Here is a 57671-nt window from a genome sequence, read left to right as displayed (position 1 = left end):
TGTCAATATTATTATAAATTAAAACTCCAATTCCTGAAGTAAATAATAAAACGGACAAATAAAGAAACAACTTCAATTCTGCATTTAGCGAGAAAATATTCAAATTGCGATAGGACGTTATTTCCTCATATTGATTTTCTGTTATAAGATTTCTCTCCAAGAGCGCTTTAGTAGCCTGATCATCAAATTTATTCATATTTATATTTGTAAACGTACAAATCAAAAATAGTCTTTTTTTTGTTTGAACAGGGCCTTAAGAGTAAAAATATACTTACTAAAACATTGTTTCATTTTACTTTAATCAAATGTCAATGTAATATTTTTGCAAAACAATTGTTTATAAACTTTATTAAACTAAATTCGTGTAATCGATTACATTTAACTATCTAAATAAAAAAAACCACAAAAACTAACTTATAAAATGAAAAAAAATCTCTTTTTACTCTTTCTGCTATTGAGCATAACTAATCTTTTTGCTCAAAACTATTGTATGCAATCGCCGGAAGGTTTTGGTGCCGCAACTACCGGAGGAGGAACTGCAACTCCTGTTACAGTGACGTCTTACGATGATTTGCTGGCAAAAATTAAATCAAATTCACCAGAAGTAATTTTAATTTCAGGAACAATTACAATTCCCGGCGGAAAACCTATCCAACAAATAGTGACTAATAAATCAATAATAGGATTACCGGGCGCAAGGCTTGTAAATGAAAACCAATCGAACCCGGGAGCAGGAATTTTATACTTGAAGTCGGGTTCTGATAATGTCATTATAAGAAATTTAATTTTTATTGGCCCTGGTGCTTATGATATTGACGGACAGGATAATTTGACAGCAGATTGCAGGAATCTTTGGGTAGATCATTGTGAATTTCAGGATGGTCAGGACGGGAATTATGACAATAAGGGAAAAACAGATAATGTGACAATTTCGTGGTGTAAATTTACGTATTTAAAAGGACCAAAATCCGGTGGTTCAGGCGGAGCTGATGATCATAGATTTAGTGATCTCATTGGCTCAGGTAAAAATGATTTTCCGGCTGATGGTCATTATAGCATCACTTTTAAAAATTGTTACTGGGCAGACGGCTGCAAACAAAGAATGCCTCGTGCCCGAAATGCAGAAATTCATATTCTGAATTGCTACTATAACACGTCAGAATCTGGCTCTTTGGCTATTGGTTTAGGCGGAGGTGTTAAAAATGCAACTTGTTATGTTGAAGGTACTGATTTTGCACAAGTAGATAAAGTGTTTAGAGACTACATCAGTACAGATGGTGGAACTGTTGGAATCGCATTCTCTAATTGTCGTAAAGCTCCAATGGATTTTGGTACACCAGTAAATAAACCGGATTATAGCTACACCACTATTCCTCTTGGAAAAGTAGAAGAATATGTAGCCAATACATCTTGTGGCGCGGGGGCAACACTTCAGGTAAGTGCTGCAGGTATAATATCCAGTTCCTGCAATAATAAAAGCTAATTAAAACTTATTTATACAAAAAAGCCGATTTGTATCAAGTACAAATCGGCTTTTTTGTTGTTGAAAATACTTTTAAAAAGCTGCTTTCATTTTATCTTTGATAGCATCTAAACATAAATTATTGATACTTCCTTCGTGCGTGTGTTTGGTTTCTTTAGGAGATTGATATGTTCCGGCTTCCAATTGTTCTGCAACGGCTTTATATGCGTCTCTAAACGGCATCCCGGCAACTACCATTTCGTTTAGTGTATCTACTGTAAACAGATAATTGTATTTTTTATCTTTTAGAATATTATCTTTTACTGTAATGTCTTTTACGGAGAAAATTGCAATATCTAAACAAGCCTTTAGGTTTTGAAGCGCTGGAAACAAACCTTCTTTTAAAAGCTGTAAATCTCTGTGGTAACCACTTGGTAAATTATTCGTGATTAAGGTGATTTCGTAAGGAAGCGCCTGAATCTTGTTGCATTTTCCTCTGATTAATTCAAATACATCAGGATTTTTCTTGTGCGGCATAATGCTGGATCCTGTTGTAAGATGTGCCGGCAAACTGATAAAATCAAAGTTTTGACTCATATACAAACAAACATCCATAGCAAATTTTGACAAAGTTGCTGCAACACTGCTCATTGCAAATGCGACTGTTTTTTCTGCTTTTCCGCGACTCATTTGAGCTGCAACTGCATTAAATTTTAAGGTTTCAAATCCTAATTCCTGGGTTGTAAAAGTTCTGTTGATTGGGAACGAGCTTCCGTATCCTGCAGCTGAACCTAATGGGTTTTGATCTACAATTTTTAAAGCTGCATTTAACATCGTTACATCATCGATAAAACTTTCGGCATAAGCAGAAAACCACATTCCGAATGACGATGGCATGGCAATTTGCAAATGCGTATATCCCGGCAATAAAACATTTTGATGTTTCTCTGCAGATTCCATCAATAAATCAAACAATGTTTTTACTTGTTCTTTTAAAGCTTTTAATTCATCTTTAAGATATAAGTGAACATCTACCAGGACCTGATCGTTACGAGAACGCGCCGTATGGATTTTCTTTCCTGCATCGCCCAATTTTACAGTTAATAAATATTCTATCTTGGAATGTACGTCTTCGAAACTGTCTTCGATTTCGAAATTTCCAATCACAATATCAGCTATGATTTCGTTTAAAGCATCTACTAAAGAAGTAGTTTCCTCCTGAGTCAATAAACCAATTTGCCCAAGCATTTTAGCGTGTGCAATAGAACCTAAAGCATCATATTTTGCGAGAACCAAATCAAGTTCACGATCGTTTCCTACTGTAAAATGCTCGATTTGTTTGTCTGTTGGTATTCCTTTTTCCCAAAGTTTCATAACTTAGATTTTTAGACTTCTTAGATTATTTAGATTTTTAGACTTCCTAGATTATTAAATCTTATAAAGTGCATATTTTCTAATTTATTCTAATGTCATTGTTTATACTGATGGTGTTTCTAGCCCCGATAGCAGTGGAAATCCTTTTATTTTTTTCTTTAAAAAAATAAAAGATTGGAACGGATAGCGGGAAATAGCTCCTAATTAATATTATAGTTTAAAGAAATCTGTTAGTATTTTGATATACAAGTCGACCCCTTCTTCGATTTCGTTGATAAAAATAAATTCGTCTGCTGAATGTGACCGCAAGGTTTCGCCTGGTCCTAGCTTTAATGACTGACAGCTCAAAACAGATTGATCTGAAAGTGTTGGCGATCCATATGTTGTTCTTCCTAAAGCGATTCCCGCTTGTACTAAACCGTGGGCAACCGGAATAGACGATGCGTTTAAATGCATTGACCTTGGCGTTACTTCGGCATTTACATTGGCTTTTACAACTTCAAGGATTTCAGTGTTTGAATAACAATCATTGACACGAATATCAACTACCAAATCACATTCTGATGGTACAACATTGTGCTGTTTTCCTGCGCTGATTTGTGTTACGGTCATTTTTACAGGACCTAAAACATCTGATATTTTATCGTATTTATAGTTTTTAAACCATTCCATTACCGGAATTGATTTATAAAGCGAATTGTCCTCATTTTGGTGTGCAGCGTGGCTTGCTGTTCCTTTTACTTTTACGTCAAGAACCAATAAACCCTTTTCCGCCACAGCCAATTGCATTAAAGTCGGTTCGCCAACAATTGCGCAATCTAGTTCAGGCAAATGTTTTAAAACGCTGTTTAAACCGTTTTTACCGCTGCTTTCTTCTTCTGCCGATGCTACAATTACAAGATTATGTGATAAATTCTGATTCTCATAAAAGTGAACAAAGGTTGCCAATAAAGAAACCAGACATCCTCCGGCGTCATTGCTTCCTAATCCGAATAATTTGCCATCTTTTTCGATAGCTTTAAAAGGATCGTTGGTATAGGCCTGATTTGGTTTTACAGTATCGTGATGTGAATTTAGTAAAAGTGTTGGTTTATTCTCGTCGAAATATTTATTGAAAGCCCACACATTATTATTTTCCCTCTTAAAAGGAATTTCATTCTGATTGAACCAATTTTCGATTAAAAGTGCTGTTTGGTCTTCTTCACTTGAAAATGAAGGGGTTTCAATCAGGCTTTTTAATAATGCTATGGCTTCTTTTGTAAGCGTTTGTATATTTTTCATAGTGTGTAGGTTCTCTGCCACGAAGGCTCAAAGTCACAAAGTTTTTTATTGATTCTTTTGATCAATTTTGCGACCATCTAAATTTGCGCAAATTTCTTAAATTAATATTTAAAATGCCTTGCGTAAGGCTATTTTTTTGCCACAGATTAAAAGAATTTTTACAGATTTTTCTAAATCATTTTAATCTTTTAATCTCTGGCATTCTCTTTTTATAACGTAATCGTTGTGTGCGGAATATCTGGATTTTGAAGCATTTTGTGATGCCCAATTTTGATTTTCTGAACGCCTCTTGATAAACTATTGAAGCAATTATCCAGTTTGGGAATCATTCCGGAATGGATTACTTTTTCGGTTTTAAGTTTATTATAAAGTTCTTCATTGATTTCTGTTATTACAGAGTTATCATCTTCTGAATCTTGCAAAACTCCTTGTTTTTCAAAACAGTATGTTAGCGTAACATCAAAAACTTCAGACAATGCAATGGATAGTTCGCTTGCAATGGTATCGGCATTTGTATTTAATAACTGTCCGTTTTTATCGTGTGTAATGGCGCAGAAAACAGGAATTATCCCTGCTTCAAGCAATGTTTTTAGTAAACTTGTATTGACTTGTTTTACATCGCCTACAAATCCGTAATCGATCGTTGGGTGATTTCGTTTTGTCGATTGAATCAAATTTCCGTCAGCTCCTGAAAAACCAATTGCGTTATTGTTTTTTGCCTGCAATTGCGCCACAATATGTTTATTAATTTGTCCGGCATAAATCATTACCACAACATCCAGCATTGGAGCATCAGTAATTCGGCGTCCGTCAATCATTTGAGGAACCAAACCAATACTTTGAGCCATTTTTGTAGCTGACTTTCCTCCTCCGTGAACTAAAACTTTATAGCCTTCGATTTTAGAAAAATCAGTTAAGAATTGTTCTAACTCGGTTGGATTATCGATTATGTTTCCACCAATTTTTATTACGGTAACTTCCATTTTTCTTAAGGTTCTAAGGTTCTAAGGTACTGAGGTTCTAAGAAACTTAGCATCTTAGCAACTCAGAACCTTAGCGACTTTATTACAATTTCTTTAAAATCTTTTGTAAAACTAATTGTGCTGAATACGTTCTGTTATTCGCTTGCTGAATTACGATTGAATTCTCACTATCAATAACTTCATCAGTTACAATTACGTTACGACGTACAGGAAGACAATGCATGAATTTTCCGTTATTGGTCAATGCCATTTTTTCGGCTGTTACTGTCCAGTTTGGATCTATGTTGGTTACTTTTCCGTAATCGTTGAAGTTACTCCAGTTTTTTACGTAAACGAAATCGGCATTTTCGAACGCTTTATTTTGATCGTATTCGATTTTGCAATCTTTTGTGATTTCCGGGCTTAGTTCGTAACCTTCCGGATGTGTGATTACAAAATCCATGTCTTTTTGCATTTGCATCATTTCTACAAAGGAATTTGCCACTGCCTGAGGCAACGCTTTTGGATGTGGTGCCCAAGAAAGCACTACTTTTGGCTTGTGTTTCGTTTTGTACTCTTCCATTGTAATCGCATCTGCCAATGATTGCATTGGGTGACGAACGGCACTTTCCATGTTTACAATTGGCACTGTCGCATGTTTCAGAAATCCTGAAATTACCGTTTCGGCATAGTCTTTTTCTTTGTCTACTAAACCTGCAAAAGCACGAATGGCAATAATATCACAATATTGAGATACTACTTCTGCAGCTTCTTTGATGTGTTCTGAAGCGCCGGAGTCCATAATGGCTCCGTCTTCGAATTCTAATGTCCATCCCTCATTGGTGAAGTTCATCACCATAACATTCATCCCTAAGTTTATAGCCGCTTTTTGAGTACTCAAACGCGTTCTTAAACTAGGATTGAAAAATAACATTCCTAAGGTTTTGTTTTTACCTAAGGCTTGATTTTTAAGTGGGTTCTTTTTGATTTTTAACGCACTTTTTACCCATTTTGATAATGAGTCGATATCTTGTATTGAAATATAATTCATGTCTTTTTGTATTGTGTTATTTAGACGCGGATTAAACTGATTCGCTAAAGCGAAGACGCGGATAAAAACTGATTTTTTCTTTTTTTACTTTCTAATTTTTCTGTTATTTTCAAAAACTTTCCGTTTGAATTCCGGTTTCTTTCCAAAATTCAGGAGTAAACCGACCTCGCAATTTGTTCCTCTTAAATAATTTAAAATTTGGTTTTCGAATGCCGGAGCAATGCTATCAGCCACTTTTAATTCAAGAATAACTGAATTTTCAACAATTAAATCTGCATAATATTCTCCCACTTCAATTCCTTTATAATAAACTTCTATTTTTCTTTGAGCTTCAACATTTAAACCTTTACTTTTTAATTCCAAGTACAGGGAATTTAAATAAACCTTTTCTAAAAATCCATATCCTAATTCATTATAAACTTCATAAAAAGTTTTAATAATGACATCCGTTAACTCTTGATGCAATAATTTCATAATTTCAAAAATTTGAATGAAATACACTACATATTAATCAAGCACAAATATAAAAATCCGTTTTTATCCGCGTTTTCGCAAAGCGAATCCGCCTCATCCGCGTCATAATCAGACTATTTTTGTAAACGCAATTTCATTTTGCAATGCTTTTAAAATAAAATTATCATTTAATCCGTTGACAATCCAGGTTTCGATGTTGGCTGCTTTTGCAATTCCGGCAGCTTCTATTTTCGACTGCATTCCGCCTGTTCCGTGTGATGATTTTGAATCTCCAATTTCTTTTTCTAATACTTTTAGATCATTTACTACTCTAATCGTTTCAGGGTATTCATCATTGAAAGAATCTTTGGTATAAATTCCGTTTGTATTGGTCGCAATAATCAGAATATCAACTTTTAGCAGCACTGCTGTTAAAGCCGCTAATTTATCATTATCCCCAAACCGAATCTCATCTGTGGCAACGGTATCATTTTCATTTATAATCGGAATGTAATTGTTCTCAACCAACACATTAATCGTATTGACAATATTTACTTTCGACTGATCTTTTTCAAAATCTGAATATGAAAGCAGACATTGAGAAGTCAACAGGCCTAAGTCGCTGAAGTTTTCATGGAAGATCCTCATTAAATGTGGTTGTCCAATCGAAGCCAAAGCTTGTTTTAACGCAATTTCTTTGCCTTTACTTTCAAGTTTCACAAATTGCTTGGCGGCTGCGATTGCTCCTGAACTCACGATTACAAACTCGTAATCTTTGTTGAGAGCGGCGATCTGCATACCAATATCCTCGATCTTTCCCCGCGAAATATGATTGGTTTCTTTGGTTAAGGTATTACTTCCTATTTTTAATAAAATCCGCTTTTTTCCCATGTTGTTATTTTAACCCCGATGTTTTTTTAACCGCAAAGTGCGCAAGGTTTTTTTATATTGTTTGTGTTTACAAACTCTAAAGTTCGCAAAGCTTTGTCTTTAATAAATTCCAAAATTTAAATTCCAATAATCAGAAATCAGAAATCGTAAATCTATAATCTGAACTCTAAAATCACCTAATTTGCCCATCTCCGTAAACATACCATTTGTTTGTTACAAGATGCTGTAAACCAATTGGTCCGCGTTGATGTAATTTATCGGTGCTTATTGCTAATTCTCCGCCCAGACCAAATTGTCCTCCATCGGTAAAACGTGTCGATGCATTTTGATAAACGGCAGCAGTATCAACAGCATCCATAAATTTCTGTGCTGCTTTGTCGTCTCTGGTAATTATTACCGCTGAATGTCCTCCGCAATATTTGTTGATTTTATCAATTGCATATTCGTCAGAATCAATTGTTCCAATTACAATTTTATAATCCAAAAATTCTTCGTACCAGATATCTTCGCTTTGAAGTGTTTCTGTATCTTCAAAGTTTTTCAGAGATTCATCAACAATTACTTCTACATTATACTCTTTTAATTCTTCGATTAAAATTGCTGTAAAACCTTCAAAATTTGGTAATTTAGAATCTATTAAAACTTTATCAACTGCATTACAAGCTGAGATTTTAGATGTTTTCGCGTTCAAAATTACTTTTAAAGCCAAGTCTGTATCAGCATCTTTATGAACGTAAACAAAATTATTTCCGCGTCCGCTTACAATTACCGGGCAAGTCGCGTGTTGTTTGACAAACTCAATTAATTTTTCTCCTCCTCTTGGAACAATTAAATCTACTTTTTGAGTTGGTTTTTCTAAAAAAGCCTGCGTTTCTGCACGGGTATAATTCAAATACTCTACCCAGTCTTTCGAAACTGCATTTTCCTGTAAAGCCTCGTGCCATAAATCAACAATCTTTAAATTGGATCTCAAAGACTCTTTTCCTCCCTTTAATAAAATCTTATTTCCGGATTTAAAGGCAATTCCTCCCGCTTCGATTGTAACGTCTGGACGAGATTCATAGATAATTAAAATTGTACCAAAAGCTGCCGTTTTATTAATGACTTTTATTCCGTTATCATGAACAAAATGAAAACGCTCAACTCCAACAGGATCTTCCTGAGAAGCCAATTGTTTTAACGATAAAATCATCTCGTCGACTTTTTTATCATCTACTTTCAGGCGTTCTTCCATCGCTAAATCTGAGCCATCATAGGCTAGCAAATCCTCTTGATTGGTAAGAATAATTTGGCTCCGCTCCTGCTCTACCAGTTTTGCCATGGAGTGCAAAACCAGATTGCGTTTTTCTATTGATAATGGATTCATAATTTATAGTTGGTTGTTTTTTGGTTGCTTCTTTTTGATTGAAACTTATATATACCTAACAGGTTTTGAAAACCTGTTAGGATATTGAAATCTAATTCTGAAGCTCTTCTAAACTTTCTTTTAAAGCTACAATAAATGTATCGATATCAGCTTTTTTTACTGTAAGTGGTGGCAAAATTCTAATTAGATTTTTGTTATTGGCACTTCCTGTAAAAATATGTTTTTCGATGATTAGTTTTTTTCTTAAAGCTGCAACATCAAAATCAAATTCAATACCAAGCATTAAACCTTTTCCTTTTACTTGTTTGATTCCCGGAACTTGCTTTATTTGCTCTGAGAAATAGGCCGAAACTTCGTTTACATTATCTTGTAAGTTCAATTTCTCCATTACATCCAGAACTGCAATTCCTGCAGCACATGATAAATGGCTTCCGCCGAAAGTAGTTCCTAATAATCCGAAACTTGCTTCAAATTTTGGCGAAATTAAAATGGCTCCAACCGGAAAACCGTTCCCCATTCCTTTTGCAACTGAAATAATATCAGCGTTGATCCCGTGATGTTGAAACGCGAAAAACTTTCCGCTTCTTCCATATCCTGATTGTACTTCATCTAAAATCAAAACAACATTGTGTTTTTTACATGCTTTTTCCAATGCCTGAAAAAATTCTGTTGTTCCTTCATCTAAACCTCCAACTCCCTGAATTCCTTCGATAATTACTGCAGAAACATCTCCTTTAGCCAATTCAGCTTCAACTAATTCGATTTGGTTCAGCGGTAAAAAAGTAACTACTTGCTGTGCATTAATTGGCGCTACGATTTTCTTATTGTCTGTAACGGCAACAGCTGCAGAAGTTCTTCCGTGAAAAGAATTATGAAAAGCTATAACTCTTGATTTCCCGTTATGGAAAGAGGCTAATTTCAAAGCATTTTCGTTTGCTTCAGCTCCTGAACTGCATAAAAATAATTCGTAATCTTCTAATCCTGAAAGTTTCCCTAATTTCTGAGCTAATTCTACCTGCAAAGGGTTCTGAATTGCATTAGAATAAAATCCTAAATGATCCAATTGATTTTTCAATTTCGCCACATAATCAGGTTGTGTATGGCCAATCGAGATTACACCATGTCCGCTATATAAGTCTAAATATTCTACTCCGTTAATATCTGTAATTGTGCAGTCTAGTGCTTTTACAGGTGTGATATCATAAAGTGGGTATACGTTGAATAAATTCATTTTGTCTTTTGTTTATTTTGTTTCATGTTTAAAGTTTCAAGTTGTTTGTAGAACGTGAAACTGGAACTTGAAACTAGATTAAGCTTCAGTATTTATATGTCAAGTCCTTACAGAACTTGAAACTTTAAACCTGAAACAAATTTTTTCTAAAATCCGCTTGGTTTCAAATGTAAACCGGTGGTTTCTTCTAACCCGAACATTAAATTCATGTTTTGAATCGCTTGTCCTGAAGCACCTTTGGTTAAGTTGTCAATGATTGACGTGATTAAAATCCGGTTTCCTTTTTTCAATAAACTAATGATACATTTGTTGGTTTGAACGACTTGTTTCATATTGATATTTGTCGTTGTAACAGTTACAAAAGGTTCATTTTTATAGAAATCTTTGTATTTGGTCACTAAATCTTCCAGGCTTTCGTCAGAATCTGTATATAAAGTCGCAAAAATTCCTCTTGTAAAATCGCCTCTATTCGGAACAAAAATTAATTCATCTGAATAATCAGCTTGCAATTGATTCACGCTTTGGTTGATTTCTCCCAAATGCTGGTGTTCAAAAGCTTTATAATGAGACATATTATTGTTTCTCCAACTAAAGTGAGAAGTTTCAGCAAGACTTACGCCCGCACCGGTGCTTCCGGTTGTTGCATTAATATGAACATCATTTTTAAGCAGATTGTTTTTTGCTAATGGCAATAAAGCCAATTGAATCGCAGTTGCAAAACAACCTGGATTTGCAATAAAATTTGCTTTTTTAATTTCAGCTTTATTCAATTCCGGTAATCCGTAAACAAATTCTTTTCCTTCGAAAACAGCGTCTTTTGTCAATCTGAAATCGTTTCCTAAATCGATGATTTTAGTATGGCTTGCGAATTTATTTTCTTCAAGAAACGAAATAGATTTTCCGTGACCAAGACATAAAAACACAACATTTACATTCGGATTCACCACATCAGTAAAGTTCATTTCGATATCTCCCATCAAATCGTGGTGCGCCACAGAAAGTGGTTTACCTGCATTGGTTGTACTGTAAACAAAATCGATGTTTACATTGGGATGATACATTAAAATTCTGATAAGTTCTCCGGCTGTATAGCCTGAACCACCAATTATTCCGATATTAATCATGATCTAAGTGGTTTACAGATGAAAATATGTTTTGGGCATTTCCTAGAATCTTAATAAATCCTTTTGCATCGTCTGATGTCCAGGCATTGTTCATTTCTCCGTATTGACCAAAACCTGTATTCATCAAATCATTATCAGATTCAATTCCGTCAAGCGAAAAATGATATGGTTTTAGCGAAACGGTTACAACACCATTCACAGTTTTTTGTGTGTCTTGCAAAAATGTTTCAATATTTCTCATTACAGGATCTAAAAACTGGCCTTCATGAAACAACATTCCGTACCAGTTTCCTAATTGTTCTTTCCAGTATTGTTGCCATTTACCAAGGGTATGTTTCTCTAATAAATGGTGTGCTTTTATAATAATTAATGGCGCAGCAGCTTCAAAACCAACTCTTCCTTTAATTCCAATAATAGTATCACCTACGTGAATATCTCTACCAATTGCGTATGCATTCGCCAGTTTTTCAAGAGCTACAATATTATTTGATGGTTTATCTGTTTTACCATTTACTCCAACCAATTCTCCTTGTTCAAAATGTAAAGTAACTTTCTCTTCTTCTTCTTTTTGCAATTGCGAAGGATATGCTTCACTTGGCAATGGTTTACTTGAGGTTAAAGTTTCTTTTCCTCCTACGCTTGTTCCCCAAAGTCCTTTATTGATCGAATATTGTGCTTTTTCCCAAGAATAATGAACTCCGTTTTGAGCCAAATAATCAACTTCTTCTTGTCTTGATAATTTAAGATCTCTAATTGGTGTAATAATTTCAATTTCCGGAGCGATGGTTTGAAAAATTAAATCAAAACGAATTTGATCATTTCCTGCACCTGTGCTTCCGTGTGCGATCGCGCTTGCTCCCACTTTTTTAGCATATTTAATGGCTTCAATAGCCTGAAAAACACGCTCTGCACTTACTGATAATGGATATGTATTGTTTTTTAATACGTTTCCAAATATCAAATATTTAATCGCTTTATCATAATATTTATCTACGATTGTCAGGTTAGCGTGTTGTGCACTCCCTAATTCGTAAGCTCTTTTTTCGATAGCAGATAATTCTTCTGCATCAAATCCTCCTGTATCTACAAGTACGGTGTGGACTTCGTATCCTTTTTCATTTTTTAAATATTTCAAACAATACGAGGTATCTAATCCTCCACTATAAGCTAATACAACTTTTTTCATTTTTTATAATTTAGGCTAATACTTTCGTATATAGCAAGTTTGAGATTTCTTTTTTGATTTAAATTCTTAAGATAAAAAGCCGAAAGACAATATTTTACTTAAGAATAAAGCTTGTTTTATTTTTTTTAATCTGCTTAAAACAGCTTCGTTAAAAGGATGTCTTGGCGGATCTTTTTGTTTTTCTTTTGGGTCATACAACATTCCGGTACAAAGACACATTTTGTTTTCTTTGCTTTTTAGAATTTCGTAATTCGTACAGGTTTTACAGCCTGACCAAAAACTTGGATCTGTTGTAAGTTCAGAAAATGGTACTGGTTTATATCCTAAATCAGAGTTGATTTTCATTACAGCCAAACCGGTTGTAATACCAAATATCTTAGCATCAGGGTATCTTTTTAGGGAATAATCAAAAACTTTTGATTTGATCTTTTTTGCCAAACCCAAACTTCTGTAATCCGGATGTACAATTAAACCGGAATGTGCCACGAATTTTCCGTGCTGCCAACTTTCGATATAACAAAAACCTGCAAATTTTCCATCTGCCAAAGCAATCATCGCATCACCGTTCGACATTTTTTTCTGAATGTATTCAGGAGTTCTTTTAGCAATCCCTGTACCTCTTAGCAAGGCAGATGATTCTATCGTATCGCAAATTTCCTGTGCGAATTTGAAGTGTTCTTCCTGAGTAACAACAATAGAGATTTTCATTTCAATAGTTGAAGTTAGAGTTAAAAATTAAAACGTATTGTTTAGTTTGAAATCCTGAAATCAATCCAACAAAAATAGACATAATAGAAATAACCTTCTCAAAATCAAAAACTTGATTTAAAAAATTCAAAATACTATATATACTTTTAGGATATGTTTGTCCAATGGACAAATTGTGTGATTTCAAAATGAAAAATGAATATAAATAAATACGCGGCGAAAAACTCTGTGAATACTATAGAGATAGTATCCGTACTTCGGGAGAAGTTACAGGTGAGTTTGTCCGTGACAAAGAAGTTATATGTAAACTTATTTTATTCATCGATGCAAAAGTACACTATTTTTTTATTTCCAAAACAAAAAATTAAAATTCTAACATTTTTTTAATGAAAAGTTAGATTTTCAAGGCGCTAAGATTCTAAAGGGCTAAGGTTCTGAGTTTTTCTAAATTTGATAAACCTGAAACTTGAAACCTGAAACTCAAAAGCCAAACCAAAAGAAAACCCGATAGTGATTAACAACTATCGGGTTTTAAAAACTTTATTATTATACTTTTATTTTTTAGTAAAAGGAATTGTTTCGCCGTTACCTAAAATAATCATGTCAAAACCTGTTTTAGCTTCATTAAATTTAAATTTCAATCCTGCGCTTTTAGACTGAAAAGTATCTTTTTCGTTTTCTACAGGGCTTACAGTAAACTTAGGGAAGTTTGTAATTTCAACATTCAACGTACTGTTCTTTTCTGTAAAATCGATCTTTAAAGGCGCTCTTGAAGTAGAGTAATTTCCTAAATAACCGTCTAAAATTATATCTTTTTCTATTTTACCGTTTCCCGCTGTCCAAACATTGTTTGCTTCGTTATTATCCGGAAAAACATGATCAGGATCAAGAGTAACACTCTCTATCTCTTCAGTAGAATTATGTTTAAAAGACCATACGGTATTACGCTGCCAAACTTCTACAGGAAGGTTTACTCTTGTAACTTTTCCACTTTTTGTTTTAATATCCACAACAATTGGCATTGGCATTTTATCGAAATTTTCAACTGTAATTACAACTCCTTTTGACGGGTCATTTTTTACATACTTAATTGAATTAATCCCTTGATCAAAACGCCAGTTGTTTACGAACCAGCTTCTCCAGAACCAGCTTAAATCTTCACCCGCAACATTTTCCATTGATCTGAAAAAATCATCCGGCTGCGGATGTTTATAAGCCCAACGCTCAATATAGGTACGGAAAGCAGTATCAAAACGCTCTTTTCCTAATACTTGTTCCCTTAAAATAATCAAAGCTGAACTTGGCTTAAAATAACACAACATACCAATATTTGCTTCTTTCATGTTATCAGGAGAACTCATTACGGTTTCTAAATCAGTTCTTGTAAATGACTCAGCTCCTTTATGTAAATCTGTTGGCGCTTCTACATATTCTCCTTTATTAAATGCGGCTGTACTTAGTGAATTAATAAAAGTATTAAAACCTTCATCCATCCATCCAAACAATCTTTCGTTTGATCCTACAATCATAGGAAACCAGATATGTCCAAATTCATGATCCGTAACTCCCCATAAATCCTGTCCTTTAGATTCCCATCCACAAAAAACAATTCCCGGATATTCCATTCCGCCTTCATTTCCTGCAACGTTTGTAGCGGCCGGATAAGGATATTCGAACCATGTTTTAGAATAATGTTCTATAGCTGCTTTTACATATTCAGTAGAACGCCCGTAAGCACCTTGTCCGGCACTTTCTACCGGATAAGCAGATAAAGCCAATGCTTTTTTACCACTTGGCAAATTAATTTTTGCTCCGTCTAAGATAAAAGCCGGTGACGACGCCCACGAAAAATCACGTGCATTTTTTATCTGATAATGCCACGTTTTCTCGCCGGAAGCATTTGTATTTGCAGTTGCAGCAACTTCTTCAGCAGAACGAATCATAACTGTTTTATCGCTTAATGAAGCTTCTTTATAACGCTTAAATACATCTGCAGGCAATACTTCTGCACCATTTAGTAATTCACCTGACCCTACTACATAATGATTAGCAGGTACAGTAAGTTTTACATCAAAATTACCGTACTCCAGATAAAACTCAGAAGCACCTAAATACGGATGTGTATTCCAGCCTCTTACATCATCATACACACACATACGAGGATACCATTGCGCAATCGTGAAAATTTTACCATTTTTAGTTTCTAAAACTCCCATTCTGTCTGATCCTTCAAAAGGCGCCGTGAATGCAAATTCTATTTTAATTTTAACAGCAGCTCCTTTTGATGCCAATTCTTCCGGAAGAAATATTTGCATTCTGGTGTCTGTAATTACATATTTTGCCTCAACTTCAGTTTTTTTCTTACCAACAGAAATTACTTTAACTGATTTTATTTTATTTCCACCATCAAAAAGCTGTCCTTGAGCACCGTTACGGCTACCCGTTAAAGGCACAACTGCGTTTCCTCTTGAATCTTCCTTGAATAAATTTTGATCTAAATTCAACCAAACAAACGACATTTTATCAGGACTATTATTAGTATAGGTAATTTCATCCGTACCAATAATTTCATTTGTGATCGCGTTCAATCTTGCCGTTATCTGATAATCAGCCCTGTTTTGCCAGTATTCAACTCCGGGCTGTCCACTTGCAGAACGGGTTGGAGTTCCATTTTTTGTATAAAAATGTGGTCCAAAGGCATCATGATAATTGTAATTATTAACAGGATTTACTGCTGTTGTCGGAGGCGTTTGTTGTGCCCAAACAGAAGAAATCCCAACAAACAAAGCCATGGTTAATAAGGCTTTTAAGGATTGTATTTTCATATTTTTCAGCTGTTTATCTAGCAAATTAATGAAAAAAAAAGCTATTTACAGAGAAAAGAAGAATCATAAATTGAATTTTAGCAAAATTTTATCAAAAAAATAATTTGGAGGTTTTTCTTAAAAAACTAAAATTTATAAAATATATTTACATCAGTATAAATTTTATTCATTTCAACCTTACTCATTTTGAATACAACTATTTCAAATTCAACACTAAGCGCCTCTATAAAACATTCAGGAGCTGAATTATTTTCATTAAAAAACAAGCAAAACAAAGAATATATATGGGAAGGGAATCCTGATTTTTGGGGAAAGCACTCTCCTGTCCTTTTTCCGATTGTAGGTACTTTAAAAAACAATACTTATACAATTGACGGAGAAGAATATCAATTACCAAGACATGGATTTGCTCGCGATATGGATTTTCAATTAGTAAAAAAGACTGATAACAGTGCTGTTTTTTCTTTACAATCTGATGTTGAAACTTTGAAAAAATATCCTTTTGAATTTGAATTACAACTTATTTACACTCTTGAAGAAGCGTCATTAAACATCGAATATAAAGTAATTAACAAAAGTAAAACTAAAATGCCTTTTTCAATTGGAGCTCATCCGGCAATAGCTTTACCAGAGAATTTCGAAAATTATGCTCTAGAATTTGAAAAAGAAGAAGTTTTAAAATATTATATTTTAGAGAATGATTTAATTTCAAATAAAACAGAAGTTTTAGAAACTACTGATAATCTGGTTCCTTTGAATTATAAATTATTCGAAAACGATGCATTGATTTTTAAATCTTTAGAATCAAATTCATTAACTATTCTTGAAAACTCCAAACCATATCTCAAATTTGATTTTAAAGATTTTCCAAGTTTGGGGATCTGGACAAAAGATCAAGCGCCATTTCTTTGTATTGAACCTTGGTTGGGCTATTCAGACACAGCCGAAAATTCTGGGGATTTATTTAAGAAGGAAGGGATTTTGGCTTTAGATGCTAATCAAACTTTTACTTCAAAGTTTAGTATAACACTATTATAATTTAAGAAAAATGTTAGAATTTAATTTCACCCCATTTCCCGAAATAGAAACAGAACGTTTGCTTTTAAGGAGAATAACAAACGATGATGTAAATGAAGTTTTCGAATTACGTTCGAATCCCGAAACCATGAAATATATTCCGCGACCATTGGCGAAAAATTCTGAGGATGCTCTTGAACACATTGCTATGATCGAAGATAAAATAGTAACAAACATAGGAATCAATTGGGGAATAACATTAAAAGGCAACCCTAAACTATTGGGTATTATAGGATATTACAGGATGCAGCCACAAAATTACCGTGCTGAAATTGGATATATCTTATTGCCGGAATTTCACGGTAAAGGAATTGTTCCAGAAGCCGTAAATCGATTAATTAGTTATGGCTTTAAAGATCTAAAACTACACTCTATCGAAGCCGTGATTGACCCCGGAAATTATGCTTCTGAAAAAGTGCTTCAAAAATGTGGTTTTGTTAAAGAAGCACATTTAAAAGAAAACGAATTTTATGAAGGCCGCTTTTTAGATTCCGTAATCTACTCATTACTAGAAGCTAATTAATCAATATTAATTATCATAAAAAAACATTCTTGTTAAATTAAAACATTTACATAATAGTAATTAATGGTTTGCGTTATATTTGCACGCGAAATAAGGTATAAAGCCTTATCTAAACCCCTACGAAAACTATTTTTATGAAAAAGTACTTAATTCTCATTGTCCTTTTCTTTTCGATTCAATCCCAAAGTCAAACTTTTATTAAATTTAATGCCGCAACAGCTTTAGTTGGTGTTCCAAATATTGGTATCGAAACCAGTATTGGAGAAAAATTAACTTTTAGTGTTGATGTAATGGCTTCTTTTTGGGAATCTTTTGATGGCCACAGTCCAATGAAATTTTATACATTAACACCGGAAGTTCGTTATCATTTTAAAGAAAAATATAACGGATTTTATGTTGGTGGTCATGCTGGTCCGGATGTTTATGAATTACAAAAATGGAATTACTGGGACAGTAACAAATATGAACATGGTTTTGGTTATCGTTTAGGTATTACAGCTGGATATAACATCAAATTAAACGACAAATTTTTACTAGATATATTTGCAGGAGCTGGTTGGCATCAAGGTTTTTATAAAGGATACTATAACGACGGAACTCCAGGCAGATACGAAAAAGCTCCAAACTGGAACAAAAGTGGTGAATGGCTTCCTTACCGTGGAGGTGTTATGATTTCTTATAAATTGTAATTATTCTGTAAATTTAGATAAAGATTTCAAATACAACTCTTCAACTTTTTTACGAGCCCAATCGGTTTTTCTTAAAAAAGTTAAACTTGATTTGACACTCGGATTTGTGGTAAAACATTTGACAGGTATTAATTCTGCCAATGTATCAAAACCATAATGATTCACTAGTGCTTCTACTATTTTTTGAAGTGTGATGCCGTGCAACGGATCTTTTGATTGATTTTGCATTTTATAAATTTAAAGATTATACAAAAAGACCGTACTCTAAAAAAGTTCGGTCTTTTTTTTGCAAAATTAGCAAATTGAAATCTAAATCAGCCTAGAACTATTTAGAATATAAATTTAAATCCAACCGCAAGTGGAGTTGTTAAATTTGAACCTCCTACTAAATAAGCAGAATCAACATTTGCCATATGTGCTAATCCAAAATTAGTAACAGTAGTTTTTTCACCACTTTTAGGGTCAATTGTAGTTGATGTAAAATTCGCTAAATCATAAGAAAACTCTACTGAGAAGTTTTTAGTGACGAAATAATCAAAACCTCCTGAGACAGACAAACCGAACTGGTTTATTTTTGTACCACTTTCTTTTTCTTTACCTGCAATAATTGGAAGAGCTGCTTGTCCAAAGAAATAAAGAGAACCTGCAACATTCCAATACTTTCTTGCCAAGGGCTGAATTACAAATAAATCTGTTTTTGTTGCTGCGACTCCTACACTTGCATCTGATTTCATATTAATATAACCCAGTCCCGCTCCAACAGCTACAGATGGCGTGATGAATGTTCCTACAATTGGTATTACTGATAAATTTGTATTTTTATTATCCCCGGTTTTAGTTTGCTGGTAACCAAATTGTGACGTTACAAACCAAGCTCCTTTTAAACCCTGACTAGCATCTTGTGCTTTTACAGTTAGACTAATTAATGCAATAGTAGCGAATGTTAAAATTTTTTTCATTTTTGAATTTATTTATAAATTATTTAACAAACTTACTAGCAAGTTTATCTTTCAAAAATGATTAAAATCATAGATTAAAAAAAATCTTTAATTATCTTTGATTGCTTCAAAGTTTTTCAATTTTGTTTACATTTGCATCTATGTTAAAAACAGTCAATATACTTAATAAAAGAGCTCGATTTGATTATGAGATAATCGATACTTATACTGCCGGAATTGTTTTATCCGGTACAGAAATCAAATCTATCCGATTAGGAAAAGCCAATATTACCGAAAGTTTTTGTGAATTTAGCAATCTCGAACTTTTTGCTATTAATACTTATATAGAAGAATACACATTTGGAAATCAATTCAATCACAAATCAAGAAGTGAAAGAAAATTGCTTTTGAATAAAAAGGAATTGAAAAGTCTTCACAAAAGTGTTCAGGCAAAAGGACTTACAATTGTACCTTTAAAATTGTTTACCAATGAAAAAGGGCTTGCAAAACTACAAATCGGACTTTGTAAAGGAAAGAAAAACTACGACAAGCGTGAATCTCTTAAAGAACAGGACACAAAACGTGATCTAGACCGAATAAAAAAAGCCTACAATTAAAGTTATTTTTTATCGCAAGAAGCATTTGTTAATATTTTATACGTATTTTTATTACAATATTTAAAAATTTGTAATATGAAGAAATGCTTAACTTTATTTATCGTCGCTTTGGTACTTGCAAGCTGTGGCAGCAATACTGCAATAGTTAATAGTTGGAGAGATCCAAAAATAACAGTCGCCCAGGAAAATTTCAAAAAAGTTTTAGTTGTTGCGCTATTAAAAGACGAAGCATCCAGAAGAGTCACCGAAAACAGAATTGCAGCCAGCAATCCAATCTTCAAAACCTCTTATGAATACTTAAACGAAACAACTAAAAATCTTACACAGGAACAAAAATTAAAAATATTACAAGATGAAGATTTTGATGGCGTAATTACATTACGCCTGGTAAGTGCAGAAAAAGAAACTACCTATGTTCCTGGAAGTTATACAGGTATGTATTACGGTGGTTTCGATGGTCTATACAGCGGTGTTTACGGATATGGTTTTGGAAACTGGTACGGAATGTACTCTCCTTACTTCTACGATCCGGGATATTATCAGGAAACAACTTCTTATATGGTAGAAACAAACGTTTTTTCATTAAAAGAAAATAAACTAATCTGGACAGGAACTACAAAATCCGATTATGTGACGGATTTAGGATCAACTGTAGACGCAATCATGCAAGCAGTTGTCGATGAAATGAGAAAAGACGGATCGCTTCCTCCAAAAAGTAAAATATAATTTTGTAAAGGCAATATTGTGGAATATTGCTTTTTTATTCCGGTAAAAATGACTAAATTAGTCAAGACAATTTAAATCATTAGAATAAATGAAAACACTTCTTAAAAATGCAAGAGAGCAAAAAGGATTAAAAACTCGTGAAGTGGCACAAATTCTTGGTATAGATCAAGCTTTAATAAGCAAATTCGAATCAGGAACAAGAAGACCAACTAAAGACCAGATTTCGAAACTTTCTCAACTTTTAGAGATAGATTACGAAACCTTAATGATTGCATGGCTTAAAGAAAAAATACTATACGAAATTGGAGATGATGAATTTGCCTTAAAAGCCTTAATGGTAGCAGAGCAGGAAATCAAATACAACAAAACGGTATCAAAATTAAAAATTTCTAAAACTCTAGAAAATCTTCTTAAAGAGATTGATCTTCTAAAAGCAAAATTAGACAGTTATCGTCAATATGACAGCTATAGAATTACTCAGGCCTTAGAATTAGAATATACTTTTGAAAGTAATCGAATTGAAGGAAACACTATGACACTTCGTGAAACAGATATGGTGATCAACGAAGGTTTGACTATTTCCGGAAAAAGTATGCGTGAGCATTTAGAAGCGATTAATCATCAGGAAGCTATTGGTTTTATTAAAAATTTAATGCAAAGAAACGTTTCTTTAAACGAACGCGATCTTTTGTCTATTCATAATTTAATTCTACGAGGTATAATTCCTGAAGATGCAGGTCGTTACCGAAAAGTACAAGTAATGATAAAAGGAAGTACTCACATGCCACCACAACCTTTTATGGTTGCCAAAGAAATGGAAGATTATTTTATTTGGTACGAAATCAATAAAAACAAGTTACATCCCGTTGTTTTGGCTGCTGAAATGCACGAAAGACTAGTAACAATTCACCCTTTTATTGATGGAAATGGCCGTACTTCCCGTTTGATAATGAATTTAATTTTATTGCAAAAGGGCTATATAATTGCCAACATAAAAGGAGATTATGACAGTCGTATGCAATACTATCAAACTCTAGAAACCGCCCAGACAAAAAATAATAAAGAAGATTTTTTACTCTTTGTTGCTCGAATTGAAAAAGAAGACCTGGAACGACATATTGGTATTATCGCTCAATAAAATAAAACACGAATTCCACAAATTAGCACAAATTAACAATCAATTACGTTTGTGAAATTAATTTCTAAAAATAATTAGTTCTAATTTGCGAAATCCGTGTTTGAAATTTATAGCTACTTTTTAATTTTTATCTTCTAGTAAAGGAACAAATCGAAATTCTCCAAATTCATGTTTCTCAAATTGCGTTTCATTTTTACGAATCAATAATGTCATAATCTGAACATCTTCTCCTAAAGGTATAACGAGCCTTCCTCCTATTTTTAGCTGTGCCATTAAAGGCTGAGGAATAAATGGAGCTCCCGCTGTAACAATAATACTATCAAATGGTGCGTAACTTGGCAACCCTTTGTAGCCATCACCAAACGACAAATGCTTGGGACGAATATTTAGTTTCGGAAATAAATTCGAAGTTGTCTTAAACAATTCATTTTGCCTTTCGACACTAAAAACTTTTGCGCCCAGCATACATAAAACGGCAGTTTGGTAACCTGAACCAGTACCAATTTCGAGAATTTTATGCTCTTTTTTAACTTCTAATAATTGGGATTGAAAAGCAACGGTGTACGGCTGTGATATTGTTTGACCGGCTCCTATAGGAAAAGCCTTATCCTGATAAGCATAATCTTCAAAACTTGAATTTAAAAAAAGGTGTCTTGGGATTTTTTTTATCGCATCCAAAACTGCTCTGTCGGTAATTCCTTTTTGTTCTAAAGTGCTTACTAATTGATTACGTAGTCCTTGATGTTTGGCAGTGTCTTTCAAAATGGGTAGATTTTATTTTGGCAAAAATAAGAAAGTAAATAGGAAATCAAATATTGATTTTTAATTATTAAATCGCTAAATCTTTACTGCATTCACTTTTACTTTCAACAAATAAATTATATTTTTGTTTAAAATACATTCTCATGTTAAAAGTAGGAGTTTTAGGTGCTGGTCATCTTGGTAAAATACATTTACGTTTATTACAACAATCTGACAAATACGAATTAGTTGGATTTTACGACGAAAATCAAGAAAATGCCGAAAGAATTTCAAAAGAGTTTGGTTATAAAAACTTCAGCACTATTGCAAAATTAATCCATGCTGTGGATGTCATTGATATTGTAACACCAACACTTTCTCACTATAAATGTGCTAAGGTAGCCATTAAATCCGGAAAACATATCTTTATAGAAAAACCAATTGCCAATACCGTTGATGAAGCTGAAGAAATTATTGCTTTAGCCAATGAATATAACGTAAAAGGTCAGGTGGGTCATGTTGAACGCTTTAACCCTGCGTTTATTGCTACAAAAAACATGATCGAAAACCCAATGTTTATAGAAACACATCGTTTGGCCGAGTTTAATCCGCGTGGAACTGATGTTCCTGTAGTGTTGGATTTAATGATTCATGATATTGATGCTATATTAAGCGTTGTGCATTCTAAAGTAAAAGATATTCATGCCAGCGGAGTTTCTGTAATTAGCGACACTCCGGATATTGCTAATGCAAGAATCGAATTCGAAAATGGATGTGTAGCAAATCTAACAGCAAGCAGAATTTCGATGAAGAACATGCGTAAAACGCGCTTCTTTCAAAAAGACGCTTATATTTCGGTAGATTTTCTGGAAAAAAAATGTGAAGTAGTCCGCATGAAGGATGCTCCTGAAATTCCGGGCGATTTTGATATGATTCTTCAAAATGCAGAAGGTGTAAAAAAACAAATCTATTTTACTAATCCTGATGTGGAGCAAAATAATGCCATTCTGGACGAATTAGACTCATTTGCAAATGCCATCACAACAGATACTACTCCCGTTGTGACGCTTGAACAAGCTACAGATGCTTTGAGAGTGGCATATCAAATCATTGATTGTTTCGACAAATAAATAAAAAAAATAAACTCATTATTTTTAAGGTTTAAAGCGCACTTCAAAGGAGCTTTAAACCTTAACTTTTAAAATTCAAATACCAAATTAAATGAAAACTATAGCTGTAATTGGTGCAGGAACGATGGGTAATGGAATTGCCCATACTTTTGCGCAAAGTGGTTTTGTTGTAAAACTAATTGATGTTTCTGAGAAATCTTTAGACAAAGGAATGGCGACTATAGCTGCTAACTTAGATCGAATGTTAGCAAAAGGAACCATAACTCAAGAAGATGTAGCAAAAACTATTACTAATATTATTACGTATACTGATATTAAAGATGGTGTTGTTGGTGTTGATTTAGTTGTTGAGGCTGCTACAGAAAATGTAGAACTAAAGCTTAATATTTTTAAACAATTAAATGAAGCTTGTTCTCATAATACCATTTTGGCAACCAATACATCTTCTATATCAATTACCCAAATTGGAGCTGTAGTTGCGCATCCTGAACGTGTTATAGGAATGCATTTTATGAATCCGGTGCCAATCATGAAATTGGTCGAAATCATTCGCGGTTACAATACAAGCGATGAAGTCACTAAGATCATCATGGATTTATCTGAAAAATTAGGAAAAACTCCTGTTGAAGTAAATGATTATCCAGGTTTTGTAGCAAACAGAATTTTGATGCCTATGCTAAATGAAGCAATCGAAACGTTATATAATAAAGTAGCCGGTGTTTATGAAATTGACACAGTAATGAAATTAGGAATGGGACATCCAATGGGACCGCTTCAATTAGCTGATTTTATTGGACTTGATGTTTGTCTTGCTATTCTGAATGTTATGTACGAAGGTTTTAAAAACCCCAAATATGCTCCTTGCCCACTATTGGTGAATATGGTTAGAGCAGGAAAATTGGGAGTGAAATCCGGTGAAGGATTTTATGATTACAGTGAAAGTAAAAAAGCAGAGAAAATTTCTAAGCAATTTATCCTTTCGTAAAAAAAAGAAATGCCATGTCGATACAATCGAATTTAAATGCTATCAAAACAACCTTACCTGAACATGTAACTCTCGTTGCTGTTTCTAAAACAAAACCTGTTTCTGATTTAATGGAGGCTTACGAAGCTGGTCAGCGTATTTTTGGAGAAAATAAAATCCAGGAGATGACTGATAAGTACGAAGAAATGCCAAAAGACATTCAATGGCATATGATTGGTCACGTGCAGACGAATAAAGTCAAATTTATGGCGCCATTTGTGAATTTAATTCACGGAGTTGACAGCTTGAAATTATTACAGGAAATTAACAAACAAGCTTTAAAAAACAATAGAATTATTGATTGTTTACTTCAGATACATATTGCAGAAGAGGAAACAAAATTTGGTTTAGATGAAAACGAATTAAATGAATTAATATCTTCGTCAGAGTTCGAAAAAATGAAAAACATTCGTATCTTAGGTTTAATGGGAATGGCAACATTTACAGAAAATCAAAATCAGATAAAAAAAGAATTCACACATTTAAAGTCTATTTTTGATTCCATACAACAACGCAAAGACGCACAGCAGTGCGCCTCTACAATGAATAATTTTTCAACAATATCTATGGGAATGTCCGGCGATTATCAACTTGCCATAGAATGCGGAAGCACAATGGTAAGAATTGGAAGCAGCATTTTTGGAGGTCGTTAAAATCTGATTCTAGATTTTAGATTGAGGATTGTAGAGTTTAAACTGATTACTAAATACTGATACTGAATACTGAATTTGTACGCAATACTAGACATAGAAACTACTGGAGGCCAGTTTAACGAAGAAGGAATTACTGAAATCGCCATTTATAAATTTGATGGCCATGAAGTAATTGACCAGTTCATTAGCCTTGTTAATCCTGAAATTCCGATTCAGCCCTTTGTGGTGAAATTAACCGGTATCAATAATGCTATGTTGCGTTCTGCTCCAAAGTTTTTTGAAGTAGCAAAACGAATCATCGAAATCACTTCTGATTGTATCATTGTAGCACATAATGCCTCATTTGATTACCGAATTCTTCGTACCGAATTCAGACGTTTAGGTTACGATTTCGAAGCCAGAACACTTTGTACCGTCGAATTGGCAAAAAAACTAATTCCGGAACAACCTTCATATAGTTTAGGAAAATTGGTTCGTGCACTTGGAATCCCAATGGCAGACAGACATCGTGCCAGCGGAGATGCGATGGCAACGACCAAGTTATTCAAAATGCTTCTTGAAAAAGATTTAGAAAAAACCATCGTAAAAGATTTTATAAAATTAGAAGTAGAAAAAGGTATTGCGCCAAAATTTTTGGATCTTTTATCTCAAATGCCCGCAAAAACTGGTGTCTACTACATTTACAATGAAGGTGGAACTCTAATTTATATCGGTAAAAGTCAAAATATAAAAAAAAGAGTCAATCAGCATTTTACCGGAATTACAACCAAAAGCAAAAAAATCCAAACCGAAGTTTTTACTATAACTCATGATGAAACAGGCAGTGAATTAATTGCGTTGTTGAAAGAAAGTCAGGAAATAAAAATAAACCGACCAAGATATAATCGCTCCGGAAGAAAAACTATTTTTCAATATGCGTTATATGCTGAGAAAGATACTGATGGATACATCAACCTAAAGCTTGAAAAAGCAGATGGCCGTAAAAAAGAAATTACATCTTTTGCTACTTTACAAGAAGGCAAAAATGCTCTTTTCAAATTTACTGCAAAATATCATTTGTGTCAAAAGTTGACTGGATTGTATCAAACAAAGAAAGAATGTTTTCAATATAAAATAAAAGAATGCGACGGCGCTTGTATTGGCGAAATCACTCCAGAAGTGTACAATGCCAGAGTACAACAATTTATAAGCGAAAATAGTTTTGATAATAAAAGCATGATTCTGATTGACAGAGGAAGAAATGTAAACGAACGAAGCGCAATATTAATCGAAAACGGAATTTATAAAGGTTATGCTTTTTATGATTTAAATTATCAAATTACCAATATTGATATTTTTAAAAATATCTTGATACCAATGGAACACAACCGTGATGTAAAAAACATTATTCAAAATTACATCCGCAAAAGTAAATCGCTTAAAATACTTCATTTTTAACAATCCAAAACTTTCATTATCTTCGCCGAGATGAAAAAAATAAAATCAAAATACGAAATTTTTAGACAAAAGACCCAAATCATCCTTTATGGCACTAATACCATTTTAGGACGTTTGTTTGATCTGGTACTTTTAGGTCTTATTTTATTAAGTGTACTTTTAGTCATGATGGATACTGTAGAAGGTATCAATCTTAAGTACCATTCTTATCTTGTTATTTGTGAATGGGTTATCACAGTTTTCTTTACCATTGAATATATTTTGCGTATTATTTCGATACAAAAACCTGTAAAGTATGTTTTCAGTTTTTACGGCATTATCGATTTAATGGCGATATTACCCATGTATTTATCTATATTTTTCCCTGCCACAAATGTTCTTACAATCGTTAGAGTCCTGCGTTTCTTCAGATTGTTCAAGATCTTACATATTCCACAAATTTCGCAGCAATCAATGCAGCTTCGGGAAGCTATGGAAGCCAGCAAAGAAAAAATTCTGGTTTTTATCTACTTCGTCCTTATTAGCGCTGTAATTATTGGTTCATTGATGTACGTCGTCGAAGGCAAAGAAAGCGGTTTTACAAGTATTCCTATGGGCATTTATTGGGCTATCGTAACCCTAACCACCGTTGGTTATGGCGACATTTCACCCGCATCTCCTCTTGGTCAGTTTTTAGCCTCGCTTGTCATGATTATGGGTTATGGAATCATTGCCGTTCCCACAGGAATTGTTACTGCAGAATTCGCAAAAAGCAGCCTTCGCAATAATGCTGTCAGCACAAAAAAAACATGCCAAAATTGTAATTCGCAATTACATTTTGACAGCGCAAAATATTGCCATGAATGCGGAACCACATTATCTAAATAATTAATTTTAAGGAGCTATTCCATCTGTACATTCCAACTCCTCCTTATCTTTGTTGTTTTTTAAAAGTATAAAAGGAGCTTCTAAAGTCGCTCTTTTATCCTAAAAAAAACTAACCAATATAAGTCCGGGGTTTCACTTCCATCTGGGCTAAAAAAATATGAAACACTTAATTACCATCGTCGGACCAACAGCTATAGGCAAAACAGCCTTAAGTATTGCTTTGTCCCAACATTTTAAATGCGAAATAATATCTTGTGACAGCCGTCAGTTTTTTAAAGAAATGACCATTGGTACAGCTGTTCCTAATCCTGAAGAACTACAAGCTGCGACGCATCATTTTATTCAAAATAAATCTATTTTAGAAAATTATACCGTCGGAGATTATGAAAAAGAAGCACTTCATAAATTAGAAGAATTATTTGAAAACAATGATTTTGCAATTCTAATTGGTGGTTCAGGATTGTATGTTGATGCAATTTTAAAAGGATTTGATGAATTTCCTGAAATCAATCCTGAAATACGTTCTCAGGTAAATTCAAATTATGAAAAACTTGGAATCGAATACCTGCAAGAACAGCTGAAAAATCTAGATCCTGAGTATTATCAAAAAATAACAATAGAGAATCCACAAACACTTCAAAATCCGCAAAGAATGATGCGTTTTACAGAAGTTTGTATTGGAACTCAAAAACCATATTCTTCTTTTCTAAATCAAAAGAAAAACAATAGAAACTTCACTCCTATTTTGATTGGTTTAGAAGCTGACAGACCAATCATTTACGACAGGATCAATCAACGTGTGAACATCATGATGAATGAAGGTTTACTTGAAGAAGCTAAAGCGTTATATCCCAATAAAACATTAAATGCACTGCAAACTGTGGGATATAGGGAATTATTCAGTTATTTTGACGGAGAATTCTCTTTGCCATTTGCCATCGAAGAAATCAAAAAAAATACCCGCCGTTTTTCTAAAAGACAACTTACCTGGTTTAAAAGAAATGAAACTACACAATGGTTTGATTATTCAGCAAATCGAACAACAATCATAGCGTATATCGAAAAATCTTTTTAAGGGACAATTAATCAAATAATCTTAATTTTATAATGCTTTTTGTAAACTAAAAATATGGATAACGTACTTTGGAATAAGATTGTGCAATTCGATTTTAATGATCCACCAAGTGAATTTGGATTTTCAGTAAGGCTTGCACAAGAAAACTTTTGGACAAAAAACTTTACTAAAAAGGCGATTTTAGAATATAAAAAGTTCATGTATCTGGCGACAGTTTCTGATTCGATGGTTTCTCCATCTGAAACAGTTGATACGGTTTGGCATTTGCACTTAATTTTTACACAATCTTATCAGCAATTTTGCAAATTACTTGGTAAACAAATTCAGCACGTTCCGTCAACCCATAACAAACAAGATTTTCAAAAATTTAAAAAAGCAAAAGAACAAACCAATATACTATACGAATCAACTTTTGGAATTCAGCCAAATGATATTTGGGAGTTTGACGGAATGTATGAAAGTTTAAATTTAGACAAAGCAAAAATCAAATTAAGGTCATTTATCAGTAATGGTATGATAGTATTTCTTTTTCTTACATTCCCGTTCTACTATCTTTTAAAACCAATTTATATTACAATCGACAATCCCTATTTCCTGATTGGTTTGATTATTTTGTATGTTGTGACATTTAAAATTCTGGATTTCTACAACAAAGCTAAACTTCGACAAATTGCACGTAAATTTGATAAGAATTCATTTATCTATGACCTTGAACCTTACGAACTAATTTATCTTAAAACTCAAAAAATTTATAATGTAATTAATGGAGTCGTAAATGAATTAATTGACAAGAAGATAGTTGATATACAACCTTATAACATAATTAATCTTATTGAAAACAAAGTCGCTTTGACTGATGAGCAAATTGAGATAACGAGATCTTTGACTGAATTTGGAAAAAGCGTTTACACAACATTAGTGGACCGCATGAAAAGAAAACCTGTTTTTATAAATATATCAAATTGCATGGACGCGTTTGAAAAATATTTTATTAAATCTAAGAAATTCAATAAAATATTCTATCTAAACTTTGTTGTTCTTGCCCTAATTGCTATGCTTGGATATACAAGAGTAATGACCGGCTATGCGAGAAATAAACCTGTAGGTCTCCTTGTATTTATTCTGATTGTTTTTAGTATTACTTCAATTATTTTTCTGTTCAGATTAACCAGACTTATTGCTGTTGACACTATAACAAATTTGTATAAAAGAGAAATTTTACCCGTCAGACAAGTCGAAAATAACTGGCAATGGAACTATTTTCTATTTAGCGCTGCTGTAATAACTCCAGCATTTATGCCACTCATCGCAGAGGTAAACAGAAATAATAATTACGACAGCTCATCCGGAAGTTCTTGCGAAACATCGTCTGACTCTTCATCAGGAAGTTCCTGCGGCAGTTCATGTGGCAGTTCCTGCGGTGGTTGTGGCGGCGGTGGAGACTAAAATAAAACATCATCTCATTTCGTTATATAAACTTAAGATTCTTAAAATTTTATTTTTAATAACTACAACAATTTAAAATTAGCTATAAATTATTTATCACATAAAAATGCCTATATCACCAAATTTTACTTCAGTTTTAAGCAAAGACTGGGAAATCGATTTTACACAATGCACTCCTACCGGATTTTTAAAATATACTGACTTATGTAATATTTTACAATTAACGGCAGCAGCACATTCAGAAGTTGGCGGCATTAGTTTTTTCGACATGCAGGAATTCCATCAAGCCTGGGTTTTAAGCCGCATGCGCGTTGAGATTAGCGCTTTACCAAAATGGCAGGATGTTGTAACAGTAAAAACATGGATCAACAGCTTAGAAAATTCTCGTTCAGTGCGTGCGCTCGAAATGTATGTAAATGGTGAAAAAATAGTAGGCTGCGAAACCTATTGGGCTGTTTTTAATACTCAATTACGTCGTCCTGAAGCTCTGGCTTTACCATATGAGCATTTTGAATTATATCCGGAAAATAGGGCCACAACTGAAGGTTTTTCTAAAATCAACATCAATCACGAAAAAGAAGCCGTTTTCGAAAAAACAGTTTACTTATCAGATTTAGACATCGTTAATCACGTAAATAATGTAAAATATCTGGAATGGTGTTTAGATCATGTTGATGAAAAACGAATTTTGAAACAAGAAGTTAAAAGCTTCGAAATGAATTTCATGAAAGAGCTTTCGTTAAAAGATCAGGTTGTAATTCATGAAAGCGAAGATGACGATCATACAACGGCAACATTTAGTATTACAAAAGGTGACAAAACTTGTTTTGCATTAGAATTGCACTGGAAATAATTATCTGCCCACGGATTTTGTTATATCCTTAATTCGCGAACATTCGTGCAATTCGTTGCAAAAAAAATAATATAAAAAAAACGATGCAAATTTGCATCGTTTTTACTTTAATTTAATTTGATTTCTTTTTTGAATCTTATTTCGATTTCTTTGGTTTCTTTTTATTTTTCAATAAATCAATTTTGCCTTTTATTCTTTTTTCGACTTCACTAATATCACAATCAAAAGCAAATTGCAGCGTGTACAGTTTTGCGTTTTTCATTTCCTTTAATGCTTTTTTAAATTGGTGCTGCGCCTCAAAAAGAATGGCTTTTTTTACAAAGATTTCAGATTTATTTATTCCCTTTATCGTCAAAGCAAAATCAATTAATTTTTGTGCTTCTTCGTAATCCTCATTCAAAATTAAAGTTTGAATATAGTGCGGATATACTTCAAGCGCATGGATATTTATTCCTAATGCTTCTTGAAAATATGATTTTGCTTCCTCATAATTCCATAATTGTTCTGCCTGAATTCTTCCATATAGACATAAAACCATGGTGTTTTTTGCATCATAAGAAAAAGCATAATCTAAGGATTCAATAGTTTCTTCAAGCGAATACGGATAATTATCCAAAGCCTGAAAAAGGTATTTATCAATTGTTTTCATTTCGTAAATCTATTTTTAATTTCTGACGATCTCCTTTATAGCTTTTTTCGACTTTATTCTTTTTAAAATCAGTTCCCGAAAATACCCTAACAGGATTCCCACGCTGAATATTCAGTTGGTTTTCCCATTGTTTTCCAACATGATTTTTTAACTGTTGCAAAGTTTCGTCTTCTAGTTTTTTTAATAATCTTTCTGTTGCCAGTTTTTTGTTTTGGTGTTGTGATCGGCTGTCCATAGACACTACGGCAATTCCTGTTGGAATATGTGTTGCTCTAATGGCCGAACTTACTTTATTGACATGTTGCCCTCCCGCACCGGAACTGCGCATTGCCTGATACTGAATATCACTTTCTGAAATTGAAGTATTCTTTTGCGGTTGAATCTCAAAAATGCCAATAAACCAGTTTTTGCGTTTGTGCATTTTTCTAAACTGACTTTCACCAATCCATTGAATCGTTCCTATCCAGGAATCAGCAAATTGACCTGCATTCTTTCCTTTTATTGCAATAGTTGCCGTTTCTACCGTTCCGTTTTCCTCACCAACTTCTCTTTGCAGTAAAGTAGTTTCTAAATCTTGCTCCTGCGCTTCGTCTAAAATTTTTTTAAGCACTTGGGCAACCACCCAAGTGCATTCTGCAGGTCCCCGACCCGCAGTTATCTGAATTATTTTTTCCATTTTTCTAATATTTTTAGCAGCTTTTCTCTGCTTTTTGCTTCTTTTACAAATTTTGGAAGTCTCGAAACCATTGTCATATGATATCCTCCATTATTGTTTCTTTCTCGTAAATCAGCTTTAATGTATCTTTCCAGATAGTTAATATGTTCTTCGTTGTATGCCCAAAAAATATCACCATTTACTTCTTTTTGAAACCAAAGAGGTAAATTATAATATTTCTCTTTAGCCAAACCATCAACAACTTTTGAATTTTGTAAAAACTCTTCAATTTTTGGTTTCCATTCTTCCTGAAAATTACAATGCGGACATTTTGCTTTGTACTTTTCCGGCTTTTCTTTTAATGATTGGGATTCAAATTCGTACTTTTCAAAACAGTTATTGCAATACACTTTTCCATACCCAACGTATTGATAAATTGGTTTTTTAAGTTTATAAAAACAATGTTTGCATTCAAAAACCTTTGTATGACAATGTCCACATTTACACTCTGAGACAGGTTCTTTTTTAACCATCGACTTAGAATCACATTTAGGACATTTTACCAAAATCTCGTTAGCAAAACTTCCTAAAAACTTATTTTCATCTTGAAATCTTTCCATGATCTTTATTTTTTATCGGTCCATTCTAACGATTTTAGGTGTGAAAGTTCCCAGAACTTCAACCAAATCTGTTTGATTTCCCATTACTTTTGTAATGTCTTTGTAGGCCATTGGCGCTTCATCAATATTCCCGCCAATTAAGGTTACATCATGAGCTTGCAATACTTTTTTGATTTCACTTTGAGTAAAGCTAGCTTTGCATTTAGCTCTTGAAAATAAACGTCCAGCTCCATGTGAAGCCGAGTTTAAACTTTCTGTATTTCCCTTTCCTTTCACTATATATCCCGGAGCTGTCATCGATCCTGGAATAATCCCTAATTGACCTTTAGCAGCAGGAGTTGCTCCTTTTCGATGCACGATGCATTCTTGCCCGTTTACTATTTCTTTCCAGGCAAAATTGTGATGATTTTCAATGGTTACTACAACTCTCTTTCCTATGGCTTTGGCAATTCTTCTATGAATATCATCGTGGCAGGCTTTTGCATACTCTCCCGCCAGATTCATCGCTAGCCAATATTCCTGACCGTCATGTGTGTTCAAGTCCAACCATGCCAAATGCTGCACATTCTTTGGTAACGGGCATTGTTTTGTTGCTAAATACGTATAGTGTTTGGCAATATTAGCTCCCATACCACGAGAACCACTGTGTGATAAAACAGCAAAATACTCACCAACACCTAACTTCCATTCGTTTTCAGCATTGTCAATTTTAGCAATGCCAAATTCTACAAAATGATTCCCTCCTCCAGAACTTCCTAATTGTTTATAGGCTTTCGGCAAAAGATTCTTTAATAACGGAATATCCTTAAATTCGCTTTTATAAAAAACTTCATGATCGGCTTTCGTGGCATGTGTTTCATTCATCCCGAATTTGGTATTGTCTTTTAGAATAGCCTGCAATTGATGCTCTTTACCCTTGAAATGTGAAGCCGGCAAATCGAAAATCGATAAACTCATTCGACATCCAATATCAACACCAACTCCGTAAGGTATAACAGCATTGTCTGTTGCTAAAACGCCGCCAATTGGTAATCCGTAACCTGAATGCGCATCCGGCATTAAAGCTCCTGCAATTGAAATTGGCAGTTTTAAAGAATCGTATAACTGAAATTTGGCTTGTTCATCGATTTCATTTTCTCCAAAAATGGTAAAAGGAACTCTCGTTGTTTTCAATTGGTGCATTCTTACCTGAACTGGTTTTATCAATCCCTCGGCTACTTTTCCCCAGGTTCCGTGTCCTTCAAACTTTTCCGGATGAAGTAAAACCTCTTTGGCCTCTGTTAGAATCGATTCTTTTTTCTCTCTTTTTCTATATCTGTTTATTTGCCCTAAAGCAATGTTTATTGAATTATTTTTTGGAAAGCCTAATTTAATAAGGTCTTTTCCGGATAATTTATTTCCCATGATTTATATCATTTCGTCAACATATTGTTGATACAATAAATGCTGACTTTTATTTTTAATTGGGTTTTTCTCTCGCGGATTCTCATTTTGATGATATCTATTGCGATAGGAAAAACCATCTACTAATTTGTTTATTTTGTGTCTTACATTAAGATTAATAACATAATTCTTAAGAATCTTAATTTCGCTTTCCAAAACTGCATCAACCATTTTAGTGTGCGTTATCATATTTGCTGTAATGCGTAATACATAACGCCAAGGCTCATTAAATACATAATGAATATGATAACATTTACAATTAGGACACCATTGCTCCCGTTTATAAAAATGCATTTTCTCTTTTTCGGTCAATGTTAATTTTGAACTTTTCCATTCTGATTCTGAAAACTCTTTTACTGTTTGAAGCTTTTCGGCATATACATTTTTTCTCTTTCTCTTTTTCTTTCTTTTAAAAGATTTCTCAGATGCATATTGCCAGGTATTTATCTTTTCTAATAGAGCTTCATAAAAAGAAGAATCATTTGATCTTGCTATATCCTCTCTTAGCACAAAATTGCGTTGCCAACCTTTTCGATAAGGTATTTCTAATAGAATTAATGGTAAATCACTGTATTTTTTCCAGAGATCAACTTCAAGCTTTCGTAAGTGAATCAGGTGTTTTTCAAAATCTTCTTTTACTAATCTTTTCTTTGCTTTTATATTTTTAAAGCGGGAGCACAAAGCATACTCCTGTACTGTATAATTTTCCATAAAAAAATTATAGTGCATTAAATTAATAGCCAAAACAGGCTAAAGCATTTTATCCGTGCGGATAAATAACAAAATCGATTATTCGGGAAAATTTGAAGTGTCTAGAATAAAAAAAGCCCGAAACTAAATGTCTTCGGGCTTTTTTATATATCTAAAAATGAATTTCTAAGATTGAAATAAGCCGCGAAGAAGTGCTGCACCAAATTTATTTGATGTGAAGCTTTGAGATGACAATGTAAATACAAACATTTTTCTTCGTTATTAAAGGGTTATTACTTTTTTCGTGTGCAAATATTGTAAATTTTTTTTTGATTTTCCTAATTAATTTAAAGAAAAATCATGCAAAAAATAATTAACCTTAATTTAAAACTTTTAAAAACCTAACTATCTTATTGAATACTAAAGCCATAGCCCTGATGGAAGTGGCATCCTTTTTCTGGCTTTTTAGCCGGAAAAAGATATAGCGGACAGCAGGAATAGCTCCTAAAATATTAAAAATTCAATATTACAAATTCCAATGTTTAGTAATATTTGCCATTTCTATAGAGGAGAAATGACACAAGAAATTCCGTAAAGAATATTGTCAATCTTTGTCTAGTTACGAGTGTGATTTCGATTCTAATTATTTTTAGGCATAAAAAAAGCCCTGATTACTCAGGGCTTTGTGCTTTTTGTTTTTGTGAATTTTGTTTATTCTGCAACTTTGCTTTTAACAACTAATCTGAAACCTTCACCGTGAATGTTAAGGATTTCAACATCTTCATCTGCTTTTAGGTATTTTCTAAGTTTAGCGATGTAAACGTCCATACTTCTTGAAGTAAAGTAGTTGTCATCTCTCCAGATTTTAGTTAACGCTAATTCTCTTGGCATTAAATCATTTTCATGCAGAATTAACATTTTAAGCAATTCATTCTCTTTTGGAGATAATTTTATTGGTTCGTCATTTTCGAACGTTAAAAATCTTAATTTAGAATTCAGGTGAAATTTACCAATGTTAAATTCAAACTGAACTTGTTCCGCTTTTGTATCCGCAGATTTTCTTTGAATAATAGCTTTGATTTTCATCAATAAAACTTCTGAATCAAAAGGTTTATTCAAATAATCATCAGCACCGGCTTTGTATCCTTTTAATACATCTTCTTTCATCGATTTTGCCGTTAAGAAGATAATTGGCACTTCGCTATTCTTTTCTCTAATTTCTTTGGCTAAAGTATAACCATCTTTATAAGGCATCATTACGTCAAGAATACATAAATCGTATACATCTTTCTTGAACTTCTCGAAACCTTCCATACCGTTTTTAGCTAAAGTAACTTCAAAGTCATTTAACATTAGATAATCTTTAAGAACTGCCCCAAAATTAAGGTCATCTTCTACTAAAAGTATTCTTTTGTTATTATTTTCCATATTTTAATTTATTAATGGTATTTTTATTATAAAGGTGCTACCTTTTCCTTTTTCGCTTTCAACATATACTTGACCATTGTGATCCTCTACTATTCTTTTTACATAAGCAAGACCTAAACCGTGTCCTTTTACGTTATGTAAATCTCCTGTATGCTCTCTGTAAAATTTCTCAAAAACTCTTTTTTGAGCTATCTTACTCATCCCAAGACCATTATCTTTAACTTTTATCAGAATCATGTCTTTGACATTTTCTGTAAAAATCTCGATTTCAGGAACATCCGGTGAATATTTTATTGCATTTTCTAAAATATTAACCAACACATTTGTAAAATGCACTTCGTTAATTAAACACGTTGTTCTTGCAGCTTGATAGTGCTTTACAACGGTTCCGTGCCTGTCTTCTAAAATTAGATTTACGTGTTCAATTGCATCATCGATTATATCATGAATTGCAGTTGGTTCCTTAGTTATATCTAATTCTCTTTTTTCTAATTTAGAAATACGAAGAACATTTTCAACCTGGGCATGCATTCTTTTGTTTTCATCCCGAATCATTTGCAGATATCGAAAAACTTTCTCTTTATCTTCAATAATTTTGGGGTTCTTAATTGCATCGAGTGCTAAATTTATCGTTGCAATTGGAGTTTTAAACTCATGCGTCATATTGTTTATAAAATCAGTTTTGATTTCAGAAATATGTTTTTGACGCAATAATTGATTCAACGCACTTGTATAAGCAACTATTATAATTAATGTAAAAATTATCGATAATATTGTAATACTCAATAACTCAGACAATAAGAATTTCTTTTTATGTGGGAAAGTAATGAATAACTCGTATTTACTATTTCCTTCATTATCAGTATAAATTGGTATATGATAACTAGCATCTTTGTCATAATGAAACCCATCAGACTTTACTTTGGTTGCAAGACCGCTGTTAAGTACGCCAAATTCAAACTTGGTATTTACACCATATTCTTCTAATTCCTTCTTTAGAAGTTTTTGAAGTTTATCTTTTGTAATTCTTCCTTCTATAGGAGTTAAAGAAGCAATATCCTTATATTGAATTTGCTGCTGAACTTTATTTAGAATGTCTAAACTACCTGATTTTTCAATTTTCAGATCGGGAATAATACTTTGTCCTAAACCATTATTATCGATTCCGTTGTTATTATAAACTTCAGTTACTCTTTTTGAACTAAAATTTTTAAATCTCTCACTACTGAATTTTTTATTGAATAGTGCTCCGTTTATATCGTAATCTTCTGATGTAAGTGTGTTAGAATATACAATAGTCTTATTGGTTTTTGTATTTCTTTGAACATAAAGAACTTCTAACAGATCTTCTTTCTTTGGAGTTTTGCCGGTACTGTCTTTTATACGATTGTATTTGTCATAAAAGCTATACTCTTCTTGTTGTTCTAATTTATCAGCAACGTTTCCAATCACTTGTGTAACGTGATATTTAAATTGTTCGTCGTTGTTTTTAAACGAAGAATTGAACCAATATACCTGTACCAGAATGATCCCTATTAAGGACAAACTCATGAGTAAAACAAGTATTCTAAAAAATAATTTATTCATCGCAACAAAATTAATATTTTAACAATATACTAAATAATACATTAACCAAATATTAACATTTAAGACTGATTTTGTTTTATATTTAAAATTTTAAGAATTTTAACAACTTCTTCTTTAGCAATTTTAAGATTACTGTTATTAATTACAAAATTGCTTAAAGAAATGCGTTTTTCATCATTCCATTGCATTTTCATCCTGCTTAAAACTTGCTCGCGTGTGGTATTATCCCGCTTTACAACTCTTTCTATTCTAATTTCTTCAGGAGCTGTAACTGTTATAATTACATCACATTCTTTATAACGACCACTTTCAAACAAAATTGCAGCTTCATAAAGAACGTAACTGTACTTTTTATTTTCGTCCAGCCACAATTCAAAATCTTTTTTTACAGCGGGATGTACAATAGCATTTAGTTGTGCTAATTTATCGGCATTATTAAATACAATTTCAGCCAATTTTGCTCTGTTTAAAACTTTATCTTCAAAAAGAGAATCTCCAAAGGTTATTTTTATCTGACTTATAATACTTTCTGACTGCATCACTTTTTTAGCTGCATCATCAGCTATATACACAGGAACTCCCATTGCTGAAAAATATTTTGCAATGGTAGTTTTACCACTTCCTATTCCGCCTGTTAAGCCAATAACTTTAGTCATATTACACTTTAAAAAACATACGAGGAAAAGCCTCTTGTGGTTTTTTCTTTAAAAGAATAACTTTTATGAATGATTTTAAAAATCCCGTTCCATATCCATAAAACTGCTTCCATACTGCAATTACTGACAAGTATCCAATTTTAACGCTTTTATTTTGAATACTTGCTGTAAGAAAAATTATAACGAAATATACAAAATATAATTGTAATAACAGATCAATATTAAAAATTAATAGTAAAAAAGCTAATAATAGACCTAGTATAAATACTGAAGGAAAAAAGAAGGTTAACTTATTATGTTCCGGATACCAACTGTTTAAAATTGGCCTGGCAATTCCGAATTTATTTACCTGAACAGAAAATTTTTCCCAATCTATCCTGCGTTTATGATATACATATGCTTCGGGGAATAGTCTGGTCTCAAAACCTAAATTCCACAAACGTATCGAAAGATCCGGGTCTTCTCCGGGATGTATGTTTCCAAATCCTTTTGATGCTTCGAATGCCTTTTTTGAAATTCCCATATTGAAACTTCTGGGCTGAAACTTATTAATCTTTTCAGAGCCACCACGAATTCCTCCGGTGGTAAGAAAGGAGGTCATTGCAAAATTAATAGCTTTCTGAATATCAGAAAAACTATCCAATGCTTTGTCCGGTCCTCCAAAACAATCCACATAATCTGCGTTTAATGCTTTTCGGACTTCTGACAAATAATTTGGCGGAATGATACAATCTGAATCAAAAATGATGAAATAATCACCACGCGCTTTCTGCATTCCAAAATTTCTTGAGTCTCCAGGTCCTGAATTCTCTTTAAAATAATATGAAATATTCAATTTTCCCTGATAGGTCATCACAACATCTTTGCAAGGAATTGAAGATCCGTCTTCGACAAGAACAATTTCGAAAGCTTCATTATAGTCAGATTTTGATAAACTTTCTAAAAGTTCATCAACTTCATCCGGACGATTATACACGGGTATAATTAAAGAAAAAATCATAACGGGATATGCGGTATTAGAGTGGTAATATTTAAATTTCAAAATTTTAACAAAGGTATGTTATATTCATAAAAAAACCATCAACTTTTGGTTGATGGTTTTTCTCTTTTATTATAATTTCTTTATCTATTTGATACTTTCGATTTCAACAACTTCATTTGTGTCTGCATTGTAATCCACTCCTGCAAATTCAAATCCAAAAAGATTCAAAAAATCGTTTCTATATCCTGCTAAATCTCCAATTGCAGGTAATGTTTCAGTAGTAGCTTCTAACCAAAGTTTTGCTACTTTTGCCTGAACATCTTCACGCATTTCCCAATCGTCGATTCTGATTCTGCCTTTTTCGTCTACAGGAACATCTGAACCTGAGTACAATCTTTCCTTAAACAAACGCTGGATTTGCTCAATACAACCTTCATGAATCCCTTCTTCTTTCATAATTTTATATAAAAGTGAAATATACAAAGGAATAACAGGAATTGCAGAACTCGCTTGTGTTACTAATGCTTTATTTACAGAAACATAAGCTTTTCCTCCTATTGATTTCAAACTATCAGTAATTGAGAATGCTGTAGCTTCTAAATCATCTTTTGCACGGCCAATTGTACCTTTACGATAAACCGCTTCTGTCAATGATGGCCCGATATAAGAATACGCAACTGTTGTAGCACCTTCTGCTAATAAATTTTCAGCTTTTAATGCGTCGATCCACATTGTCCAGTCTTCACCACCCATTACTGCAATAGTATTAGTGATATCTTCATCTGTCGCGGGAGCAATAGAAACTTCTGTAACATTTCCTGTATGAAAATCTACTGTTTTATTGGTAAAAGTTTGTCCGATTGGTTTTAAAACTGAACGGTGCAAAACTCCTGTAACCGGATGTTGACGAACTGGTGAAGCTAAACTATAGATTATAAGATCAACCTGACCTAAATCTGCCTTGATTAAATCAAGAGTTTGTCTTTTTATTTCATTTGAAAAAGCATCTCCATTGATACTTTTTGCATATAAACCTGCTTTGTGAGCTTCTGTTTCAAATGCAGCAGAATTATACCAACCTGGCGAAGCTGTTTTACCTTCAACTGGTGGTTTTTCAAAAAATACTCCAATAGTTGCAGCATCAGATCCAAAAGCACTTGTTATTCTTGAAGCTAATCCAAAACCTGTCGAAGCACCAATAACTAATACCTTTTTAGCACCGGCAATTAGCCCTTTTGATTTTATATATTCTATTTGATTTTTAACATTTTGCTCACTGCCTTTTGGATGTGCAGTCAAGCAAATAAATCCTCTCATTCTAGGTTCTATAATCATATTTTTATTGTTTATGCGTTGATTGGGTTAATTTTATCGTTGCGATAAATGACTAACTTATTTACGTTTGTTTAATTAGCTTTGAGTTGACAAATATAAATTATTTCTTTAGTTCAACAAGGCTTTAGCATGATTTAAAGCCGAATCTGAAACAACTGCTCCTGATAACATTTGAGCAATTTCCATAACTCTTTCGTCCTGAGACAGAAGCTTTAATTCTGATTGGGTATCATCATCAACTGTAGATTTAAAAACTTTAAAATGAGAATCTCCTTTGGCCGCTATTTGCGGTAAATGGGTAATAGCAAAAATTTGCATTGTTGCACTCATTTCTTTCATGATTTCTCCCATTCTAATAGCAATTTCTCCTGAAACACCGGTATCGATTTCATCAAAGATTAAAGTTGGTAATTTTGAATATTGCGCTAAAATTGCTTTAACAGCTAACATAATACGAGACATTTCTCCTCCAGATGCCACTTTTTTCAATAATCCAAAATCAGTTCCTTTATTGGCAGAGAATAAAAATTGCAATTCATCTTTTCCGTTTTGAAAGTATGTTTCTGATGGCAAAAGTTCCATATTGAAACGAACATTTGGCATTCCTAAAGTTTCTAAAATCGAAATTAATTTTTGAGACAGAACTGGAATCGCTTTGGTTCTGTTTTGATGAATTGTTGCTGAAAAAGCATCTAACTCAATTCCTTTTTGCTCTATTGATTTTGATAAAAGCGCGATCTCTTCTTCTATATTATCTAACTCAAGAAGCACATTTCCTAAATTAGCCTGAATTTCAATTAATTCATCGACAGTAGTTACCTGATGCTTTTTTTGTAAATTATAGATTAATTGCAATTTTTGACTTACTAGTTCTAATTTTGCTGGATCATTTAATAATTTTTCAGATGAATTTTGCATTTCTCTTGAAACATCATCAAATTCTATTGCTAAACTTACAATTCTCTCAAAAATATTGTGATACTCGGGAGAAAAAGGTGCGATTTTTTGCAATGAAGCTTTTATTTCATTTAGATTATGAAAAACTCCAAATTGTTCTTCATTAGCAATAACAATTGATTTATCAATCGCTTCTTTTATAATTTCAACGTTGTTTAACTTTTCGTAATCAGCCTCTAATTCTTCTTGTTCTCCTGATTTCAGCTTAGCACTAACCAATTCATTCAATAAAAAGGTGTTATATTCCTGTTCTTTTCCTGAATCACTTTGTTTTTTTAATAAAGCATTAAGTTTTGTTTTATCTGATTTATAAGATTTTAATTCTTTTTGATAAGATTGAATGGTATCAAAATTATTCGCAATAGCATCAATTATCTTAAACTGAACACCTTCGTCAGAAAGCTCCTGTGTTTGCTGCTGTGAGTGAATATCAATCAAAAACAAACTCAAATCTTGTAATTCCTGAAGATTTACGGGACTATCATTAATAAAAGCACGAGATTTTCCTGATGGTAAAATTTCTCTTCTAATAATGGTGTCGTCTTCGTAGTCAAGATCATTTGCTTCAAAAAATTCTTTTAAGTTGTATTTAGAGATTTCAAAATGGGCTTCAATAACACATTTTTCCTCTTTATTTTTTAATGAAGTTAAATCGGCTCTTTTTCCTAAAACCAATCCTATTGCACCTAATATAATAGATTTACCTGCACCTGTTTCACCTGTAATTATAGAAAAACCTTTTGAAAAATCGATTGTGAGTTTTTCAATCAGGGCATAGTTTTTAATCGACAAGGACGTTATCATAAGGGAATTGTGTAAGTATAAAAATTATTAAAGAAAGTAATCTGAAAATTAATTAAAATTTAATCTGTGACCATTTAGTAGAGTTTAAAGGCGAGACTTTATTAAGCATATCTGTCAAATCGCCTACCGGAATGCTTGGGCCTCCTGAGAATATAGAAACGATTTCGTCTGATTTTGCATCAAAAAACACTCTTGTCAAAAAGGCATTTGGCTTAACTGAGTTCAATCGTCCAAGAATCATTATTGCAGCTTTCACTTTTTCTTTGGATGCTTTTAAATCCAGACTCATACCATCTAAACCTCTATGGTACTCAAACATTGTCTGACGTAAATCACTATACATTGGCGAGGTCATATCATTTATTAAATAATAACGATTCTGAACTCCATCAGACTGGCTCCAGCCTTTTGATCCGCCTTGCTGGGCAACACTTGCAATATTTTGAGCTGTTTCAAGATACGGATTTCCTCCCGTCAACTGAAACGTATCAGCATCCATAGCTAAAATCATATAACTATAAAAAGAAATCACAGATACTAAGTTTGAATCGAATGTACTTGGATTAAACAATAATGGTTCGTACTCTGTGTATCTAAAATTAAAATCTTTATCGTTATAATTTAAAACAGGGGACGAATATGTAGAATTATAAATTAATCGTGACGATTGTATCTGGATTGTTCCTGAAAACTGATCTGAATTATTTGATGACAATGTAATATACATTGAACAATTGATTCGCTCGTTTTGCTTCAGGATTGAACCTGTCCAGTCTGTTTTGTTTACAAATTCAGACAATGATGTCTGAAGTGTTTTAAAAACTTGCTGATTAGGATTAGGCAACCTTTCTGTATTAATGGTTACTGTGCAATTTAGCTGTTGTGCTTGTGCGAAGCCAAAAATTAAAAATACTAAAAGAGTAACTATTTTATTCATACGAAAGATAATATTTGATTTAGCACGCAATAGAATTTACTATCCTTGCTTTTAGTTTTTATTCTAAATCATGATGATTACGAAAAATGCGAAATCACTTTCTCTAAAATATCAACTGCAACAGATTCTTTTGTTTTTAATTCCATTGGTTCAATTTTAAAATTTCGATCAATAAAAGTTACTTTATTGGTTTCTTTTTTAAAACCGGCTCCTTTATCTTGTAAGGAATTTAAAACAATCAAATCTAAGTTTTTTTTCTGAATTTTCAACTTAGCATTTTCAATTTCATTTTCAGTCTCTAAAGCGAATCCAATTAAAAATTGCTTCTTTTTGATTGTGCCGAGTGATGCTAAAATATCTTTTGTTTTTTCGAGTTCTATCGAGAATTCTTCTGATGCTTTTTTAATCTTTTGTAAAGCTACAACTTTAGGTCGGTAATCCGCTACGGCTGCTGCTGCAATAGCAACATCAACGTCATTAAAATATAAATGACAGGCATCATACATCTCCTGGGCCGAAACTACATCAATCACCTGAATTAAAGTATTCTTTGCTTTATAGTGGGTTGGTCCGGATACTAAAATAACCTGCGCTCCTAAATTAGCGGCTTGGTTAGCAATATCAAAACCCATCTTTCCTGAAGAATGATTTCCTACAAAACGTACAGGATCTATTGCTTCGTATGTTGGTCCGGCAGTAATTAATATTTTTTTTCCTTTTAGGGGTAATTTACTCTCCAGATCTGCTTCAAGAAAAGCAATAATATTTTCAGGTTCAGCCATTCGGCCTTCACCGGATAAACCACTTGCTAACTCTCCATTTTCAGCAGGAATCATTACATTTCCGAACTGTTTTAAAGCAGCAAAATTAGATAAAGTCGATGGATGCTTGTACATATCCAAATCCATTGCCGGAGCAAAATAAACAGGACATTTAGCAGATAAATAGGCTGCAATTAAAAGATTATCACAATTTCCAGTTGCCATTTTAGATAACGTATTGGCTGTCGCAGGAGCAATTAACATTAGATCAGCCCAAAGGGCCAATTCAACATGATTGTTCCAAACAGCGTCTTCATCATCCTGATTAAAGAAATTAGAATGTACAGGATTTTTTGATAACGTAGATAACGTAAGTGGGGTTACAAAATCCTTAGAAGCAGGTGTCATTATCACTTGGATATGTGCACCTGCTTTTATAAAGAGTCGTACTAATGAGGCTGTTTTATACGCTGCAATTCCGCCAGAAACTCCCAGCAAAATTTTCTTCCCGTTTAAAACTGACATTATACTATATTATTTATTATTTGAACTTCTGTGGTAAGTTTTACCGTCTAACCACTCCTGAACTGCTAAAGCGTGTGGTTTAGGCAATTTTTCGTAAAATTTAGAAACTTCAATTTGTTCTTTATTTTCAAAAACTTCTTCAAGACTGTCATTATAAGTAGCAAACTCTTCTAATTTCTCAGTTAATTCTTTTTTAATTTCAGAATTAATTTGATTTGCTCTTTTAGCCATAATGGTAATTGCTTCATACACATTTCCTGTTGGCTCTTCAATAACTGTTTTATTGTAAGTTATTGTATTTACAGGAGCATTCGTCTTTTTTAAATCCATGACTTTATTTTATTTAGTAAATTTTTGTAAATCTGTCTCAACTCTGGCATTCATTTCTTCTGCCTCTTTTTTGTATTTTGTAGCGCTATTAAACTTAATTAAGTTAGCATATGCTACTTTTGCAACATTTAAACGTTCTTCCATTTTTGAAGGAACACTATTTATTGCCAATTTATATGCTGAATCGTATTTATAAAACAGGGCATCTTCTTTAAAAGGTGTTCCCGGATAATCAGCGATAAAGTTATCAAATGCAATCAATGCCGATTTATAATCAGATATGGTATTGTATCCTTTTGCATTTTCGTATGCTTTTTTCTCTAGTTTACCATTCAAAACTTTCACAACTTCATTTGCCTGAGCAATGTATTCTGAGTTTGGGTAATTATCTATAAAGGCCTGAAATTTCTCTAAGGCTTTTAATGTATCTGTTTGATCTAAACTATAAACCGGAGCTAATTTTGAATAACTGAATGCTCCTAAAAATGCAGCTTCCTGTACTTTCTCACTACGAGGATACCCCGAAACAAAGCTTTCGAACTGGTAACCTGCTAAATAGTACTGTTTTGATTTATAGTAAGATTGCGAAAACATATAAAAAAGTTTCTCTGCCTGAGGCTTTCCTCTATACGAAGGAGCTAATTGTTCAAAAAGACGTATGGCTTTCGAATACTTTCCAGCTTCATACATCTTGGTTGCCACTTCAAATTTTGCTGCAACGTCTTCATTTTTCAATGCTTTTTGATATTCACTACAAGAACAAAAAAGGACAACAACAATTAATAGAGATACTATTTTTTTCATTTTCTTACTTTTATTATGATTTCTTAGACAATTATGCCAAAGCAAAATCACACCGAAGTTCCGGTGGCAAATTTAGTTATTAATTTAGCTACTACAAAATATTTTTTGGTATATTAAAATACCGGCAATCTCACTGTTATTTTATGCTGTTTTTTACAAATTCATTCAACCTGTTTGCCAATGAATCATCTACGCTTACTAACGGCAAACGCACTGTGTTGTCAGCAATACCAAGGGCTTGAAAAACTTGCTTGATTCCGGCAGGATTTCCCTGCTCAAAAATCATATCAATACAATCTGACAAAAAGTATTGGGTTTTAAACGCTTCATTTACTTTTTTATTTAATCCCAAGCGAATCATTTCTGAAAATTCTTTCGGAAAACCTTGTCCAATCACTGAAATCACTCCTGCTCCACCTGCTAAAACGATTGGTAATGCGATCATATCATCTCCTGAAATTACAAGAAAATCTTTTGGTACATTTTTAATCAATTGCATCGCCTGTACCACATCTCCTGCTGCTTCTTTTATTGCTACAACATTCTCAAAATCATTTGCAAGACGAATTACCGTAGAGGGCAACATATTGCTTGATGTTCTTCCGGGAACATTGTATAAAATTACAGGAATTGGAGAAGCTTCGGCTATGGCTTTGAAATGCTGATATATTCCTTCTTGTGTTGGCTTGTTATAATAAGGAGAAACAGAAAGTATGGCTTCAAAAGCTGAAAAATCCCCAGTTTTTAATTCCTCAACTATTTGCATGGTATTATTACCTCCAACTCCAAGAACTAAAGGCAATCTTCCTTTATTGGTATCGATTACAGTAGTAATAACCAATTCTTTTTCGGCTTGTGTCAAGGTAGCATTTTCTGCTGTTGTACCCATAACTACAAGATATTCTACTCCTCCGTCTATCGAAAAATTAACGATGCGTTGTAAAGCCTGAATATCTACTGAAAAGTCTTTTTTGAATGGAGTGACTAGCGCAACACCGGTTCCTATTAATGATTGCATATTCTAATTTATATTTTTATTTTAAACTCTTTAAATACTTAAACAATTCAGTAACGAAAAGTTTATAATTCTCTATAGTGGTGTTGATCATCCATCGATTCAAATTTTTATCTACGGCTGCAAATCCCACTTTAAACTTCGCTTTTGATTTGCTGGTTATCATCATCAAAATACCTGTTTCGATGCTGTAATAACTTATCAAAAGATCAAATTCTGTTTCAATAAATTCATTTAAAAAAACCGTTGCAATCTCTCCGTTCCAATTGATATGTTTTTTACCAAAAGTAGGGATCAAATAGGTTTGTTTTTCTTTAAATTTACTTCTATACGCAACAATCTTTATGTTCTCAGGAGCTATCCCCTGCAAAACAAGTTCGTTAACGAGTTGTTTTGAATGCTGAAAACTACTTTCATCAATCAGTAAACCAATTGTTTGTATATTACTGGTAAATACTTCCTTTTTAACATTATCGAGGCTATTTTTTAATGATTTTTTTACAAAAAATTCCTTTATATAATTTAAAAACATAGTACTTTTGCCAGATTACAAAATTAATTATTTAAGTCGCATTTAAGATGGTAAAACTAAAAAAGTATAACGGATTTTTAAAACTTTTTGTTATATTCTTAACACTTTTTTTTATAACTTCTTGCAGTCAGAAAAACTACAATCTGACGAAGATAGAAGGAAAACAACTTCCAATCACGGAGAAAGATGCAGAAACTCCTGCAATCGAAAATTTTATTAAACCTTATCGCGATCATATCAATAAGGATTTAGACAGCGTTTTGGCCTATTGTCCTGAAACTCTTGACAAGAGTACGGGGAAATGGCAAACGAGTATTGGAAACTTATTGGCTGATGTTTGTGTAGAAAGAGGAAATATCGTTTTTAAAGCTCGTGAGAAAAAAAGCATCGATCTGTGTTTTTTAAATCATGGCGGAATTCGTGCCATCCTTCCTAAAGGAAATGTTACTACTAGAACTGCGTATGAAATTATGCCATTTGAAAACAATCTTGTTGTCATAGCTTTAAAAGGAGAACAAATTCTGGAAATGACTGCTTATATTATTAAGGAGAAAAAGCCTCATCCTTTATCAGGAATGACTTTTACGATAGCAAAAGATAATACTGCAAAAAACATTCTGATTCAGGGAAAACCTCTTGATGTTAACAAGATATATTATGTAGCTACGAATGATTATCTGGCGAATGGTGGTGACAGCATGACTTTTTTCGCAAAAGGTGTTGAGAAATTTGATTTGAACTATAAGCTTCGAAATGTATTGATTGATTATTTTAAATCTGTTGATACTATTCCGGTGGCAAAAGATATCAGAATTACGGAAGAATAAAAATCAAAAAAAGTTTGCCACAAATTACAGGAATTTACACTAATTCTATCTGGTAAACGAAACACTAATTTGAACTGAATTAGTATCAAAAAAAATCTTTTATTAGCAAAATTATAAGCGTTTTCGCAAAAAACATACAAAATGAAAAGAAGAGAATTTATCGAAAAAACAGCTGCAAGTACTGCCTTATTAAGTTTAGGTTTGTCATTAAGCAGTTTTGAAACTAACGATATTAAACACTTAACGATTCTACATACTAACGATGTTCACAGTCACATCGATCCTTTTCCTGCTGATGATCCCCGTAATCCAAACAAAGGTGGTGTATCTCGCAGAGCGGCACTTATAGAAACTATTCGTCAGGAAAATCCAAATGTGCTTTTATTAGATGCCGGGGATATTTTTCAGGGAACGCCTTACTTTAATTATTATGGTGGTGAACTTGAGTTCAAGCTGATGAGTATGATGAAATATGATGCATCGACTATTGGAAATCATGATTTTGACAATGGTCTAGATGGATTGTATGCTCAAATGCCTCATGCAACTTTTGAATTTATTAATTCAAATTATGATTTTAAGAATACTGTAATGGATGGTCTTGTAAAACCGTACAAAATCTTTAATAAAAACGGAATTAAGGTTGGTGTTTTTGGTGTAGGTATTGAGCTTGCGGGCTTAGTAGACAAACTAAACTATAAGGAAACTGTTTATAATGATCCGGTAGAAGTTGCTCAGGACATGACGCAATTATTGAAAAAAGAGGAAAAATGTGATTTGGTGATTTGCCTGTCGCACATAGGATACAAATACAAAGATGATGCTTCTAAAATTTGTGACTTAAAATTAGCGGAGCAAACTCAGGATATTGATTTGATTATTGGCGGACATACTCATACTTTTCTGGATAAACCAACTATTGTAAAGAATAAAGCGGGGCAGGATGTATTGGTGAATCAGGTGGGTTGTTATGGTATTAATTTAGGGCGAATAGATTTCTATTTTGATAAGGACAAAGCGCACAGTAACCAAGGGAGATCAATTATTGTGTAATAACTTTTTATGAATTTTGGCTTTTTCGAGAAAGTATTCTACCATAAAGAAATAAGCCAAAATTTGTGTTACATCGCGAATTATAACGAGAACCACGGAATAGGAAAAGTATTCATTGAAAATATAGAAAATATCCGAAAATATGTAGCAAATGGCCATCAATGACATTAACAGTGTTATATGTGTTCCTTTTGTTATATAGTTTACGAACGAAAAATAACTTAAAATACTTAATACGATCCCGTAGAAAATATACAATCCGTGAAACTTTTTAATATTATCAAATTGCAGGCTTAGGACTGATATTAATAAGTATGCTATAAATATTACGACGATAGAAACGGGTAAAATATCTTTTCTCTGCAGTTGTATTTTTTCATGCTCGTGTATATAAAGTTTTATGATTAAAAGGTATACGATCAAGAAGCACACTACCCCACCAATCTCAGAAATTTCGACATCCATCAAATCAAAGACCTGACCTATAAAACAGGTAATAAAAATTAGCGTTTCGGTTTTTCCTATTTTAAACTCATTGCTTATCAAAAAATAAATAAAGATTGCCGGCAATACTATTGCTTTGGCATATAGTGCAAAAAAATCCTGCTCCGTCCAATCAAAAATGATTGTACAAAGCAGGGCTAAAAAGAATAAAATCAAAGACGGTTTATTCGCTTTCATTTATTTTGTTTATAAAATCTTCTTCTGACAAGATAGGAATATTTAATTTATTGGCTTTTTCTAATTTTGCAGGTCCCATATTATCTCCGGCTACTACGAAATCAGTTTTTGCTGAAATCGAACTTCCTACTTTACCTCCATTATCTTCTATGGTTTTCTTTAGCTCATCTCTTGAAAACTGGCTAAAAACTCCTGATACTACAAATGTTTTTCCAATGAATTTGTCTGTAGCGTTTGGATTGACTTTTTCTACAATCTCGAACTGAACTCCATAACTTTTTAATCGTTGAATAATTTTTTGATTTTCTTCATTTTCAAAGAACTCTATTACGCTTTTAGCGATTCGTTCTCCTATTTCATCTACCAGAATCAAATCCATTAGGGATGCCTGACTTAGTGCATCGATATTTTTATAATGCTTGGCTAATTTTTTAGCGACTGTTTCTCCAACAAAACGAATTCCTAAAGCAAAAAGAACGCTTTCGAACGGAATTTCTTTAGATTTCTCGACACCATTTACTAAGTTTTCAGCAGATTTTTTTGCCATTCTGTCTAAGTGCAAAATATCTTCTACTTTCAACTCATATAAATCAGCATAGTTATGAACTAAACCGTTCTTGTAAAGCAATGCCACTGTTTCGCCGCCAAGACCTTCAATATCCATTGCTTTTCTTGAAATATAATGCTGGATTCTGCCTATAATTTGTGGTGGACATCCGTAAAAATTAGGACAATAATGGTTGGCTTCTCCTTCATTTCTTTTCAACTCGGTTTCACAAACCGGGCAATGTGTGATGTATTTGGTTGGTTCTGAATTTTCTGGACGTTTCTCTAAATCTACGGCGATTATCTTTGGAATAATTTCTCCTCCTTTTTCAACAAAAACGGTATCATTTATTCTGATATCTAATTTCTCTATTTGATCTGCATTGTGCAAAGAGGCTCTTTTTACAATCGTTCCTGCCAATTGTACGGGTGCCAAATTTGCTACGGGCGTTATTGCTCCGGTACGGCCAACCTGATAAGTGATCGAATTTAAAATGGTAGAGACTTGTTCTGATTTGAATTTATAAGCTATTGCCCAACGTGGTGATTTTGCGGTATACCCTAATTCTTCCTGATGCTGTATGCTGTTTACTTTTACAACTACTCCATCTGTTTCATATGGTAAATTATGTCTGTGTAGGTCCCAATAATCAATGAAGTCAAAAACTTCCTGCATGCTATTGACCAATTTTGCTTCTCCAGGAACTTTAAATCCCCACTTTCTGGCAGATTCCAAACCTTCAAACTGAGATGAGAATGGCAAATTATTTCCGGTTACAAAATACAATAAACATTCTAAGGGACGTTTTGCGACCTCGGCACTGTCTTGTAATTTTAAACTTCCGGATGCTGTATTTCTTGGGTTCGAATAAGGTGTTTCTCCTATTTCGATTAATTCCTGGTTCATTTTTTCGAAACCTGCAAAAGGCAATATAATTTCGCCTCGAATATCAAATCGCTCCGGGTAATTTCCTTTTAATTGTAACGGGATCGATTTTATGGTTTTAATATTATTGGTAACATCATCTCCCTGAAATCCATCTCCACGGGTCAAGGCTTGTACCAATTTACCATTTTCGTAGGTAATACTGATCGATGCTCCGTCATATTTTAATTCGCAGGTATATTGTAAATCTACATTACCCAGCACTTTCTGAATTCTGTTTTCCCAATCGAGCAAATCTTCTTTAGAATAAGAATTATCTAAAGAATACATTCTGTATTGATGTGCAATCGTTTTAAAATTCTTCGTTATGGTTCCTCCTACTCTTTGTGTTGGTGAGTTTTCATCAAAAAATTCAGGGTGTTTATTCTCTAAATCCTGAAGTTCTTTTAGTTTTATATCAAAGTCATAATCAGAAATTGTGGGATTATCTAACACATAATAGTTGTAATTGTGTTGATTAAGTTCGTCTCTTAAAGTCTGAATGGTTTCTTGAATACTCATATAATATAAAAATACTGGAGGTTGTGATTTAGAATAACTGAACATCAAAATTAGGATTATTTTTGTTCAAAAACAGTAAAAACCAAAACTTTTATAAAATCAAAAATCAAGCTGCAAAACGATGCAGCTTGATTTTCTTCTTGCCCATTATTCTTAAAAAGAATTAAACAAAACCAACTTCCAAATGGTCTCTTCGTTTTATGCCTTATTCTAATAATCCCCAAATTATAAGAATATTACTTTCAAACTACTTTTGAATAATGATAAAGTCTGAGCGTCTGTTTAATAAATGTTCTTCTTCAGTACATTTTACGCCATTTTTACATTTATTAATTAATCGGCTTTCACCGTAACCTATTGCACTTTCGATTCTTGAAGCGTCGATTCCCTGCAAGACAATATAATCTCTTGTTGATTTGGCTCTTTCATCAGAAAGTTTTAGGTTATAGGAATCTTTTCCGCGGGAATCCGTGTGCGATTCTATTTTAATGCGGATATTAGGAAATTTTCGCATAATGAAAACTACTTTTGCCAGTTCTTCAGCAGCTGCAGGTGTAATATCATGTTTGTTGTAATCAAAATAAATTGGGTTTACATCTACTTTTTCAACTCCTTTCTTTTTAATTACCAAATCATCGTAGTTACTCAGTTCAAAATCAACATTGGTAATGTCTATTTCGTTTTCCTTTGTGGTTTCTACCGTTTTTTCATCATTACTGTAATTCATTTTTGTAGCGACTAATCGAACTGATTTATTACAAGGAACGGTTACTACATATTTACCTTCGAAATTTGTTTTTGTTTCTGCTAAAATCTCGTTATAAGAGTTGTAAGCAACAACTGTAACATCTGTCAATGGTAATTTTGATTTTCTATCTGTTGCTTTACCTGAAATATTCTGATTACAAGTTGGTAGTGCTTTTGTAAAAGAATAAATATCGTCATCGCCTTTACCTCCTGCTCTGTTGGAAGAAACATAACCATAGGTGCCTGTTTTATCAATTACAAAAGTAAAATCGTCTTTATTGCTATTTATTGGTGCTCCTAAATTTCGTGGTGCCGAAAAAGTTCCATCTGATAAAAAGGTACTTTCATATACATCTAAATCTCCTAATCCGTAATGCCCGTCTGAAGAAAAATAAAGTATTCCGTTACGGAAAAATGGAAAAAGGTCATTGCCAATAGTATTGATTTTTGGTCCCAGATTTTGAGGAGAACTCATTGTCCCGTCCTCTGCAATTTTTACTACATATAAATCCGTTTCACCATAACCACCCGGCATATCTGATGCAAAGAAAAGCCATCGGCCATCGTCGCTTAAAGAAGGGTGTCCAACAGAATAGTCGTCATTATCGAAGAAAACTTTTTGTGGATTTTCTAATTTCCCATTCACTAACGAACCTTTAAGAATTTGAAAGTTGTTGATCTTATTTTCATCAATAACAAGCTTGTTTTTCTTGATTATATTAGATGAGTAATACATTGTTTTTCCGCTGGCATCAAAACTGGCTGTTGCTTCATGATATTTGGTCATGACATTAGGGATAAACAATTTTTCGTTAAACAAACTTCCATCAGCAGGATTTCTTTCGGCAACATACAAATTTAAAAAAGGCTGGTTGTTCCAGTTATACAGTTTCTCGCCAAACCTTGTTGTATCTCTTGCTGATGTAAATACAATTTTATCTAAATAAAAAGTCGCGCCAAAATCTGATTTACTGGTATTGATATCCAAATTTTTAATTTCATAAAGAGACTTTGCTTTAGCTAAACTGTCTAATTGTTTTTTTTGAGCAACATATCGATTGATCTCTTTTTGATCTCCTTTTTTATTGAGATATTCTTTTGTAATCCTGTCTGCATCGTCATAATCCATTACTGCTTTCATAGATTGAATGTAGCGCAGATAGTAGATGTCTGTTAAATTATTGCCTTGTACCTCGTATAATTTTTTGTACCATTTGAGTGCATTTCTGGCATCAGAAATAAAATAATAAGAATCTGCTGCATTTTTAATTGTTTGTGCTGATGGATTCTTTATGTTCTGTAAACATTCTTCATAGGCTTTAGAAGCATCTGCATAAGAATAATTTCTAAACAATGCATCGGCCTTTTTTAAATTAGTCTGAGCAAAACCAAAGGTAATGCTCAAGACTAAACTTAGGATATATAGTTTTTTCATAGATTTTGTATTTAGAAGAATCGTGGAGATCTGATTTTACTCTGGTTTTTCATGAATTGGTAACGCAAGATAATTTCATGCGTTCCATCATTGTACTTGTTCAAATCACTTACGGTGTAATCAAAAGCATATCCGATATAAAAACTTCTGGATATTTGAAAACCGGCCAATATGCTTACCGAATCATCTGTTCGATAAGAACCTCCTATTACAAATTTTTCTGCAATCATAAAATTCGCCGAAATATCAGCAGTAAGTGGTGCGCCATTTACTGCTTTGACTAAAAATGCTGGCTTGAATTTTAGATTAGGATTCAGATCAAAAACATAACCTCCCATTAAATAATAATGCAAACGATCATAATCTATAGATTCCTGAACGTCGTCATAATAATCATTTTGAATAAAGCTTGGAATCGAAAATCCTACGTACCATTTATCTGTATAATAGTAAACCCCTGCTCCAACAGCAATCTTCATTTGATTATTTATGTTTTGGTTTAATAAAGCATCATTGTTATTGTAATATCTTCCTTTAGACCAATCTATGTTTAACATTCTCATACCTGCTTTAAGACCAAACGCCAGTCTTTTATCATATCCTAAAGGGATTGAATAAGCAAAGTTTCCGTCGAGATACAATTCGTTTGATGGACCAATTTTGTCATTTACGACACTTAATCCCAAACCAATATTCTCGTTTCGAAGTGGTGAGTGAATAGAAAACGATTGTGTTTCTGGAGCACCATCAATTCCAACCCATTGAGAACGGTGTAAAAGTGTTGCTTCTAATGTTCCCGTAGATCCAGCATAAGCTGGATTTACGGACATTGTGTTGTACATATATTGTGTGTACTCCGGATCTTGTTGTGCACTTGCACAAAATGTGATTAACGAACATATTAAAATGAAATACGTTTCTACTGATTTTATATATAGTTTCATAACGATACTTATTAAGTTTAATTAATTAGATGATTAATACCGGCTGCTTATCTCATTATAGATAACCATCCTTTTTTAACCGTTCCATCTCCAATAGTTATCACATAAAAATAAGTACCTGTAGGCAACATATCTCCTCTATTAATAACTCCGGATACATTAGCGGTTCCGTCCCAATCATTTTCATAATGTTGTTTACTATATACTAATGAGCCATATCTGTTATATACTTTCAACTCGTTGTTTGGATATGATTCGATACAGTCAATTCTAAACAAATCGTTAGCTCCGTCGTTGTTTGGAGTAAACTCATTGTAAACTGTCAAACAAATTGGCTCAACAGTAACTGAGGCCGAATTATTTGATGGATCAGCATCTAAAGGAGTTGAAATTTCGACTGTTGCAACACTTGTATAATTACCACTAGGCAATACTTCGGCAACAATTGTAAGCACTACACTTTGTCCGGCATTTAAAGTTGGAATTGTCCAAAGTTGAGTTAATAAATCATATGTACCTAAAGTTGTATTTGCACTTACCAAATTAAATCCGCTTGGTAATAAATCGCTAACTATTGTATTTATGAAATTACCTTCACCAATGTTGTTTACCGTTACTGTAAATGTGATCTGATCACCAAAATTAGGATTAGGATTACTCACTGTGTTGGTTATCGTTAGATCTGAACAAGTTGCTACGGTAACATTTAATGATTTTACTGATCTTTCATTACATGTATTGATATAAGCAACCTCAACTTTACCCGGTCCAACATCAGACCAAGAAACTGTTACAGATCCATCTGCATTTCCTCCACCGGAAGTAATTGTTCCGTTGGTAATTGACCATACATAATTTGATTTTCCGTTGGCAATTGAATAAGTGATTCCCTGGAAAACACATGGTGTATCATCTGTTGTCGTGATCGGAACCTGAGCATCATTATCAAAAGAAACTGCTACTCCTAATCTTGAAGCACCTTCACAGCCATTATTTGTACTGTTAAGTGTTGCTGCATAATATGTTGTCGCTATAAGAGGTGTATTCGCTGCTAATGGTGTTCCGCCATTTGCTGAAGTATACCACACTATATTGGCTTCATTTACAACTATATCTTCAATTGTTGGCGTTGATGACAGACAAAATGTTTGTGATGTTCTTGGTGTAGTAACTAAAATTGGTGTATTTACATTCACCACCACCTCTAATCTTAACAAATTATCGCAACCTGAACCGCTCGAAACAACACCATAATAAGTACCATTTGCTAAGGCTGTCGTTGACGGAATTGCTGTTCCTCCTGTGGAAGTGCTATACCAAATTACATTAGATTCGTTTACCTGAATATTCGAAACTTTTGGTGCATTTACAGAACAGAAGTTTTGAGCTAGCGAATTCGTCGTTGGCGTCGCCATTGGATTTACAATTGTAATTGTAATCGGTAAACGAGTTGCACTTTTACATCCTGTTGTTAAATCTGTAATTTCTCCATAATAAGTACCCGAAGTTAAAGGTGTTACTGTTGGAATCGCTGTTCCTCCAATAGCACTATTAAACCAACTTACATTACTTTCGTTTACCTGAATACTTGCTATAGTTGGAGCACTAGTTGAGCAGAAGTTCTGAGCTGTGTTATTTGTTGTAGGTGCATTTAAACTTCCAACAGTAACACTAACTTTTAGCCTGATACTACTTTCACATCCAGTTGTTGCATCTTTTAATGCCGCATAATAATCTCCATTTACTAAAGCTGTAGTTGGTGCAAGTGGAGTTCCTCCATTTGGTGCACTGTACCAAACCACATTACTTTCGTTTACCTGAATGCTCGCAACCGTTGGGTTACTTGCTGAACAGAAAGGCTGCGTAAATGATGTAGTTGTAGGTGTTGCAGGATTTGTAACACTAATGGTTACCAATAATCTTGCAGCACTTTCGCAAAGTGATGTTGCATCTTTTATCGCTGCATAATAAGTACCACTTGTTAAAGCTGTTGTTGAAGGAATCAACGTTCCGCCAGTTAAAGCAGTATACCAAACGATATTAGATTCGTTTAATTGAATACTTGCAAAAGTTGGCGCAGTTGACTGACAGAAGTTTTGAGTTCCTGCAGTTACTAAACTTGGTGTTCCAGGATCAGTTACTATTACGGCAACTTCCAGTCTTAATGCACTTTCGCAAAGTGATGTTGCATCTTTTATAGCCGCATAATAAGTACCACTTGTCAAAGCTGTTGTTGAAGGAATCAACGTTCCGCCAGTTAAAGCAGTATACCAAACGATATTAGATTCGTTTAACTGAATACTTGCAAAAGTTGGCGAAGTGGACTGACAGAAATTCTGTGTTCCTGCAGTTACCAAACTTGGTGTTCCCGGATCAGTTACTATTACCGCAACTTCCAGTCTTAATGCACTCTCGCAAAGTGATGTTGCATCT

The 57671-nt window shown here is 33.3% G+C and carries 55 protein-coding genes (1 of these 55 running past the window's edge); 17 read left to right on the top strand and 38 right to left on the bottom strand.

What is annotated here, in order from left to right; translation table 11 throughout:
- Window positions 1–196 carry the start of a DUF2157 domain-containing protein gene (locus tag NJT12_RS17365; protein ID WP_271337194.1) on the bottom strand. It extends 803 nt beyond the left edge of the window, so 196 of the gene's 999 nt are visible here — the first part of the coding sequence; the start codon lies at window positions 194–196; the stop codon falls past the left edge of the window.
- 225 nt (window positions 197–421) lie between these two features.
- Here NJT12_RS17365 and NJT12_RS17360 point away from each other — a divergent pair, with 225 nt between their 5' ends.
- On the top strand, window positions 422–1483 hold the full coding sequence (locus NJT12_RS17360; protein ID WP_271337193.1) for a pectate lyase family protein: 1062 nt from the start codon (window positions 422–424) through the stop codon (window positions 1481–1483).
- A gap of 72 nt (window positions 1484–1555) precedes the next feature.
- Here NJT12_RS17360 and argH read toward each other — a convergent pair whose 3' ends face one another.
- From argH to NJT12_RS17300, 12 genes are all read right to left on the bottom strand, one after another.
- Window positions 1556–2836 carry an argininosuccinate lyase gene (argH, locus tag NJT12_RS17355; protein WP_271337192.1) on the bottom strand — a complete coding sequence of 427 codons (1281 nt, stop codon included), beginning with the start codon at window positions 2834–2836 and terminating at the stop codon, window positions 1556–1558.
- Window positions 2837–3046: 210 nt separating this feature from the next.
- Window positions 3047–4117 (bottom strand): M20 family metallo-hydrolase, encoded by a 1071-nt coding sequence (locus NJT12_RS17350; RefSeq protein WP_271337191.1) that lies wholly within the window; start codon window positions 4115–4117, stop codon window positions 3047–3049.
- 209 nt (window positions 4118–4326) lie between these two features.
- Window positions 4327–5100, bottom strand: coding sequence for an acetylglutamate kinase (gene argB, locus NJT12_RS17345; RefSeq protein ID WP_271337190.1), 774 nt, complete (start codon window positions 5098–5100; stop codon window positions 4327–4329).
- Between the two features lie 82 nt (window positions 5101–5182).
- Complete coding sequence (locus tag NJT12_RS17340) at window positions 5183–6130, bottom strand: N-acetylornithine carbamoyltransferase (RefSeq protein ID WP_271337189.1); 948 nt, start codon at window positions 6128–6130, stop codon at window positions 5183–5185.
- 84 nt (window positions 6131–6214) lie between these two features.
- On the bottom strand, window positions 6215–6604 hold the full coding sequence (locus NJT12_RS17335) for a GxxExxY protein (RefSeq protein ID WP_271337188.1): 390 nt from the start codon (window positions 6602–6604) through the stop codon (window positions 6215–6217).
- Window positions 6605–6712: 108 nt separating this feature from the next.
- A complete protein-coding gene (proB, locus tag NJT12_RS17330; protein ID WP_271337187.1) occupies window positions 6713–7474 on the bottom strand; it encodes a glutamate 5-kinase in 762 nt (253 codons plus the stop codon).
- Between the two features lie 172 nt (window positions 7475–7646).
- The gene (locus tag NJT12_RS17325; protein WP_271337186.1) at window positions 7647–8840 is read right to left on the bottom strand and encodes a glutamate-5-semialdehyde dehydrogenase; all 1194 of its coding nucleotides are present in this window, start codon (window positions 8838–8840) and stop codon (window positions 7647–7649) included.
- 91 nt (window positions 8841–8931) lie between these two features.
- Window positions 8932–10071 (bottom strand): aspartate aminotransferase family protein, encoded by a 1140-nt coding sequence (locus NJT12_RS17320; protein ID WP_271337185.1) that lies wholly within the window; start codon window positions 10069–10071, stop codon window positions 8932–8934.
- Window positions 10072–10217: 146 nt separating this feature from the next.
- Window positions 10218–11195, bottom strand: a complete 978-nt coding sequence (gene argC, locus NJT12_RS17315; protein WP_271337184.1) for an N-acetyl-gamma-glutamyl-phosphate reductase — start codon at window positions 11193–11195, stop codon at window positions 10218–10220.
- Window positions 11188–12381 carry an argininosuccinate synthase gene (locus NJT12_RS17310; RefSeq protein ID WP_271337183.1) on the bottom strand — a complete coding sequence of 398 codons (1194 nt, stop codon included), beginning with the start codon at window positions 12379–12381 and terminating at the stop codon, window positions 11188–11190. The genes argC and NJT12_RS17310 overlap by 8 nt, the downstream gene beginning before the upstream one ends.
- A gap of 66 nt (window positions 12382–12447) precedes the next feature.
- Entirely contained in the window at window positions 12448–13089 is a 642-nt protein-coding gene (locus NJT12_RS17305; RefSeq protein WP_072963976.1) for a GNAT family N-acetyltransferase, read from the bottom strand.
- A gap of 554 nt (window positions 13090–13643) precedes the next feature.
- The gene (locus NJT12_RS17300; RefSeq protein WP_271337182.1) at window positions 13644–15914 is read right to left on the bottom strand and encodes a M1 family metallopeptidase; all 2271 of its coding nucleotides are present in this window, start codon (window positions 15912–15914) and stop codon (window positions 13644–13646) included.
- A 186-nt stretch (window positions 15915–16100) separates the two neighbouring features.
- Here NJT12_RS17300 and NJT12_RS17295 point away from each other — a divergent pair, with 186 nt between their 5' ends.
- The 3 genes from NJT12_RS17295 (at window position 16101) to NJT12_RS17285 (ending at window position 18203) form a co-directional block, all read left to right on the top strand.
- Window positions 16101–16952 (top strand): aldose 1-epimerase family protein, encoded by an 852-nt coding sequence (locus NJT12_RS17295; protein WP_271337181.1) that lies wholly within the window; start codon window positions 16101–16103, stop codon window positions 16950–16952.
- A gap of 10 nt (window positions 16953–16962) precedes the next feature.
- The gene (locus NJT12_RS17290; protein ID WP_271337180.1) at window positions 16963–17514 is read left to right on the top strand and encodes a GNAT family N-acetyltransferase; all 552 of its coding nucleotides are present in this window, start codon (window positions 16963–16965) and stop codon (window positions 17512–17514) included.
- A gap of 134 nt (window positions 17515–17648) precedes the next feature.
- Window positions 17649–18203 (top strand): DUF3575 domain-containing protein, encoded by a 555-nt coding sequence (locus NJT12_RS17285; protein ID WP_271337179.1) that lies wholly within the window; start codon window positions 17649–17651, stop codon window positions 18201–18203.
- Here the strand turns inward: NJT12_RS17285 and NJT12_RS17280 are convergent, their stop codons facing one another.
- Together NJT12_RS17280 and NJT12_RS17275 are read right to left on the bottom strand one after the other, a co-directional pair.
- The gene (locus NJT12_RS17280) at window positions 18204–18431 is read right to left on the bottom strand and encodes a VF530 family protein (RefSeq protein WP_271337178.1); all 228 of its coding nucleotides are present in this window, start codon (window positions 18429–18431) and stop codon (window positions 18204–18206) included.
- Between the two features lie 101 nt (window positions 18432–18532).
- Window positions 18533–19162 (bottom strand): outer membrane beta-barrel protein, encoded by a 630-nt coding sequence (locus tag NJT12_RS17275; RefSeq protein ID WP_271337177.1) that lies wholly within the window; start codon window positions 19160–19162, stop codon window positions 18533–18535.
- A gap of 140 nt (window positions 19163–19302) precedes the next feature.
- Between NJT12_RS17275 and smpB the strand changes: the two genes are divergently transcribed.
- The 3 genes from smpB to NJT12_RS17260 all read left to right on the top strand — a co-directional run bounded on the left by smpB (window position 19303) and on the right by NJT12_RS17260 (window position 21622).
- On the top strand, window positions 19303–19758 hold the full coding sequence (gene smpB / locus NJT12_RS17270) for an SsrA-binding protein SmpB (RefSeq protein ID WP_042564375.1): 456 nt from the start codon (window positions 19303–19305) through the stop codon (window positions 19756–19758).
- 75 nt (window positions 19759–19833) lie between these two features.
- Window positions 19834–20484, top strand: a complete 651-nt coding sequence (locus NJT12_RS17265; protein ID WP_271337176.1) for a DUF4136 domain-containing protein — start codon at window positions 19834–19836, stop codon at window positions 20482–20484.
- Between the two features lie 88 nt (window positions 20485–20572).
- Window positions 20573–21622, top strand: a complete 1050-nt coding sequence (locus tag NJT12_RS17260) for a Fic family protein (protein WP_271337175.1) — start codon at window positions 20573–20575, stop codon at window positions 21620–21622.
- A gap of 120 nt (window positions 21623–21742) precedes the next feature.
- On the opposite strand, the gene NJT12_RS17255 is transcribed toward NJT12_RS17260, so the two are convergent.
- Window positions 21743–22384 carry a protein-L-isoaspartate(D-aspartate) O-methyltransferase gene (locus tag NJT12_RS17255; RefSeq protein ID WP_041518722.1) on the bottom strand — a complete coding sequence of 214 codons (642 nt, stop codon included), beginning with the start codon at window positions 22382–22384 and terminating at the stop codon, window positions 21743–21745.
- A 143-nt stretch (window positions 22385–22527) separates the two neighbouring features.
- On the opposite strand from NJT12_RS17255, the gene NJT12_RS17250 reads away from it, so the two are divergent.
- The 8 genes from NJT12_RS17250 (at window position 22528) to NJT12_RS17215 (ending at window position 30848) form a co-directional block, all read left to right on the top strand.
- Window positions 22528–23493, top strand: coding sequence for a Gfo/Idh/MocA family protein (locus NJT12_RS17250; RefSeq protein ID WP_271337174.1), 966 nt, complete (start codon window positions 22528–22530; stop codon window positions 23491–23493).
- A gap of 91 nt (window positions 23494–23584) precedes the next feature.
- Entirely contained in the window at window positions 23585–24478 is an 894-nt protein-coding gene (locus NJT12_RS17245; RefSeq protein ID WP_007809858.1) for a 3-hydroxyacyl-CoA dehydrogenase family protein, read from the top strand.
- Window positions 24479–24492: 14 nt separating this feature from the next.
- Window positions 24493–25170, top strand: a complete 678-nt coding sequence (locus tag NJT12_RS17240; protein ID WP_271337173.1) for a YggS family pyridoxal phosphate-dependent enzyme — start codon at window positions 24493–24495, stop codon at window positions 25168–25170.
- 75 nt (window positions 25171–25245) lie between these two features.
- Window positions 25246–26607, top strand: coding sequence for an exonuclease domain-containing protein (locus tag NJT12_RS17235; protein ID WP_271337172.1), 1362 nt, complete (start codon window positions 25246–25248; stop codon window positions 26605–26607).
- 30 nt (window positions 26608–26637) lie between these two features.
- Window positions 26638–27474 carry an ion transporter gene (locus NJT12_RS17230; RefSeq protein ID WP_271337171.1) on the top strand — a complete coding sequence of 279 codons (837 nt, stop codon included), beginning with the start codon at window positions 26638–26640 and terminating at the stop codon, window positions 27472–27474.
- A 157-nt stretch (window positions 27475–27631) separates the two neighbouring features.
- On the top strand, window positions 27632–28549 hold the full coding sequence (miaA, locus tag NJT12_RS17225; RefSeq protein ID WP_271337170.1) for a tRNA (adenosine(37)-N6)-dimethylallyltransferase MiaA: 918 nt from the start codon (window positions 27632–27634) through the stop codon (window positions 28547–28549).
- 54 nt (window positions 28550–28603) lie between these two features.
- Window positions 28604–29995 carry a DUF1399 domain-containing protein gene (locus NJT12_RS17220; protein ID WP_271337169.1) on the top strand — a complete coding sequence of 464 codons (1392 nt, stop codon included), beginning with the start codon at window positions 28604–28606 and terminating at the stop codon, window positions 29993–29995.
- A 106-nt stretch (window positions 29996–30101) separates the two neighbouring features.
- Entirely contained in the window at window positions 30102–30848 is a 747-nt protein-coding gene (locus NJT12_RS17215) for an acyl-[acyl-carrier-protein] thioesterase (protein ID WP_271337168.1), read from the top strand.
- A gap of 136 nt (window positions 30849–30984) precedes the next feature.
- On the opposite strand, the gene NJT12_RS17210 is transcribed toward NJT12_RS17215, so the two are convergent.
- The 17 genes from NJT12_RS17210 to NJT12_RS17130 all read right to left on the bottom strand — a co-directional run bounded on the left by NJT12_RS17210 (window position 30985) and on the right by NJT12_RS17130 (window position 47558).
- On the bottom strand, window positions 30985–31497 hold the full coding sequence (locus NJT12_RS17210) for a hypothetical protein (RefSeq protein WP_271337167.1): 513 nt from the start codon (window positions 31495–31497) through the stop codon (window positions 30985–30987).
- Window positions 31484–32173: a peptide chain release factor H gene (prfH, locus tag NJT12_RS17205; RefSeq protein ID WP_271337166.1), complete on the bottom strand. Its 690-nt coding sequence runs from the start codon at window positions 32171–32173 to the stop codon at window positions 31484–31486. The genes NJT12_RS17210 and prfH overlap by 14 nt, the downstream gene beginning before the upstream one ends.
- Entirely contained in the window at window positions 32161–32772 is a 612-nt protein-coding gene (locus NJT12_RS17200; RefSeq protein ID WP_271337165.1) for a hypothetical protein, read from the bottom strand. The genes prfH and NJT12_RS17200 overlap by 13 nt, the downstream gene beginning before the upstream one ends.
- A gap of 12 nt (window positions 32773–32784) precedes the next feature.
- Window positions 32785–34176 carry an RtcB family protein gene (locus NJT12_RS17195; RefSeq protein WP_271337164.1) on the bottom strand — a complete coding sequence of 464 codons (1392 nt, stop codon included), beginning with the start codon at window positions 34174–34176 and terminating at the stop codon, window positions 32785–32787.
- 3 nt (window positions 34177–34179) lie between these two features.
- Window positions 34180–34926 (bottom strand): hypothetical protein, encoded by a 747-nt coding sequence (locus tag NJT12_RS17190; RefSeq protein ID WP_271337163.1) that lies wholly within the window; start codon window positions 34924–34926, stop codon window positions 34180–34182.
- A gap of 690 nt (window positions 34927–35616) precedes the next feature.
- Complete coding sequence (locus NJT12_RS17185; protein ID WP_072963937.1) at window positions 35617–36333, bottom strand: response regulator transcription factor; 717 nt, start codon at window positions 36331–36333, stop codon at window positions 35617–35619.
- Between the two features lie 3 nt (window positions 36334–36336).
- Complete coding sequence (locus NJT12_RS17180; protein ID WP_271337162.1) at window positions 36337–37920, bottom strand: sensor histidine kinase; 1584 nt, start codon at window positions 37918–37920, stop codon at window positions 36337–36339.
- 59 nt (window positions 37921–37979) lie between these two features.
- Entirely contained in the window at window positions 37980–38576 is a 597-nt protein-coding gene (coaE, locus tag NJT12_RS17175) for a dephospho-CoA kinase (RefSeq protein WP_271337161.1), read from the bottom strand.
- A gap of 1 nt (window position 38577) precedes the next feature.
- Window positions 38578–39576 carry a glycosyltransferase family 2 protein gene (locus NJT12_RS17170; RefSeq protein ID WP_271337198.1) on the bottom strand — a complete coding sequence of 333 codons (999 nt, stop codon included), beginning with the start codon at window positions 39574–39576 and terminating at the stop codon, window positions 38578–38580.
- A gap of 126 nt (window positions 39577–39702) precedes the next feature.
- Window positions 39703–40893, bottom strand: a complete 1191-nt coding sequence (gene fabV, locus NJT12_RS17165; protein ID WP_271337160.1) for an enoyl-ACP reductase FabV — start codon at window positions 40891–40893, stop codon at window positions 39703–39705.
- Between the two features lie 108 nt (window positions 40894–41001).
- Window positions 41002–42654 carry a DNA repair protein RecN gene (recN, locus tag NJT12_RS17160; RefSeq protein WP_271337159.1) on the bottom strand — a complete coding sequence of 551 codons (1653 nt, stop codon included), beginning with the start codon at window positions 42652–42654 and terminating at the stop codon, window positions 41002–41004.
- A 52-nt stretch (window positions 42655–42706) separates the two neighbouring features.
- Complete coding sequence (gene porD / locus NJT12_RS17155; RefSeq protein ID WP_271337158.1) at window positions 42707–43591, bottom strand: type IX secretion system protein PorD; 885 nt, start codon at window positions 43589–43591, stop codon at window positions 42707–42709.
- Between the two features lie 77 nt (window positions 43592–43668).
- Complete coding sequence (coaBC, locus tag NJT12_RS17150; RefSeq protein ID WP_271337157.1) at window positions 43669–44877, bottom strand: bifunctional phosphopantothenoylcysteine decarboxylase/phosphopantothenate--cysteine ligase CoaBC; 1209 nt, start codon at window positions 44875–44877, stop codon at window positions 43669–43671.
- Between the two features lie 9 nt (window positions 44878–44886).
- Window positions 44887–45207, bottom strand: a complete 321-nt coding sequence (locus NJT12_RS17145; RefSeq protein WP_089350958.1) for a DNA-directed RNA polymerase subunit omega — start codon at window positions 45205–45207, stop codon at window positions 44887–44889.
- A gap of 9 nt (window positions 45208–45216) precedes the next feature.
- Window positions 45217–46011 (bottom strand): outer membrane protein assembly factor BamD, encoded by a 795-nt coding sequence (locus tag NJT12_RS17140; protein ID WP_271337156.1) that lies wholly within the window; start codon window positions 46009–46011, stop codon window positions 45217–45219.
- A gap of 136 nt (window positions 46012–46147) precedes the next feature.
- Window positions 46148–47029, bottom strand: a complete 882-nt coding sequence (gene dapA, locus NJT12_RS17135) for a 4-hydroxy-tetrahydrodipicolinate synthase (protein ID WP_271337155.1) — start codon at window positions 47027–47029, stop codon at window positions 46148–46150.
- A gap of 16 nt (window positions 47030–47045) precedes the next feature.
- The gene (locus tag NJT12_RS17130) at window positions 47046–47558 is read right to left on the bottom strand and encodes a DUF6913 domain-containing protein (RefSeq protein ID WP_271337154.1); all 513 of its coding nucleotides are present in this window, start codon (window positions 47556–47558) and stop codon (window positions 47046–47048) included.
- 47 nt (window positions 47559–47605) lie between these two features.
- Here NJT12_RS17130 and NJT12_RS17125 point away from each other — a divergent pair, with 47 nt between their 5' ends.
- Together NJT12_RS17125 and NJT12_RS17120 are read left to right on the top strand one after the other, a co-directional pair.
- Window positions 47606–48385, top strand: a complete 780-nt coding sequence (locus NJT12_RS17125; RefSeq protein WP_271337153.1) for a 5'-nucleotidase C-terminal domain-containing protein — start codon at window positions 47606–47608, stop codon at window positions 48383–48385.
- 141 nt (window positions 48386–48526) lie between these two features.
- On the top strand, window positions 48527–49438 hold the full coding sequence (locus tag NJT12_RS17120) for a bifunctional metallophosphatase/5'-nucleotidase (RefSeq protein WP_271337152.1): 912 nt from the start codon (window positions 48527–48529) through the stop codon (window positions 49436–49438).
- Here the strand turns inward: NJT12_RS17120 and NJT12_RS17115 are convergent.
- The 5 genes from NJT12_RS17115 to NJT12_RS17095 form a co-directional block, all read right to left on the bottom strand.
- Window positions 49424–50119, bottom strand: coding sequence for a lysoplasmalogenase family protein (locus tag NJT12_RS17115; protein WP_271337151.1), 696 nt, complete (start codon window positions 50117–50119; stop codon window positions 49424–49426). The genes NJT12_RS17120 and NJT12_RS17115 overlap by 15 nt on opposite strands.
- Window positions 50106–52112: an NAD-dependent DNA ligase LigA gene (gene ligA / locus NJT12_RS17110; RefSeq protein WP_271337150.1), complete on the bottom strand. Its 2007-nt coding sequence runs from the start codon at window positions 52110–52112 to the stop codon at window positions 50106–50108. Before ligA ends, NJT12_RS17115 begins: the two co-directional genes overlap by 14 nt.
- Before the next feature lie 247 nt (window positions 52113–52359).
- On the bottom strand, window positions 52360–54294 hold the full coding sequence (locus tag NJT12_RS17105; RefSeq protein ID WP_271337149.1) for an OmpA family protein: 1935 nt from the start codon (window positions 54292–54294) through the stop codon (window positions 52360–52362).
- Window positions 54295–54305: 11 nt separating this feature from the next.
- Complete coding sequence (locus NJT12_RS17100) at window positions 54306–55238, bottom strand: PorP/SprF family type IX secretion system membrane protein (RefSeq protein ID WP_271337148.1); 933 nt, start codon at window positions 55236–55238, stop codon at window positions 54306–54308.
- A 47-nt stretch (window positions 55239–55285) separates the two neighbouring features.
- Window positions 55286–57671 (bottom strand): Ig-like domain-containing protein (locus NJT12_RS17095; RefSeq protein ID WP_271337147.1); only part of this gene is annotated, 2386 nt, incomplete at its 5' end.

Source organism: Flavobacterium azizsancarii (assembly GCF_027980145.1).
GTDB lineage: Bacteria > Bacteroidota > Bacteroidia > Flavobacteriales > Flavobacteriaceae > Flavobacterium > Flavobacterium azizsancarii.
Note: the sequence above shows the minus strand (reverse complement) of the source record. Positions and strands in the feature narration are given on the sequence as shown.

Excerpts from the sequence above, each read along its gene's own strand:
- recN (WP_271337159.1), bottom strand. The coding sequence starts at position 42,654 with ATGATAACGTCCTTGTCGATTAAAAACTATGCCCTGATTGAAAAACTC.
- NJT12_RS17120 (WP_271337152.1), top strand. The coding sequence starts at position 48,527 with ATGAAAAGAAGAGAATTTATCGAAAAAACAGCTGCAAGTACTGCCTTA.
- NJT12_RS17250 (WP_271337174.1), top strand. The coding sequence starts at position 22,528 with ATGTTAAAAGTAGGAGTTTTAGGTGCTGGTCATCTTGGTAAAATACAT.
- argB (WP_271337190.1), bottom strand. The coding sequence starts at position 5,100 with ATGGAAGTTACCGTAATAAAAATTGGTGGAAACATAATCGATAATCCA.
- argC (WP_271337184.1), bottom strand. The coding sequence starts at position 11,195 with ATGATTAATATCGGAATAATTGGTGGTTCAGGCTATACAGCCGGAGAA.
- NJT12_RS17140 (WP_271337156.1), bottom strand. The coding sequence starts at position 46,011 with ATGAAAAAAATAGTATCTCTATTAATTGTTGTTGTCCTTTTTTGTTCT.
- NJT12_RS17360 (WP_271337193.1), top strand. The coding sequence starts at position 422 with ATGAAAAAAAATCTCTTTTTACTCTTTCTGCTATTGAGCATAACTAAT.
- NJT12_RS17200 (WP_271337165.1), bottom strand. The coding sequence starts at position 32,772 with ATGGAAAGATTTCAAGATGAAAATAAGTTTTTAGGAAGTTTTGCTAAC.
- NJT12_RS17280 (WP_271337178.1), bottom strand. The coding sequence starts at position 18,431 with ATGCAAAATCAATCAAAAGATCCGTTGCACGGCATCACACTTCAAAAA.
- NJT12_RS17265 (WP_271337176.1), top strand. The coding sequence starts at position 19,834 with ATGAAGAAATGCTTAACTTTATTTATCGTCGCTTTGGTACTTGCAAGC.
- NJT12_RS17190 (WP_271337163.1), bottom strand. The coding sequence starts at position 34,926 with ATGGAAAATTATACAGTACAGGAGTATGCTTTGTGCTCCCGCTTTAAA.
- fabV (WP_271337160.1), bottom strand. The coding sequence starts at position 40,893 with ATGATTATAGAACCTAGAATGAGAGGATTTATTTGCTTGACTGCACAT.
- coaE (WP_271337161.1), bottom strand. The coding sequence starts at position 38,576 with ATGACTAAAGTTATTGGCTTAACAGGCGGAATAGGAAGTGGTAAAACT.
- NJT12_RS17240 (WP_271337173.1), top strand. The coding sequence starts at position 24,493 with ATGTCGATACAATCGAATTTAAATGCTATCAAAACAACCTTACCTGAA.
- NJT12_RS17340 (WP_271337189.1), bottom strand. The coding sequence starts at position 6,130 with ATGAATTATATTTCAATACAAGATATCGACTCATTATCAAAATGGGTA.
- NJT12_RS17100 (WP_271337148.1), bottom strand. The coding sequence starts at position 55,238 with ATGAAACTATATATAAAATCAGTAGAAACGTATTTCATTTTAATATGT.
- NJT12_RS17220 (WP_271337169.1), top strand. The coding sequence starts at position 28,604 with ATGGATAACGTACTTTGGAATAAGATTGTGCAATTCGATTTTAATGAT.
- NJT12_RS17290 (WP_271337180.1), top strand. The coding sequence starts at position 16,963 with ATGTTAGAATTTAATTTCACCCCATTTCCCGAAATAGAAACAGAACGT.
- proB (WP_271337187.1), bottom strand. The coding sequence starts at position 7,474 with ATGGGAAAAAAGCGGATTTTATTAAAAATAGGAAGTAATACCTTAACC.
- NJT12_RS17285 (WP_271337179.1), top strand. The coding sequence starts at position 17,649 with ATGAAAAAGTACTTAATTCTCATTGTCCTTTTCTTTTCGATTCAATCC.
- NJT12_RS17310 (WP_271337183.1), bottom strand. The coding sequence starts at position 12,381 with ATGAAAAAAGTTGTATTAGCTTATAGTGGAGGATTAGATACCTCGTAT.
- NJT12_RS17230 (WP_271337171.1), top strand. The coding sequence starts at position 26,638 with ATGAAAAAAATAAAATCAAAATACGAAATTTTTAGACAAAAGACCCAA.
- NJT12_RS17320 (WP_271337185.1), bottom strand. The coding sequence starts at position 10,071 with ATGAATTTATTCAACGTATACCCACTTTATGATATCACACCTGTAAAA.
- NJT12_RS17350 (WP_271337191.1), bottom strand. The coding sequence starts at position 4,117 with ATGAAAAATATACAAACGCTTACAAAAGAAGCCATAGCATTATTAAAA.
- NJT12_RS17145 (WP_089350958.1), bottom strand. The coding sequence starts at position 45,207 with ATGGATTTAAAAAAGACGAATGCTCCTGTAAATACAATAACTTACAAT.
- NJT12_RS17170 (WP_271337198.1), bottom strand. The coding sequence starts at position 39,576 with ATGATTTTTTCTTTAATTATACCCGTGTATAATCGTCCGGATGAAGTT.
- NJT12_RS17260 (WP_271337175.1), top strand. The coding sequence starts at position 20,573 with ATGAAAACACTTCTTAAAAATGCAAGAGAGCAAAAAGGATTAAAAACT.
- NJT12_RS17245 (WP_007809858.1), top strand. The coding sequence starts at position 23,585 with ATGAAAACTATAGCTGTAATTGGTGCAGGAACGATGGGTAATGGAATT.
- NJT12_RS17275 (WP_271337177.1), bottom strand. The coding sequence starts at position 19,162 with ATGAAAAAAATTTTAACATTCGCTACTATTGCATTAATTAGTCTAACT.
- NJT12_RS17195 (WP_271337164.1), bottom strand. The coding sequence starts at position 34,176 with ATGGGAAATAAATTATCCGGAAAAGACCTTATTAAATTAGGCTTTCCA.
- NJT12_RS17115 (WP_271337151.1), bottom strand. The coding sequence starts at position 50,119 with ATGAAAGCGAATAAACCGTCTTTGATTTTATTCTTTTTAGCCCTGCTT.
- NJT12_RS17180 (WP_271337162.1), bottom strand. The coding sequence starts at position 37,920 with ATGAATAAATTATTTTTTAGAATACTTGTTTTACTCATGAGTTTGTCC.
- NJT12_RS17125 (WP_271337153.1), top strand. The coding sequence starts at position 47,606 with ATGGTAAAACTAAAAAAGTATAACGGATTTTTAAAACTTTTTGTTATA.
- NJT12_RS17210 (WP_271337167.1), bottom strand. The coding sequence starts at position 31,497 with ATGAAAACAATTGATAAATACCTTTTTCAGGCTTTGGATAATTATCCG.
- NJT12_RS17305 (WP_072963976.1), bottom strand. The coding sequence starts at position 13,089 with ATGAAAATCTCTATTGTTGTTACTCAGGAAGAACACTTCAAATTCGCA.
- NJT12_RS17130 (WP_271337154.1), bottom strand. The coding sequence starts at position 47,558 with ATGTTTTTAAATTATATAAAGGAATTTTTTGTAAAAAAATCATTAAAA.
- NJT12_RS17185 (WP_072963937.1), bottom strand. The coding sequence starts at position 36,333 with ATGGAAAATAATAACAAAAGAATACTTTTAGTAGAAGATGACCTTAAT.
- NJT12_RS17300 (WP_271337182.1), bottom strand. The coding sequence starts at position 15,914 with ATGAAAATACAATCCTTAAAAGCCTTATTAACCATGGCTTTGTTTGTT.
- NJT12_RS17335 (WP_271337188.1), bottom strand. The coding sequence starts at position 6,604 with ATGAAATTATTGCATCAAGAGTTAACGGATGTCATTATTAAAACTTTT.
- smpB (WP_042564375.1), top strand. The coding sequence starts at position 19,303 with ATGTTAAAAACAGTCAATATACTTAATAAAAGAGCTCGATTTGATTAT.
- NJT12_RS17325 (WP_271337186.1), bottom strand. The coding sequence starts at position 8,840 with ATGAATCCATTATCAATAGAAAAACGCAATCTGGTTTTGCACTCCATG.
- miaA (WP_271337170.1), top strand. The coding sequence starts at position 27,632 with ATGAAACACTTAATTACCATCGTCGGACCAACAGCTATAGGCAAAACA.
- porD (WP_271337158.1), bottom strand. The coding sequence starts at position 43,591 with ATGAATAAAATAGTTACTCTTTTAGTATTTTTAATTTTTGGCTTCGCA.
- NJT12_RS17105 (WP_271337149.1), bottom strand. The coding sequence starts at position 54,294 with ATGAAAAAACTATATATCCTAAGTTTAGTCTTGAGCATTACCTTTGGT.
- dapA (WP_271337155.1), bottom strand. The coding sequence starts at position 47,029 with ATGCAATCATTAATAGGAACCGGTGTTGCGCTAGTCACTCCATTCAAA.
- ligA (WP_271337150.1), bottom strand. The coding sequence starts at position 52,112 with ATGAGTATTCAAGAAACCATTCAGACTTTAAGAGACGAACTTAATCAA.
- NJT12_RS17215 (WP_271337168.1), top strand. The coding sequence starts at position 30,102 with ATGCCTATATCACCAAATTTTACTTCAGTTTTAAGCAAAGACTGGGAA.
- argH (WP_271337192.1), bottom strand. The coding sequence starts at position 2,836 with ATGAAACTTTGGGAAAAAGGAATACCAACAGACAAACAAATCGAGCAT.
- prfH (WP_271337166.1), bottom strand. The coding sequence starts at position 32,173 with ATGGAAAAAATAATTCAGATAACTGCGGGTCGGGGACCTGCAGAATGC.
- coaBC (WP_271337157.1), bottom strand. The coding sequence starts at position 44,877 with ATGTCAGTTTTAAACGGGAAGAAAATTTTGCTGGGAGTTTCTGGCGGA.